Below are 57,671 nucleotides of genomic sequence, written 5' to 3' on the forward strand. Positions count from 1 at the left end.
AGTCAGCCAGGAATCGAGCACGTGGTTATCGGAGCGTTAGAAATTTCATAACCATGATCTATTTGCTTGCTGGCAAATTGGAACTGAAGCCTAGAGTAAATCCAACTATATCTCCCACTTAAAACAGCGAAGCGCCTGAAATTCTTTCCAGCAACCTCTCAAGCATGTAGTTACGTAAGAGTATCTCAGCCTGTACTGATTATTCTATCGACAGATTACGAATTAAGGCTTTAAGTTGTGTTGATGTTTTCATAGAATCACCTCCAGATAAGGTCGAAGTGCATTTCCTACACGCAAAAGCTCAGCATACTTAATGAGTTTGTTCAGGTCCTTATCTTTTTTTCGAAGATAATTCCGTATTGCTTCATTGACAATGGCAGGATCCTGATTGTTCCTGTCCCTCATAATGTCGCATACTGTCCGTTCTAAATCGTAAGTTCTTACTTTGTTTCCAAATATTGTTTCTTTTATACAGACACCTAAATCAAACAGCTCTTTCTTAACAGTATGTACAATTAAGCCATCTTCTTTAAGTTTTGTAGGGTTGTATCCATTGGGGACGGTAACCGCATATTTGAAAGGATCCCTATCAGTCAGTCCATGAAGGAAAAGTGCTGTTTCATGTGAATATACTATTTTATCCTTTCTCAGCTGAAGGATCTTCATTCTGTCTTCCCAAAGCTCAGGAGTAATATAGACACCATGTGCAACACGTTCAAGTTCGCCTGTTGACACCAGGTGCCGCAGATATTCCCTGTGTATCCCATTAATTTCAACCTCTTTGGTTGTGATGATACCTTCGTGATTCTTGATGAATTCCCTTAGCTCTTTTGTTCCAGTCATGATTAACCTCACTCTTTGACTATTATGCTAATANNTATTAGCATAATAGTCAAAGAAGCTGTCATATTCACAAGCTTGATTTTTCTGGAAAACCAATCAAATTCATTATGTGTATTAGTACAAATAAAATACAACCTTAGGTCAAGGATATGGGTAAGGTATAATCTTTTTTACGGGCATTGATTACAGCAAAAATTAATAGCCCTTGGATTCCACTATTCGTAGAATCCAAGGGCTGAATGCTTAAATGTTATTAATCTTTAGTGTTGAACATAATATATGACTTATTAAGTAGTCGGACATAAACTATTATGCTTTTTCCATAGCATACTTCACAACAAGGTCGAATGTTGCCATAAGGGAGTCAAGGTGGGTTCTCTCATATCCGTGGGAAGCGAATACTCCGGGACCTATAAGGCCTGTACGGAGGTCGTGTCCTGCTCCCAGAGCCGCAGATGCGTCTGAACCGTAGGAAGGATATATGTCAACAGCGTAGGGTATGGACTCCCTTTCGCATATCGATACAAGTCTCTTCCTGAGAGCGTAGTCATAGGGTCCTGTGCTGTCCTTGGCACAGATGTTTACCTTGAATTCGCTTGAATTCTGGTTGTTGCCAGGAGCTCCCATGTCCACTGCTATGAATTCTGTGATTTCTTCTGGAATTCCGGCGCTGGCCCCATGGCCTACCTCCTCGTAGTTGGATATGAAGAAGTAGATTGAGCGTTCGGGCTCCATGTCCTTAAGTTTCCTTGCTGCTGCAAGGAGTACTGCCGCACTTGCCTTGTCATCAAGGTATCTGGATTTTACGAATCCATTGTCAAGGATCATGAGCTTAGGGTCCATGAAGACGAAGTCGCCTACTCCGATTCCTAGCTTTACTACATCATCCTTGGATGAGACCCTTTCGTCAAGGACGACCTCCATGTTTGCCTGAACTCTTTCGAGAGTTCTTGCTTCATTGCTGTCAATATGCACTGATGGCTTTGTTGTCTGCACGGTCCCTGAGATGAGCTTTCCATCTGATGTCAGGACCTTGCAGTTCTCGGACTCCAGGGTATTGAACATGTAGCCTCCGATGAGGGTGAATTCAAGGGTGCCCTTGTCCCTTATGCTCTTGACCATACCTCCAAGGGTATCGGTGTGTGCCGAATAAAGGAGTCCTTCAGGGCGTTTCCCGCTTATCTTTGCTATCACTGCACCCTTGTTTGTGGTTTTGAAAGCTATTCCGGCATCCGTGAGTTCTTCCCTGACATAATCCATGGCCTTCTCATGGTAACCGGTTGGGCTGTCCTTAAGGATCAGCTCTTTAAGGATCCTCAGTATTTCTTTTCCTTCATCCATAGGTTCCCTCCAATTGGCAAAATTCAGTCTTTCCCATAATTATATAACAAAATCACCATGATTTCTCATGGTATCTGAAAGATTGGCAAAGCATGTTAGACGAGTGGAAATAAATTCCGTTTGACCCGTGAATCCTGATATTGACAATAGTAAATCTTAAAGTAAGATTAATTTGTAATCATAATGTTATGCATGGGTATAATGCCTTTGTTATAATTATTTTGATAAATTGAACTAACTTCCAATATATTTTGAGGAGGGCAGTGGATCCGGATTGAACGGGTCCTGTGCGATATGAAGAAAAAGACAGCGATGCTACTTATCCTGATACTGGCTGTTGTCGGTGTCGGTGGATATGCATACTACTCAAGCGTCCAGAGGGAAAAGGCAAGGCTTGAGCTTGAAGCTAAACAAGCTCTGGTTGCTGAATGGGCTAACAAGGTCTATCCGGGAGTTGTCATCGACGGAATTGATTTTTCCGGACTGACCCTCGAGGAAGCGAAGACGAAGTTCGAAAGAGAGATCCTTGATGTAATCGAAGGGAAGACCGTAAAGGTCGACGTACTCGGCAAGGAATACTCCTTCACATATGACAAGCTTAACATCGGTATCGATAAGGAGAGCATAATTGAGGAGGCCATGGATTTCGGGAAGGATATGGAGTTCGAGGAGCAGGTTGCTTACCTTAAGGCACCTTCAGGTACTGAGATCAAGGTTGAGTTCACCCATGATGCAGCCTATGTTGACGAGTTCGTGAACCAGATAATCACAGAAAACACCCAGGAGGCAAAGGATGCCACACTTTCCAGGAAAGACGGCGAGTTCATTGTCACCGAATCCCTGAACGGCCAGGCACTCGATGCGGAAAAGCTCAAGGCAGATGTGGTTGCTGCAATTGAACCGGGCCTTGAAGACCCAGCAGAGGTAGCAGCTGAAGTCGCGGTTATGGAGCCAGCTGTAAAGGCTGAGACTCTCAGGAAGATAAACGGGGTGCTTGCATCCTATACTACAGACTATTCATCTTCAATAGCTAACAGGAAGTTCAATGTGGCCCTGGCTGCAAAGAAGATTTCAGGAACGCTCCTGATGCCAGGTGAAGTCATAAGCTACAACAAGTCCATTGGTTCAATATCTATTGCAGCAGGCTTCAAGGAAGCTGGAATCTTTGTGGGCAACAAGGTTGAGTCAGGGATCGGCGGCGGAGTATGCCAGATATCAAGCACGCTTTATCAGGCCGGAGTAAGGGCAGGACTTGGTGTTGTCGAGAGAAGGAACCACAGCATGAAGGTATCATACCTGCCTGTCGGATTCGATGCCACGGTTTATGCGCCATACACTGACCTGAAGCTTCAGAACAACTACGATTCGCCAATATATATATCAGCCTACGGAGATGGAAAGAAGGCCAACGTTACTGTCTACGGGAACGTAGATGAAATGGGCGGAAAATCATATAACTTCGTTACTGACGTTTATGCAGTCCTTAATCCCAAGACCGAATACATCGACGACCCGACACTCGAAGTGGGCACAAACGTTGTCGAGCAGAATGCCGTAACAGGCTACAAGGTCAAGGTATACCTTCAGACTATAATTGGCGGCAAGGTGGTATCTACAGACATGATTTCAAATGACTCCTACAAGGTTGTCAACAAGATAATCAGAAGGGGAACGAAGCCAGCCCCGGTAGTTACTCCGGAAGTGCCGGAGCCGACTGAGGCACCTGTCACCCCATAAGGAAAGCAACAAAGAATATCTACAAAACCAGACCACCGGGGAGCAATTTGTATCTGCTTACCGGTGGTCTGTTCAAAATTTCAGGAATTAATTATTTGCAGAGGAGTTGGACATGCTTTGGAAGTGCTTGAGAGGATAGAGAAGAACATTGAGAAGGTAATACTCGGGAAAGACAGGGAGATAAGGAATATCCTTAAAGGAATGCTTGCCGGCGGACATATTCTCATTGAGGACATACCGGGAATAGGAAAGACAACTCTGGTCAAGGCTCTTGCAAAAAGCGTTGACCTGACGTACTCAAGGATCCAGTTCACACCGGACCTTTTGCCGTCGGATATTACAGGAGTATCCATATACAACCAGAAGACAATGAACTTCGAATACAGGAAGGGACCGATATTTGCCAATGTAGTCCTTGCTGATGAGATAAACAGGACTTCACCAAAGACCCAGTCCGCACTTCTTGAAGTCATGGAGGAAAATCAGGTTTCAGAGGGCAACTCTACCTATGCCCTCGACAGGCCTTTCTTTGTCATGGCCACACAGAATCCCATCGAGTACGAGGGAACCTTCAACCTGCCTGAGGCACAGCTGGACAGGTTCATGATAAGGATAAGGATCGGTTACCCGAGCCACGACGACGAGATCAGGATCCTCATGAACTTCAGGGAGGAGAATCCTCTTGAAGCCCTGGAGAGCGTCGCGACCAAGGAAGACATACTGAAGCTGCAGGATGACACTAAGCATGTAAGGGTAAGTGACGAGATATATGACTACATAGTGAGGATAACCTCGGAGACAAGGACCAACAGGCTGTTCACGCTTGGTGCGAGCCCCAGGGCGTCTCTGGCGCTGATGAAGATAGGCCAGGCTTCGGCTCTCATATCAGGCAGGGACTATGTCATTCCGGAGGATATAAAGGAAAATGCTTCGATGGTACTCTCGCACAGGGTGCAGACATCAGCCTATGCAAGGAGCCAGGGTACAGGAAGCCTTGAAGCTATAAAGCTCTCACTTGCTATGGTCGATCCCCCTAAGATAGGCAGGTAGAGATATGAAGGTCGACATCAAGTTCATCATAGCTCTCGCAGCCGTTCATCTGCTTTATGTCATACAGGGCGGTTTCATATTCACCTCACTGCTGATAATATTCGCTTCAATGGGAGGGATTTCCCTTCTCATGACCATCGTGGCTGCAGCAAGCCTGAAGAGCGAGATGAAGGTCAGGAAGAAGCAGTTCACGACTGGTGACAGGGGTGAGTTCTATCTTACCGTTTCCAATGACAGCTATTTCTTCATGCCGTTCCTCAGGGTATTTACCGGAAAAGAGGAGCTTGATGTCAGAAGCGCGAGCCCCAGGGATGCAACACAGATCCCATTCAGGTATGATTTCAGGAAGAGAGGAATCTATGAGTTCAAGGACATCACACTTGAGATAAGGGATGCCTTCAACATAATATCGACAAGAAGGGTATTCAAAAGGGAAGAGATAAGGGTATATCCCAAGCTTAAGAGCCTGAATCCAAGGGAGTATGTTCCCGGCTTCGGAACACTGGGCAGCTCAAGGACCGCCCTTTCGAAGGAAGACCACTACAGCCAGAGGGAGCTTCGCAGGTATTCCCCTGGAGACAGCCTGAGGAAGGTAAACTGGAAGGTCAGTGCAAAATACGGGGAAATATTCGTTAAGATCGGCGAGAGCATGAGGAGCAGGGACCATCTGCTTCTTCTTGACATGTCAGAAAGCGTGTACCAGCTTGACGATGACGGAAGCCATGAGGAGAACCTTGTGTCATATGCGTTGTCAGTGTCCAGGGACATCCTGAAGCGAGGATACGAGCAGACTTTCGTGATAAACGGAAAAGAACGAAAGATATTTGAAGTAAACAGCGGGAAGGACTTCGACGCACTAATGGAATACATGGTAACTGCAGATTCCCACAACAGGAAGGAGCTCGGGACATTCCTCACTGAAAGGGCTGACGATTTCAGGGACAGGGGAAGCCTTCTGGTCTTTACAGGATCGCTCTCTAAGTCTGCAGCGATCAAGATAGCTGACCTTAAGTCAGGCAAGAACAGCGTTACTGTCTTTACTTTCGAGGTCAAGGAGGGCGCAGGAATTGAAAATGCCGAAATCGGCACTGTGATCATGGGGGAGGAAGGCTAGATGGATTTCTTCAAGAGCAGGATACTTCAAAACCTCCTCATATTCCTTAACATGACGGTTTTCGCGGCAGTGGTTGTGAGAGCCTACCATATCAGGGAGCTTAGTGTGGCCCTGGTTATAATGATGGCATTCCTCCCTGTCATGATGACTGCTTTCCTGTCTGTGGCAATAAGGGAGAAATACCAGAGGGCAAGATGGGCAATAATCGGGGTGGTCCTATTTGCAGTGAATTATGCAATGTGGAGATATACAGGAGAGAGCACGCTTGGGGATTCTCTGGCAGATGTCAATCACGCTCTTACCTTCGGACAGGAGGTAACTGTCGGGATGTTCATGCCGCTGCTCAGGATGCTCATCATGGGCGGAAGCCTGCTGCTTGCAGTCACTGTTACGATATTCCCATATAACCTTATAATAGTCGATACCGGGCTGATATTCTTCCTATGGGCAGTGGACTACTACAATCAGGCTGCAGACTACGTCAAGATGTTCGTACCTGTATGGGTGCTTTCCATCCTGATATACAGGGGGACTTTCCTCGACGAGACAGCAAAGAGCATCAAGGTCAACAAGAAGGCAAGGCTGTTCCAGATCCTCGCAATATCACTTGTGGTCGCAACTGGCATGTCCTTCGTTGACCTTGACAAAAAGGGCCTTTACACAGACAGGATATGGACCTACTTCAACAACATGCTGGTACCTACACTGTATATCAGCGGGCAGGAGATTGAGAACCCGTTCACCATCGCCTCGTCAGGATACAATGATTCGGACACGAAACTGGGCGGAGATGTGTCCATAGATGACAGGGAAGCCTTAAGGGCAAAAGGGGACAACCCGGTATACCTGAGAGGCTCTGTCAAGTCAAGATATACAGGCTCCTCGTGGCTGGTTGACGAGATGGGATATACGGCAGGAGGCAGGGTGGAGGATTACAGGCTTTTAGTCCTTAACGCTGTAACCGCCGGTTATGCCGAGGCAATAAAGACGATAGAGGTGTATCCTCTGTCGGACATGACTTCGACCCTGTTCAACACCCTTAATACAAGGGAGGTATATTTCAACAACAGCATCCAGAGGGTCTTCTACAACGGTGACTTCCAGATATTCACTGCAAACAAGCAGAGCTCGGAAAGATATACCGTAGAGTACTACTATGAACCCATAGTGAGGCAGGAGCTTATTTCAAGGGATTTCGGCCCGTCTGTGCGAAGCAGGAACCTGAGGTACCTTGAGCTGCCGTCCCATAGCCCGGACTTTCTTGATATTCGCGACCTTGCCATTGATGTTGCAGGGAACGCTTCAACGAACTATGAGAAGGCGGTTGCCATCACCGAATACCTTAAGACCAATTATAGCTATTCACTTACTCCAGGAACCTATGATCCCGGCTCTGACTTTGTCAGGGAGTTCCTATTCGGTGAGACCGGAGGCTACTGCGTGCACTTTGCATCTGCCCTTGCAATGATGCTGAGGATCAACGGCGTACCGACAAGATATGTTGAGGGCTTCAAGATCAGCGGTGAAAAGGCATCTGATGGCTCATATGTGATAAGGAACAGCGATGCGCATGCGTGGACAGAGGTCCTCATTGATGAGGACAGGGACCTGTGGATGACATTTGACGCTACCGGGACAGCCAGGGAACAGGAAGAAATCGAGGAACCCGGGGAAGGTCCTGTAGACCCGGGATCACCTGGGGCGGAAAACCCCGGGGAGGGGACTGTTACCCCTACAACTCCCGGAGGAAGACCTCAGGTCGACCCTGATGAGCCGATACCGGGACCCATACCAGTCAGGGAGACCTTTGGAAGCATGCTCGCAAGGCTCTTCTCATATGCTGCTGCAGCCATGGCAATGATACTGGCGCTGCTTGTCCTGAGGAAGATGATACTCGTAGAGGTCGCCATGAGGTCCAAGTCACTTAAAAGGTACTTCTCACTTATCAACGGAGTACTGGAAGAAGCCTACGAGGTCAGGAAGAAAGGCGAGACTGACCTGGAATTCGCCAATCGGCTTCATGACAGCGGCATCAAGGAAAGGTATCTGGTACTTGTAGGTGAAGCATATAAGGAAGTCTATGGTGGAACCTTGGGAGAATTCCCTGAAAGGCGTGAGCTGTACAGGGACATATCACGAAGGGCCATGAGGCTGAGAGGCCTTCCGAAGCACATACTGAGGCGTTATGTAGTCTAGTGTTATGTTAAGGGTTATCGTCAAATTAAACATCTTCCTTCGGCGTTCTATTCTCAAGAAGAGATGTGTAAGAATGCCATAGGAAGAGGACCATGTGCGATTACCGTCAGCCAAAAGAAAGCAATTACTGGAACTGATTTCTAAGAACAGAGCTACCTTCAAACCGATAATGAATACAATTGTCCTGCTGTCATCTGACGAGAACACCTAACGGACGAATTCGTACGATTGAAGCAGCAGAGATTTTCAATGTCTGAAACATACAGTCCAATACATAAGCCAGCGATGCTCCGAAGAAGGCTTGGATTCAGCCACCAGCAAAAAAAGAGATACTCCAATACCATCCAAAATCACCGGTTATATAGAAGAGCGTATTGTTGCTTTGAGCTGCAGTACGCCAGCATCAGGCCGAAGCAGGTGGACTCCTGAACATGGCAGTTTGCTCAACATTGCTGAGATTGAATTGAGCCTTACCCATAGTATAGCATTTAACAGGATACTATCTGATCAAGGAGAAGGGTAAGCTATCATAACAAACTACTGCTGGAATGCATTTGGCAGGAGTTTAGTCATATGATTTCTGGAAGTTGGCATGATATGTGTAGAGTTAGCCAATTGATTATTTTTTGACTTCGTGTGCAAACGCCCGGCTGAAGCCACGATTTTAAGCAAGCTTTTCAACAAAGGCTTCTTTGGTGCTATCGTTAAGCGGTAGCCATGAATAAGCCTTTTTATAATGCGAAATTTGCTTCTGTGATAAGAGGTTCACCAAGGAAGGCTGATACATAGTGAAGTAAATGTACGTTTGCGTCAAAAATCTTCAGTGAATTCTTGAATCATAAATAAATATATGCTACTGTATAAATGAAGAAAAGTGACGTTTGCGGAGAAAAAATTCATTGGAGGGAATATGCAGGAGATAAAAAGAGATATATATCTGAAATGGCTGAGCAGTAAAAAAGAAAATGGCTTGATAAAGGTTATTACGGGAATTAGACGTTGCGGTAAATCATATCTGTTAGATCCAATATTTAAAAACTATTTGATTAGTAATGGAGTTCCTGAGGATCATATTATAAAAATAGAACTTGATCGAGAAATTAATAGAAAATATTATCGCGACGCTGCTGCATTTGATGAATATATACATTCTCTTATCAAAGATAAGGATATGCATTACATCATCCTAGATGAGATTCAAATGGTTGAAGGATTTGAATTTGTTTTAAATGGACTCCTGTATGAGAGGAATTTGGATATTTATGTCACAGGCAGCAATTCTAAATTTCTGTCTTCTGATATTATTACAGAGTTTAGAGGCCGTGGTGATCAGATACATGTGCGACCACTCTCTTTTCTGGAATTTTATTCTGCCTTCGGCGGAGATAAGTATGAATGCTGGAATGAATATCTGACATATGGAGGAATGCCGTTAATTTTAACAATGAAAACTGATGCGGAAAAATCGAAGTACTTGAAGGATTTGTTCGAGTATACATATTTTAAGGACATTGTTGAGCGAAATAAAATCAAACGAAGTGATATTTTGGATGCAATGGTAAATACACTAGCCTCAGCTGTAGGTTCATTAACAAATCCGCAAAAAATATATGATACATTCAAAAGTAATGGGAAGAAGGAACTGTCATTAAACACAGTAAATTCTTACCTGGCATGTCTTGAGGATTCATTTATCGTTCAAAAAGCACTTCGCTATGATGTAAAGGGCAGAAAGTATATCAGCACTCCGCAAAAATATTATTTTTCTGATTTGGGTCTTCGGAATGCCAGATTGAACTTTAGACAGCAGGAAGAAACGCATCTTATGGAAAATGCTATCTATAATGAGCTGTTGGTAAGAGGCTATAATGTCGATATAGGAGTGGTTGAAATACGTGAAGGTAATAAACGAATTCAAACTGAAGTTGATTTTGTATGCAACATGGGAAATCAGAGATACTATATACAGTCTGCTTTAAGCTTGACTACACCGGAAAAAACGGAGCAGGAGTCAAGATCACTCAATCATATTGGTGATAATTTCAAAAAAATAATAATTGTAAAAGATCATATTAAGCCATGGCGTACTGAGAATGGTATATCAATAATCGGGATAATTAATTTTTTACTTGATCCTGAGAGTTTAGAAAAATCGTAAATTCATAAGTGAAAGTGCCCTGCGAAATGTGTCATGGAAGGGGATTCCATAATTCTAAAACTGCTTTAACGGACTATGGTTTATTCATGATGAGAGTAACGAGATCAAAGCCATGGACATCTACCTCAACGAGGACTTAATGGGAAAGGTTTTAGGGAACCTGAAGGAAAGGCTCCAATCTAGGACAGACCGCAGACTAGACTGAAAGTTTACAGGACGGAATTAAGTTCGCCCAAATTGTGTCACTCATCTTCATATCCTTCTATTAGGAAGCTTGGAATAAAGACTTTTCCAGCACACAACATGTAGAAGTGTTGGGTGAATTTGGAATGGTTGAAGTATTTGAAAATCCAGGAAATGGCATCCGCATCGCTGAAATGACGAATAATCAAGAAAGTCTATATAAGACCATGGGTGTCAATCCGCACAACACTTTATATGTATTGGGGAATTAAGATAAATCGATGCGAAAGGGTGGGAAACTCCGTATAGTGGTTAGGACTAGAGCCCCAGAAGCCAATTACCCTCAGGGCAATGAAATACCCTCCCATAAGGTGACATCACATTGGTCATGCCTCTTGTCTCCTGTGGCTAGTATAGTGCCGTCTTCCCTGAGCCCTATGGTGTGGTACCAGCCGCATGAGATGGCAACTATCCCTGTCCACCCGGATACCTCGCACTGCCTGTAGGTATTGTCACCTACAGCTACTACTGTACCATCCTCTTTGAGACCCACAGTATGATAGCATCCTCCGGCCACAGCAACGATATCAGTCCATTCTCCGACCTTTTGCATAGACTTTGCGAATTCGCCGTGATGCACGACTGTACCGTCAGTATTCAATATGATCGCACCTGAACCGAAAACAATATCCTCAATCTCCTTAATCGCCGGATCATCGGGCCAGGAATATTCCTCACAGCCCGCTCCCGATCCGATCAATTCTCCATTCTTCCGTATTGCCACAGCGGTGTAGGCATTTGCATCTATGGACTCGATATCTTTCCACCTGGCACAATCATTGACGCCATATCCATCGCTTCCTGCAAATACTACTGACCCATCTGATTTGAGGCCGATAGAAAAATTGAAGCCTGTAGCGATTTCAATGATATCTTTCCAATCGGAGACTTCACACTGGCCGTAGGCATTGTTGCCTGCAGCCACAACTGTTCCATCGCTTTTCAGGGCCAGGATATGGTTGTCGTCCGAGCTTACGGAAACTACATGGCTCCATGATGCGACATCCTCCTGACTGTAGATCCTGTAGCCTGCCACAAGGACCTTTCCATCCTTTGTCACAGCCGCAGTATGGAAATAATCCCCCGATATTGTATTTCTTACTGCATCTGAGGGCTTTGAACATCCTGTAAGAAGCATAAGGAAAACAGCAAGCATGCATATATACCTGTTCATGATCTGGCGCAGACCTCCGGATATTATCGGAAAGTAGCGCATTTCACCTCCGGTCCTAACTTTTCTTTCCAAATACTCGACTTCAGGTGGATTTTACAAAGTTCTGAATGAACACCTTGAAAGTACTTTGATGTTGAATTTTCAACTCCCATATCTATCTGAGTACATGGTAACAAATGCATTTATCAGCAATATGAACCTGAGGTAAATATGCATAAACCCCAAAAAGGCAGCCTGAGGATGGCAGGGTGCGCATTCAATCACTGATTATCGGATATGGACTGCAATGAAACTTGTACCACCATGGAGGTTTTGCTGAGAGCTTTCTGAAATTCAAATAGCAATGGGGCAGAAGGAAATGCGGAGATAATGGAGTGTTTTTGAAGTGAAAAGCGGGGCATATCTCCGGGGGATATGATATAATTTTTGTGACCAATAAATGCAAGGGGTGAATTCACCATAAAATATAAGATGATTTGCACGGATCTCGACGGTACTCTCCTGCAGAGCAACCAGGAGATTTCCGACAGGGATAAGGAAGCAATAAGGAAGGCCAAGGAGAAGGGCGTCATAGTGGTGCTTGCCACAGGCAGGATGCACCTCTCCGCAAGGCTTTATGCTGAGCAGCTCGACATATGGGACCCGATAATCTCATCAAACGGATCCTATGTCACTGAAAGGGAAGGCGACAAGGTGTTCTTCGAGTCGAACCTCAAGAGGGAGGACCTGAGATACATAATCGATACGCTAAAGGAATATGATGTGGAGCCGAACTTCTACAACAGGGGTACGATGTACGTCAATGAAGTCAGGGATTTCGTGAAGAGGTACGAGGCGCTCCAGAAGGTGCTTCCGAAGGACAAGAACATAACAATAAGGTACATCAACGGTTCCTATACCTATGATGACCTGATAAGTGAAGACGGGGACAGGATACAGAAGGGGATATGCTTCCCTCATACTGACCTCATCGAGCCGATTAAGAAGAGGATGAGGGAGAACGGCAGGATAAAGATAGTATCATCAGGAAACAACATCGAGTTCACAGCCATGGATGCCGACAAGGGTCAGGCTGCGCTGAGGCTTGCGAAGCATTTCGGGATAACGAGTGATGAGCTCATATGCATTGGAGACAGCGAGAATGACCTGTCCATGCTTTCCGTTGCAGGTATGCCTGTAGCAATGGGAAATGCCATTGACGAGGTGAAGTCACTGGCAAGGTTCGTCACATGCGACAACAACAGCAATGGAGTAGCAAGGATGATCGGCAAATTCATACTGGGGGAGGATGTGGAATGCTGAATGTAGTCCTCTTCAACCCTGAAATACCGCAGAACACCGGAAACATCGGAAGGACGTGCGTCCTGACCGATTCAAGGCTTCACATAATAAGGCCCACGGGCTTTGAGATAACAGACAAGAATGTCCGAAGGGCAGGACTTGACTATTGGCCATTCCTTGAGCTCCATATGTACGACAGCTTCGAGGAGCTCATGGAGAAGTACAGGGATGCAAGGTTCTTCTTTTCCACCACAAAGGGCTCGGTGCCTTATACCGAGGTGGAGTACAGGGATGAGGACTTCATCGTTTTCGGAAGGGAATCCAGCGGACTGCCTGACAGCATAAGGGATGCAGGCTACGGGACCAACATCAGGGTCCCCATGATAGAAAGCTCCACACGAAGCCTTAACCTTTCGAACACAGTGGCAATCGTGGTCTACGAGGCCAAAAGGCAGACTGGATTCAAGGGTATGAAATGAATATCTGAATAAATTCTTAATTTTTGCAGGCCTGGCATTTGACAGGCCTGCTTTGTTGTATATAATTTGATTATCAAAGTTTTTGCATGAGCTTAAGCGCAATCGGAGGGTATATGGAAAAGATCAAGATAGTGACAGACAGCACTGCTGACCTTACAAAAGAGCTCATCGAGGAATATGACATTGAAGTCGTGCCTCTTACCGTGCACATAGGAGAAGAGTCATTCAAGGACGGGTCCCTGACCCTTGATGAATACTTTGAAAGGATGAAGAAGTCATCTTCATTCCCGACAACAAGCCAGGTAAATCCTCAGGATTTCCATGATGTCTACTCTAAATACCTCGCTGAAGGATACAAGATATTGTCCATACACATTTCTTCGGCACTTTCTGGTACCGGTCAGTCCGCGCAGATCGCGAAGGACATGCTTGAGACTGAGGATATCGTAATAATCGATACCATGAACGTCTCTGCTGGGATAATGATCTCAGTCATTGAAGCAGGAAAGATGGTGAAGGCTGGGAAGAACCTTAAGGAGATCGAGGCTGAAGTGAGGAGCCACAAGGACAGGATAAAGCTGCTTGCGGCATTCGATACCCTCGAGAACCTTGTAAGAGGCGGCAGGCTTTCGAAGGCTGCGGGCGCAGTCGGCGGAATACTGGGGATCAAGCCGATTCTCACCATCAAGGACGGCAGACTTGAGATGAAGGACAAGGTAAGGGGAACAAAGAAAGCCCTCAAGGCACTGACTGACTTCGCGGAAGCGGCAAGGGTCAAAGAAGGTACTGAGGTAGTTCTCATCCATGCCAAGGCAGATGACATGGTTAATCCAATAAAATCGATCTTCGATTCCAAGGGAGTGAGCTGCAGGATAGTTCCAGTCGGAACAGTAATCGCAACCCATGGCGGACCTGGGTTCGCAGGAGTTTTCTACCTGGAAGCATAAAAAGTGATATCGGCACTTCACGGTGCCGATTTTCATGCTGTAAAATTAAATTTGATAAAATCTATTTTCAACCTCAGGAAAAGGTTGTATAATATCATTAGATTTGGGTTCAAAATACTCAGGATGAAACTGGAGGTAAACATGGCGCATATTTACGATACGATAATTCTTGGCGGAGGACCGGCAGGTCTTTCTGCTGCGCTCTATGCAGGCAGGGGAAAGCTTGACACTCTTCTCATCGAGAAGGGATCATACGGCGGACAGGTTGCTACAACCTATGAAGTGGACAATTATCCCGGAGCCGACATCGGCATTACAGGTCCGGAGCTTTCTGACAAGATGAGGAAGCAGGCTGAGGCATTCGGCACGAAGTTCATGAAGACCGAGGTGCTTTCAGTAGACCTTTCCGGAAAGGTAAAGAAGGTAGTCACAAAGGCCGGAGAGATAGAGGGTAAGACAGTAATCATAGCAACAGGAGCTACTCCGAGGACCATCGGGTTCAAGGGTGAGGATGACTTAAGGGGAAGGGGTGTATCCTACTGTGCCACCTGTGACGCTGACTTCTTCACGGACCTTGAGATCGCTGTGATCGGCGGTGGAGACTCAGCCATACAGGAGGCTCTCTACCTCACGAAGTTCGGCAGCAAGGTGACTATAATACACAGAAGGCAGGGCTTCAGGGCTGCCCAGTATCTTGTTGACAAGGCAAGGGCAAACGAGAAGATAGAATTCCTTCTTGATACTGTGGTTGAGGAAGCCTACGAGGCCGGCGGAGTCCTTTCAGGACTCAAGGTCAGGAATGTTCTGACCGGTGAGGTTTCAGACTTCAAGGTCGACGGAGTGTTCGTGTTCGTAGGATACGAGCCAATATCGGCACTCTTCAAGGGTCAGGTCGACATGAACACATTTGGCGAAATAAGGACCGATGCATACATGAGGACAAACCTTCCTGGTGTTTTCGCCGCAGGCGACATCAGGGAGACCACCATCAGGCAGGTTATAACAGCGGCAGCCGATGGTGCCGTTGCGGCGGTATCCTGCGAGAAGTACCTGGAGGAAGAATAGATGATAGAGCTTAAGACAGACAGCTACTCTGAGGTCCTGATGGGATCTGAAATTCCAGTATTCGTGGATTTCTTCGGCGAGAGCTGTGCAATCTGCATGGAGCTTCTCCCGGGAGTCCATGAGATGGAAAAGGAATTCGAGGGAAAGGTAGCCTTCGCTTCAGTCGACACAGGAGCTGAGAGAAAGCTTGCCATGAAGGAAAGGGTAATGGGTCTTCCAACGATGGCAATATATGAGGGCGGCGAGAAGAAGGTTGTGGAAGGTCCGAAGGACATAAAGTCACTTGATGACGTCAGAGGATTCATAAACGGCTATCTTGCAGGCAAATAATGAACTGTTGGTCAGACATGATTTACTCTGACTGAATTGAATGAGATGGTATGCTGAGGCATGCAGGAACCTATTAGACGGGGTTCCTGCATGCCTTACGTTTTTTTTACCCACATATTCATATGCAATCCCAATTGTGTCATAATATATTCTAGTGAAGACTTATGATGAATGGCAGCGCAAGGATTGCTGCAGTCAATGAGGATTTTGGAGGTAACATGAGAATTTGTAAGATCGTACCGGCTGTCCTTGCGATAGCAGTGGCAGGGTTTCTATATGGCTGCAAGGCAGAAGAACCGCCTGCACCGACGGAGCCGTCAGGGACGTCCAGGGTAAGGGTAGGGATGTCAGCTGATGAATGGGAGCTCTCGGATAAGGTGCTGGAGGATGCGGTACTTGAAGGGCTGGAGAAGGTACTTGTTGATTTCGAGGTAAAACCTCAGGTCATGGTATCAAGGACTTCAGACCAGTATGAGAACAACCTTGATGCACTTGCCAAGGAAAACGACCTTGTCATTAGTGCGGGCCTGAAGATGGCTCCCATGGTATTGCGCATTTCGAAGGAATATCCTGACAGGAAGTTCCTGATGATCGATGGGAATGCAGAATCTCCAAATGTCAGGTCAGTGGAGTTCAGGGAGAATGAAGGCGCCTACCTTATGGGTATGATCGCCGGAAGCATGACTAAGTCAGGCAGTGTTGGCTTCATAGGCGGAATGGAGCTGCCTGTCACAAGAAGGTACCAGGCTGGATTCATAGCCGGAGTGATGTCAGTGAATGAGGAGGCAGGAAAACATCTTATAGAAGGAACCATGATAAAGTATTCCGGTTCATACACTGACACATCGAAGGTGAGGTCCCTTGCCATGGACCTTTACAGCCAGGGGGCTGACATTGTAATGCATGCAGCTGGCATTTCCGGAGAAGGGCTATACCAGGCTGCAGAGGATACTGGGATGCTTGCTCTGGGCTCGGAGAGGGATGAGGCTGCCGCTTATCCTGAAAGGGCTTCAGTGATTCTTGCTTCTGTAGTAAAGGATGCAGGAAGGTATGCGTATGATTCGGTGAAGGATGTATTGGAAGGCAGCTTCGAACATGGTCTGGTGTCATCTGGAATAAAGGAAGGCGGGATAAGGATCTCAGATACACTCCATCCTGACCTTGCTGCTGACAAGGATCTTCTTGACCTGGTCATGTCAGCCGCTGCAAAGATCTCAGAAGGCACACTTATAGTATCGGAGGATCCTGATGAGCTTGAAGCTATCAAGCCTGAAAGAGACGTGCAGCCCTAACCAGGATCGTATATGGAACATTTTGGAAAGAATCCGGAAGGATTATAAAATATCAACATGGAGGGACTAAAATGTCAAAGGTTTCTGTAACCTACCTGAAGAGAACGGAAGATGAAATTGAAAGGCTGAAGGGCTGGGAGTACAAGGGACAAGATAGTGCGGATCTCTTGCCGGAGCCTGTAAGGAAGCATCTTATCCTGTGCGGATATGAGGGGAAGAAGCTTCCTGTTTCCGGAAGGGTGATCTGGAAGGAGAGCAGCATACGTTTCGGCCCTGACAAGCCATGGACAAGGCTTGCAACGCAGCAGTTCAATTCAGCCCTGTCACCGTTTCGGGCAGCCTTCATGAAGACCAGGATGTTCGGGGTACTTCCTTTCGAGGGTCTGGACCTCTGCATCGGAGGTACGGGCAGCATGCTTGGAAAGCTTGCCGGAATCGTTAACGTACTTGACGAGAAGGGGATGGAGATGGACACCTCAGGGATCGTCACACTTCTCGCCGAAGCAACAATGATACCTGGAATGCTTCTTATGCCTTACATATCCTGGGGCAGCGTTCAGGGGAATGTGGTCAATGCATCAATGACACTCAAGGGCATAACTGTAACAGGAAGGTTCATCTTCGGTGATGACGGGCTTTTCAGGAGCTTTGAGAGCGACGACAGGTACTATGCAAATCCGAAGGGCGGGAATGAGCTGAGACCATGGAAGGTGGAGTGTGAGAGATATGATGAAACTGATGGGATAAGGTTCCAGTCGGTCGTGACCGCATCCTGGCAGCTTCCTGAGGGACACTACGAGTACTGGCGGGGTACCATTGAAAGGGTAGATTCAGGCCCTGACGGGGTAATATTCTCCTGAAAGATTGCCGCAGGCCAATATTAAAACAATGTATACAGAAATATCCTCTCCAGTCTATAAGTTCACACTAAAATCAAAATTGAAGAGATGATTTTTGGTGGATTTCACCGATACTGGAGGGTTTTGTATGAAGGTAGGACTTGTAGGTGCCACGGGGATGATAGGGTCAAGGATACTTGATGAGCTCGCTGCCAGGGAGCATCTGGTTGCGGCGATAGCAAGGGATCCATCGAAGGTTCCGGGATACACGACAGTGATAGCCTGCTTCGGGGATATTTTCAAGCCGGATACGGTTCTTAACCACATCAGGGACTATGATGTGCTGATAAGTGCCCTGTCTCCTGACCTGAAGGACCTTGAAAGCTTCGTGGAGGCTCAGAAGAACCTTGTATATATTGCTGAAAAGTCAGGCGTAAGGAAGCTTATAGTGATAGGTGGAGCCGGTAGCCTCAAGAACCATTCAGGTTCCAAGCTTATGGATTCCCCGCTTTTCCCTGAGTCCTGGAAGGGCGTGGCGTCAGTCCATGAAAAGGCGCTTCAGGTATACAAGGACCTGAAGGGGCAGTCGTTCACATGGACAAGCGTAAGCCCGGCAGCGATGATATCACCAGGCGAAAGGACTGGAAAATATAGGCTGAGCCTTGATGAGACACTGGTCGTGGATGACAACGGCAATTCTTCGATCTCGGCTGAGGATCTGGCGGTTCTAGTCGTAGACCTCGTTGAAAATGATGCCTATAGAAACATGAGGCTGGCATCTGGATACTGAGAATATGAAGACGAAGCCGGGAAAAATCCCGGCTTTGTTTTTATGCCGTGCTATAATCAGGTTGTAAGGAATCGATGGAGTATGCAGCATGCATATTTTACGGAAGGAATGATTGGATTTGGGAAACATACTGGTTCTGGCCGAGAAGCCCTCGGTAGGCAAGGATATAGCAAAGGCGCTTGGGGCAACCTCGTCAAAGGAAGGTTACATGGAGGGGAAGGGCTACGTGGTCACATGGGGCATGGGTCATCTCGTGACCCTTGCTGACCCTGAGGACTATGACAAGAAATACCAGACCTGGAGGATGGAGGACCTTCCCATCTTGCCTGAAAGGATGAAGCTTACTGTCATAGGGCAGTCAGCAAGGCAATACAAGACAGTCAAGTTCCTCATGGACAGGAAGGATGTCGACAGCATAGTCATAGCGACCGATGCCGGCAGGGAAGGGGAGCTTGTGGCAAGGTGGATCATAAAGGTTGCGGGTGTCAGGAAGCCCATGAAGAGGCTCTGGATATCCTCAGCGACCGAAAAGGCTGTGAGGGAGGGCTTCACGAAGCTCAGGGATTCCCGTGAGTACGACAACCTGTACAGGTCTGCTGAAGCCAGGAGCCATGCTGACTGGATAGTCGGGATAAATGCGACAAGGGCGCTGACTGTAAAGCACAATGCACAGCTTTCACTAGGCCGCGTACAGACTCCTACCCTCGCGATAATAAGGAAGCGTGAGGAGGAGATCAATTCCTTCAGGAGCGTTGATTTCTATGAGGTCGGTATAGAAGCGAAGGGTGCCTCGTTTGCAATGGAAGGCGGCAGGATATTTGACAGGGAGAAGGCTGAGGCAATAAGGGAAAAGCTTGTGAGGGCAACGCTTAAGGTTGACGATGTGACCGTATCTGAAAAGAAGTCAGAACCTCCTCTTCCATACGACCTTACCGAGCTCCAGAGGGACTGCAACAGCCTCTACGGCTTCAGTCCCAAGGAGACCCTCAACCTGATGCAGACGCTCTATGAGAGGCATAAGGTGCTTACATACCCGAGGACAGATTCAAGGTATCTTACGAAAGACCTTGTCGCTACCCTTCCTGACAGGATCAGGGCATCGGCGAAGGGACAGCTTTCAATCATAGGGCAGGACCTTATAAGGAAAGGCTTTTTGGGGAAGCTCAGGTGCGTTGATGACAGCAAGGTGGGCGACCATCATGCGATCATCCCGACTGAGGATGAAGTGAGGACAGGTGCACTCACTGACAAGGAGAAGAAGGTCTATGACCTGGTGGTGTCAAGGTTCATTGCGGCCCTTTCTGCGCCTTATGTATACAGGGAGGTCAGCATAAAGGCATCTGCAGGAGGAGAGAAATTCTCGATCAAGGCAAGGACTACAGTATCTTTGGGCTACAGGGCGGTTCCAGGGCATAAGGGCGATGAGAAGGATGACCTGAAGCTCCACGAGTTCAAAAAGGGCGATACCTTCCCTGTGGAGAAGGCACATGTAAGAACCGGAAAGACTACTCCTCCCGAGCCCTTCAATGAAGGCACGCTCCTTACGGCCATGGAGAATCCATTGAAATACATGGAGGGGGGAGACAAGGAGCAGAGGGAAGCGCTTTCATCCTCTTCAGGTCTCGGAACTGTAGCAACAAGGGCAGATATCATCGAGAAGCTGTTTTCCTCGTTTGTCATAGAGAAAAGGGGGAAGGGGATCTACACAACCTCCAAGGGAAGGCAGCTTCTGACTCTTGCCCCACAGGACCTTAAGTCCCCAGCCCTTACAGCTGACTGGGAGCACAGGCTGAGCCTCATTAAGGAGGGTAAGCTTGCGCAGGACAAGTTCATAGGAGATATGGAGGAATATGCGAGGAAGGTCGTAAGGGAAATAAAGGCCTCGCAGGGAACCTTCAGGCATGACAACCTCACAGGCTCGAAATGCCCTGATTGCGGCAAGGCGCTGCTTGAGGTAAAGGGAAAGAACAGTGTCATGCATGTCTGCCAGGACAGGGAATGCGGATTCAGGAAGACAATATCCACTGTTACCAATGCAAGATGTCCTGAATGCCACAAGAAGATGGAGCTTATAGGTGAAGGAGACAACAAGCAGTTCAGATGCATCTGCGGTCACCGCGAGAAGCTCTCGGCCTTCAATGCAAGGCGGGAGAAGGAAGGAACTGCAATGTCGAAAAGGGATGTCGGAAAATTCCTGAAGGACATGGAAAAAGAATCCGAACCTCTTAACTCCGCACTCGCAGATAAGCTGAAGGACCTTTTCAAGTAGCGATTCCGGCAAAATTGCACGTGCAAACGTTTCCGTGCTATCATATAACCATAGCGAAACTATTAACATGGGGGTGTTTTAGAGAGTGATTGGGGATAAGAAGATACTTTCCGGGAACCAGGCCATCGCAAGGGGGTTCTACGAAGGAGGAGGTCTCATCGCAGCCAGCTATCCGGGTTCTCCTACTGTGGAGATGATGGAGTCGGTTAAGGAATACGAGGGCATCTATGCTGAGTTCAGCGTAAATGAAAAGGTGGCTCTGGAGGTTGCGATCGGCGGATCATTCTATGGTGCAAGGTCCATGGCTACGATGAAGCATGTCGGTGTGAATGTGGCAATGGATCCCCTTATGACATTCACGGAAACAGAGGTGAACGGGGGATTTGTACTGGTGTCGGGGGATGACCCGGGAATGGCAAGCTCCCAGAACGAGCAGGACAACAGGATAATAGGAAAGTTTGCGAATATGGGAGTGTTCTGCCCTGGAAGCAGCCAGGAGGCCAAGGACTACATGGTACATGCGCTGGAGCTTTCAGAAGGCTTCAGGATGCCGATGCTTGTGGACATAACATCCAGGGTATGCCACTCCCGTGGAGTTGTCGAGTGCCTTGAACGGAAGGATAAGAAGCCGGCAGGCTTCACGCCTGACAATTCAAAATACACCATGCTTCCGCCTTTCACACATGAAAGGCAGCATGCGATGGCTGACAGGATAAGGGACCTGTCCGATTACGCCTATGACTCACCGCTTAACCTGATTGAAGAGGTGGAGGGTTCAAGGGTGCTTCTTGTTGCGACCGGTCTCATGTACCATAACCTCAAGGAGCTGAAGCTGCCTTACTCCATATACAGACCGGGGATGGCATATCCCCTTAGCAAAAGGAGATTCTCTGAATTTGCCGAGAAGTATGAGAGGATAATAGTCATCGAGGAGCTCATGCCATTCATGGAGAACGAAATAAGCCTAATGGGGATCAGCTGTGAAGGCAAGAAGCATTTTTCCTTCACAGGTGAACTCAATTCCGAGGATATGGAGAGAGGTCTTGCAGCTGCAGGACTTGTAACAAAGAGAAGCACAGAGGACCACATGGATGCGGAGGTGCCTTCAAGGCCGCCCATGTTCTGTGCGGGCTGCCCTCACAGGCCTGTGTTTGACGTACTCAAGAAGATGAAGGTCAAGGTCATGGGGGACATAGGCTGCTATTCCATGGCGGTGCTTCCTGCTTTTACCGCTGCACATACCATGATAAGCATGGGAGCGACCGTTGGGATAACAAAGGGCATGAGCAAGGCAATGAGGCTCATGGGAGACGATGAACCCATCGTTTCAGTGATAGGGGACGGCACGTTCTTCCATTCCGGAATGACCGGATTTGCAGATCTCCTTCATCAGCGTGACCCTGAAGACAACATGACTTTCCTGATCCTTCAGAATGGGACAACAGCAATGACAGGCGGACAGCCAAACGGATCTTCCGGGAAATACGACAATAGCGAAGGAATGGACATAGATATAAGGAAGCTCCTTGAAACCATGGGATTTGACAACGTCCGTGAAGTTGACCAGTTCGACTACAAGGCACTGAAGGCTGCAATAACTGAGGAAACAAAGAAAAAAGGTATCTCCGTGATAATAACCACAAGGCCATGCGCATTGAGATTCAAGATCAAGGAACCTCATTTCCATGTGGACCCGAAGGTCTGCATAGCCTGCAGGACCTGCGTTAGGACAAACTGTCCTCCTATAAGGATGAAGCAGTATGAAGGCATGGACAAGCTCAAGTCATCTATAGACAAGGACATGTGCGTAGGATGCTCGGTGTGCTCGCAGGTCTGTCCTGTGAATGCGATAAAGAAATCGGAGGTCAAAAGCTCATGAAGGCTGCAGGAATAATAATAGCAGGAGTCGGAGGCCAGGGGCTGGTTCTCGCAACAAGGATGATAGCTGAGGCTGCATTCAAGGCTGGAATGGATGTCAAGACCAATGATGTGGTAGGGTTGTCGCAAAGGGGCGGCTCAGTCTGGGGTACTGTCAAGATAGGTGAGAAGATTGATTCCCCTAACATCCTGCCGGGTACTGGGGACATACTCATCGGTATGGAGCCTCTTGAAGCCTTAAGGTGGAAGGGAGCCATGAGAGAGGGAGGAATAGTAGTCCTCAATGAGAACAGGGTATATCCTACACCGGTGCTCCTTGAGCAGGCGGAGTATCCTGAGAAAGAGTTCAGTGAGCTGAAGAATAGGTTCAAGGTAATTTCCACGGATGCCAGGGAAGCCGCAAGGGAGGCAGGCAACATAAAGGCGGCAAACTCGGTGATGCTTGGAATACTTGCAGGCATAATTGAAATGCCTGAGGATGTATTCATAGAAGTGATAAAGGAGAATGTGCCAAAATCAGCGGTCGAAGAGAATATCGCTGCCTTCAGGAAGGGTATTGAGATTTCCCTGGCAGCAAAGAAGGCGGAATAAGCTGTCAGCTTGCCATGATGTCGAGTTTAGGAATTGCAGCCGCCAGGCCTTGGTCTGGTGGCTGTTTGCAGTTACCAACACAAGTTTAAGCCAATATGGAGGATGGGATGCTTATGGATAAGAAAAAGTGGCTGATGGATTCAATTGAAAGGAAGTCAGGACTCTATGCTGACATCAGCGACAGGATATGGGGATACGCTGAAACCAGGTTCGACGTGAAGAAATCCGCAGACCTGTATATCGGATTCCTGAAAAATGAGGGTTTTGAAGTTGTGAGAGGAATCGCAGGTATGGAGCATGCTTTCGTTGCCGCATTTGGTTCTGGAAAACCGGTTATAGGAGTCCTTGCGGAATATGATGCCCTGGCAAACATGAGCCAGGCTGCTGACATTGCAGAGAAGTGCATACTGGAGGCCGGTGCGAACGGTCATGGCTGCGGTCATAATGCTCTGGGAGCAGGCTCACTGGCCGGAGCTGTTGGTATAAAGGACCTGATGGCTGAGTTTGGCCTTAAAGGTACTGTGAAGCTGTATGGGTGTCCGGCTGAAGAGACCGGCTATGGCAAGGCGTTCATGGCAAGGAACGGGGATTTTCAAGGTGTGGATGCTTTCCTTACCTGGCATCCCATGGATGTTACCGAAGTATGGGGGAAAAGCTCCCTCGCCGTATTACAGATGCATTTTGACTTCAGGGGAGTGTCTTCCCATGCAGGAGCGGCACCTGAACTGGGCAGGAGCGCTCTGGATGCGGCTGAGCTCATGAACATAGGAGTCAATTTCCTCAGGGAGCATATCATTGACGATGCGAGGATACACTATGCCTTCACAGATGCCGGAGGTCTGTCAGCCAACGTGGTGCAGGCTGCTGCAAGCCTCCATTACCTTATCAGGGCTCCGAAACAGGACCAGGTAAAGGCCATTTATGAAAGGGTCCTCAAGATAGCAAAGGGTGCGGCAATGATGACCGAGACTGAGGTCAATATCAGATGGGATTCGGCGTGTGCAAACTACATCGTAAACAGGAGTCTTGCAAAGGCCATGCATGAGAACATGAAGTCAGTATTTCCCCTTCCTTTTACCGGAGAAGAGCTCAAGTACGAAGGACAATTCTTTGAAACATTGTCTGAAGAAATGAGGAAGACGCTTCATACCAGGGCAAAGAGCATGTTCCCATCAGGAAGCAGGGAATTCATAGATAATACAGCGGGTAAGGCGCTTAATGATGAGCTGGGTGAGCTTGTCTTCTCGGATAAGCCGATGACGGGGTCCACAGATGTGGCAGACCCAAGCTGGCTGGCACCGACAGCCCAGCTGAATGTTGCCTGCATGCCTCACGGCACTCCGCCCCATTCCTGGCAGTGGGTGGCTACGGGCAAGTCAAGCGTAGTACACAAGGGTCTCATTGCAGCGGGCAAGGTCATTGCAATGACAGCGCTTGATATCCTTGAGGACATGAAGCTGCTGGAAGATGCAAAACGTGAACACATGGATAACCTCGGCGGTGAACAGTATGTCTGCATGATCCCTGAAGATGTCATGCCAGGCTGAGGAAACATGATCAGTCATAGACATATAGAATAACTGATAATGAAAGTGCGGATTGGGGGGAAAGGCTCCTGTTCTGCACTTTCATCTCGTCAGGATATACCGGATGCCGCAGCAGATGAATTTCCTTTGGAATACCTTAACCGTAGCGATAGATGGCAATTTGTGCTATAAGCTAGTTAGAATGGTAAAAATTCAAAGCTATTGGCTAATAAAGAAATTCAGGGTGCAGAAATTGAACCGTATACATTTTTTGAAAATGGTATCATGGCTTCAACAACAAAGCACTCCCTTAAGGAGAATGTATCATGAGGATAAACCGATTGTCGCTTTTGAATTCACTGTTTTCGGTAATCAACGAGAATAATCAGGATGACAGCTATTTCGTTCTGGCACATTATTTTCTGGTTCACTACCACGAGCTGTCGGATCTCAATATCTATGATGTCGCTGATGATTGTTTTGTGTCAAGGTCGAGCGTACGACGATTTTGCCAGTCAATAGGATACGACAACTTCAAGGACCTGAAGACAGAGTTCAATGAATACGACGACCAGCTTAACTACTACATGCAGTTCGCAGACAGGGAGGATTTCCGACAGTGCCTGACCAATGAGATTGACGAGATGATCGGGGAGCTGGACCGCAGGATGAACACCGAAGAAGTCGGGAAGATCGCAGAGAGGCTGCATGACAGCAGGTACGTGGTATTTTTGACATCAGATGCTTCCACCTCAAGGATCAAGGAATTCCAGCAGTCGATGATCCTGAGCAACAGGATAGTCAGGATCATTTCTGAGGCATACACGGACAATACGCTGCTATCCATGCTCAATGAAAAGGATTATCTCATAACCATTTCAGCGAGCGGTAAGTTTGCGGATGCCTCCGAGGAGATCGTAAAGCGATGTTGTGCATACAAGAGTCTTGTTACACTGAACCGCGACCCGAAGTACAATGACTGGTATGACAAGGTCTACCACCTGAGTGCCAAGGACAGGAGCAAAGGTAAGTCCGTTTACGGAAGGTATGGCATAGACTACATGTTTGATGTGGTTTTCAGCCACTATATCCGTAAATACGGCAGAAGCAAATGATGAAAGGAATGTTTTTATGTATTACAAGGAAAATCCGGTATTCCCCGAAGGATTCATGTGGGGGGCATCAAGCGCAGCATGGCAGGTAGAAGGTGGCGTATCAGAAGGTGGAAGGACTCCGGCAATAATTGACCTCAACAGCAAAAAGAAGAAGCCTTATGCGGACAATTCCATAGCGGCAGACCACTACCACCACTATAAGGAAGACGTTGCACTGATGGCGGAATGCGGATTCAGTTCATACAGGTTCTCACTTTCATGGTCCCGCATAATCCCGAATGCTGACGGTAGGGTAAATCCTGAAGGCATAGCATTCTACAACGACCTGATCGATGAGCTTGTAAAGAACAAGATCGAGCCCATTGTGACTCTTTACCACTACGACATGCCTGTGTGGGTAGATGAAAAGTTCGGTGGCTGGAGAAACAGAGGGATAATTGATGTGTTTGACGAGTATGTAAGGGTCTGCTTCGAAAATTTCGGGGACAGGGTCAAGTACTGGTTGTCAATAAATGAGCAGAACATGCAGATCGTATACGGACACTGGCTCGGAGTATCGAAAGGCTGCGAAGACTGGGAAAAGGACAAATGGTCAGTCAACCATATCATGAACCTGTGCCATGCAAAGGCTGTGATCGCCTGCCATGAAATGGTCGATGGAGGAAAGATAGGTCCTGTACCGGGATACGTACCCATATACCCTGAAACCTGCAATCCGCTGGACCAGATTGCTGCGATGAATGCGGAGGAGCTTACTGAAAAGATATGGAACGACCTGTATGTACACAGGGAATACAATGGCTTCGTAAAGAAGTTCTGGAAGGATAACGATATTGACCCTGGAATCCAGGAAGGGGACATGGAGCTCATAAGAAAGGCAAAGATTGATTTCTTCGCACTCAACTGCTACAGGTCCAATGTCGGAAAGGACGCACCTCCGGACAGCGGATTCCGTGAACTTGCACTCAACAAGAGCGGAATAAAGGGAGAGTTCGTCTACCCGAACTACCCTGGCCAGTACGCCCTTGCAGCGAACCCGTATGTGGAAACTACAGATTGGGACTGGGAGATAGACCCTGTCGCAATGAGATACATGCTGAGGTATGTATGGGACCATTATCAGCTTCCAATGATGATCACCGAGAACGGATATGGTGCACACGAATCAGTTGATGCTGATGGCAAGGTGCACGACCCTAAGAGGATCGAGTTCCTCAGGGAGCAGATATACCAGGTTGGGCTTGCGATCAGCGATGGCTGCGAGGTCATAGGATACAATCCATGGTCCTTCACTGACCTCCTGAGCACAGGGAATGGAATGGCAAAGAGGTACGGGCTGGTATATGTCAACACAACTGATGAAGAGGTTCTCGATCTGAGAAGAATAAGGAAAGATTCATTCTACTGGTATTCCGAATTGATAAAATCAAATGGCTCGAATTGGGGAAAGGATATGCTGAATAAATGAATAAATTCGAACAGCTTTCAAAGGAAATCCTAGCAGCGGCAGGCGGAGAATCAAATGTGGCGGGTGTCAACTTCTGTGCAACAAGGTTGAGGCTGACAGTCAACGAACCATCGAAGGTAAGCGAAGAGACCATCAAGAAGATAAAGGGAGTTCTGGGACTTGTAGTAAGAGGCAATGAGTATCAGGTAGTCATTGGAACAGATGTTCCTAAGGTATATTCTGAGATAGTCAAGCTCGGCAAGTTCGCCAAATCAGGAAAGGTAAGCGAGGATGGCACAAAGGGACTGGCAGGCAGGGTGATCGACTTCATCTCCGGCACTTTCGTACCTGTACTTCCGATACTTGTTGCAGGAGGACTCGTCAATGCAGTGCTGACAGTGCTGACTGCATACTTCGGCCTGGCTTCTGATTCCGGAACATATCTTGTACTTAGCGTAATCAATAATGCGGCGTTCTACTTCCTTCCGATCTTTGTCGGATACAGCGCAGCGAGGAAGCTGGACATCAATCCGATGATGGGCGGCTACCTGGGAGCCATACTTGTCCACAAGGCCATAGACGGCGCTGCAGGACTGAGCTTCTTGGGTATTCCTGTCACTCAGGTCAACTACAACACATCAGTGATACCGGTAATACTCGGCGTGCTCTTCATGTCCCTGGTTTATAATTTCTTCGAGAAATATATCCCTAAGGAAGTAAAGTTCTTCGCGGTACCGCTTCTCACGATACTGATAGTGACACCTGTCACACTTTTACTGCTCGGGCCTGCTGGTACGTTCATAGGAAAGTACATCGCAGATGCCCTCCAGTGGGTAAATGTGACTCTCGGATGGCTTTCCGTGGCAATCATGGGAGCGATAACACCTATCCTTGTCATGACAGGAATGAATCAGGCACTGTTCCCACTTGTTTTTGCTGAGTTCGCAGCATTCGGCTACGATCCGTTCGTACTTCCCGGTATGCTTGCTGCCAATGTGGCGGTTGGTGCTGCTGCACTTGCAGTGTATTTCAAGGCTAAAAATGCTGACAACAAGGCTTTGGCCTTATCTTCAGGAATCACCGGAGTGCTCGGAATAACTGAGCCATCGATATTCGGTGTGCTTCTCAGGTTCAAGAAGCCATTCCTGGCTGCGATGATCGGTGGTGGAGTAGGAGGACTGTTTGCAGGAATAATGGGACTCGCCGAATATGCGATCGTCTCTCCAGGACTTGCAGCGATCCTTGCGTTTGTCCCGGCTGACGGTTCATTATATAACCTCTTCATAGCACTGGCTACTATAGCCATTGCCTTCGCGGTATCATTTGCCGCTACCTGGTTCCTTGGATTTGACGAGGATATGGAAGTCTGATAAACAACAGGTCAAAAGGAGCAAATTAAGCTCCGGATATAGGGAATAAGAATGTCCGCAGAGGCGCATTGCCTCTGCGGACACAATTTTCTTATCTTACTTCTATCTTTCTGCCGGTATTACGAGCACGGAACAATCAGCATGCCTCAGCACGTTATGGCTTACGCTTCCGAGGAAGAGTTCCGCTATGAATCCGCTGCCCTGACTTCCCATGACGATCAGGTTCACATCAGATTCGCTTACGATGTTCCTTATCTCCCTGTATGCGTTGCCCCGTCTCATCAGGGTATCGACCTGGATATTGGAATTCACCTCAAGTTCCTCTTTCATATTTTTGAGAAGCTCCATCCTGCCTGCATCCTCACTGTCCTTCGTTTCGATGTATTCCTTTATCAGCGAAGGGCTGTCAGTCTCCGTGAAGTATCTGTCCTGAGACACGTGTACAATGCTGACCTTCTTGAGGCTTCCTGCCAGGTCCTTCAGCATTGCGTAAGCATGGTCTGCGTTAATGGAGAAGTCAGTCGGGAACAGGACATGATTAGTGAACTCGCACCTTACAGCTACAGAATCATCCATATCCTCGCCCTTTGTCATCCTTACCACAAGGACAGGGACCTTTGAATAGTGAACCAGGTCGTTGGCTACTCCACCGAAGAGAAGGTCTGTCGCTAAAGTATGCTTTGCTGCTCCGACAACGATGAGTGAAGCCCCTTCTTCCTCTGCAGCATGGATGATCGCTCTCTTGAGAGGTTCCGGACTAAGCTTCGTGCTTACCACGAAACCCTTGCCTTCAAGGTATGACTTCTGCTGGTTCAGGTCATCCTGCATCTTGCTTGTGTCCAGTGGGATCGGCATGATGGTAGTCTCAGATTCAGGGATGTAGCTGCTTTCAACGAGCATTGCCTCCTTAACTCCTAATGCAGCAAGTCCTGAAATGCACTCAAGCAGTGAAAATGCTGCCTTCGAGTAGTTTGTTCCAACGATTATCTTGTCAAACATACAAATACCTCCTCCGGTGCATATTCCTTTATTTTCATGATATCCTATAAAAATATTCATTTTGTGAAGCAAATTGACATAAGGTGTAAATAATATGTTGCAATTCTGTATATGCATACTCTGAAGCTGACCTGAGGCTACGCTGTTGGGATGATGGAAAGGAAAGGCTCCGCTGAGTAAGCGGAGCCAGATGCTAAAGGTTATATTCATATTGTGATGTTCTGTTCCTGTACCACCATTTTCCTGAGCCTGACTTGATGAAGGTATCAAGCTCATCAGGTCCGTCGCTTCCGATCCCGTAGCCGCTTGGGACCACGTTGTCCTTTGCGTGTCTTAATATGGAGTCAATGTAGCTCCAGGTAAGCTCAAGCTCATCCCATCTTGTGAATCTGGTGGAATCACCGGTCATGGCGTCAAGTATGAGCTTCTCGTATGAGTCTGGGGAGTTGAAGAGATAAAGGCAGCTCTGGCAGTAGTCCATCTCCGCCTGGACCATCTCATCGATGACACCCGGCTTCTTTACAGAAAGGTGGAGGGTTATGCCTTCATCAGGCTGTATCTTTATCTCAAGGATGTTTGGCTCCTGCTTTATGTCTGAAGCCAGCGATGCCATTTTCCTGAACTCTATGGTTACCTGTGCGGTCTTGTTCCTGAGTGCCTTTCCTGTAAGGAGATAGAAGGGGACGCCGCGCCATCTGTCATTGTCTATCTGTACCTTCGCCGCGACTAGTGTCTCGGTCATTGAATCCTTTGGAACCTTGTCCTCGCTCCTGTAGCCTTCATACTGGCCGAAGAGGAGGTTCCCTTCCGGGCATTCAGCGGTACAGTCCTTAAGTGCCTGGAACACCCTTACCTTCTCATCCCTGACATCATCAGGGTCAAGTGATCTCGGCGGTTCCATTGCGGTTATCGCAAGGAGCTGCAGAAGATGGTTCTGGACCATGTCCCTTGTCGCCCCGGTATGGTCGTAATAGCCTCCTCTTGTCCCCACGCCTTCCTTCTCAAGGACAGTTATCTGCACGTTGTCTATGTGGCTTCTGTTCCAGATGGATTCGAAGATCGAGTTCTGGAACCTCAGCATCATTATGTTCTGTATCATTTCCTTGGCCACATAGTGGTCGATCCTGTAGATGCTCTTTTCCGGAAACACCCTTGATATGGAGGCGTTTAAAGCTGTTGCGCTTTCGAGGTCCTTTCCGAAGGGCTTCTCTATGACGAGCCTTCTCCAGCCGCTGCCTGCTGTTATCCCGCTTGCTTCGCAGCTGTCAACTATCTTCCCGAAGTAGTCAGGTGAAACTGCGAGGTAAAAGAGCCTGTTTTCAGGCTTTCCTTCCTTTTCCCTTTTGTTCAGGAATTCTGAAAGGGAGTCATAGTCCTTCTGGCTGTCGAAATCAAGGGTGAAGTATTCAACCCTTTGGGCAAGGTCGTTGAAAAGCTCCTCCGTGAATGACCTGGAGGAGTATTTCCTGACAGATTCTCTCAATTCATTCCTGTACTCTTCAGTTGTCTTGTATTTTCTTCCGACTGAAATCACGTTAAGCCCTTCGGGAAGGAACCCGTTGATGTCCAGCTGGTAAAGCGCCGGAATCAGCTTCCTGTGGGTAAGGTCGCCTGTACCGCCGAATATGACCATTGTATTTGAATTATTCTTCATTTGTCTTATCTCCTGTCTCTTAGTGCTTCTCTTGTCTAGAAATTATATCATATGCTGATGCTGCCGACCCCGAGAGGTTTATGAACGTTTTGAAAATCTGAGTCAATCAGGATGCAAGTGACATTCCGGTGATTGATATATTTTTTTCGTTGGGACTGAGTCTGAAAACCTTTTTTGGGAACTTGAGGTTTCTTATGCTATAATGTAAATTAGTTCGAGGTGAAGCAATGAGTATGGAAATGAACCTGAAGTTGACCCAGGAGCAGAAGCTTGTAATGACCCAGGAGATGCAGCTGTCCATAAGGATACTGCAGATGTCGAGCGTTGAGCTTCTTGATTATCTGGAAAAGGAATATCAGGAGAACCCTGTCCTGGATACGGAAATGCCTGACGAAGTGCCAAGGGATACCACACAGGAAATAGACTACAAGTCCCTTCTGAAGTATCTTGAGTCAGACAACTATTCCGGAAGTGAAGTACAGGATTATGACAAGGATGAGGTGTCGCCTCTAAATTTCGTGTCCAAGGAAGAGACGCTGTCTGAGTATCTTACGGACCAGATTAGGGTACTCGACCTTGACAGCCTCACTGAGGCCATAGCGGAATTCATAATCGACTCGCTGGATCCCAAGGGGTATTTCTCCGATCCTATAGATGAAATAGCTGAGCTACTCAATGTCACGACAGATGACGTCATGAAGGCTCTTCTTGTTGTGCAGTCACTGGAGCCAGTAGGCATAGGTGCCAGGGACCTCAAGGAATGCCTGATGCTGCAGCTTGAGAGGAAGGGGCTCGCCACTCCTGCTCACAGGGAGGTCATCCAGAACCATCTTGATGATTTTGCCGAAGGCAGGACCGCTTCCATAGCCAAGTCACTGAAGCTTACCCCGGGAGAGATCCAGGACATAATGGATGACATAAGGGTCCTTGAACCCAAGCCATCCAGAGGCTTTGCAGACGGCAGGGGTTCTTCATACATAATCCCTGATGGAAGCGTCAGGATCGAGAACGGTGAGATAATGCTTGAGATGAACACCGAATTCATTCCAAGGCTGAAGATAAGCAAGGCATGCCGGGACCTTATGAACTCCAGTGACCATAAGGACGCCCATGAGTATCTTAAGGACATGATGAACAAGGCCCTGTTCGTATTGAAGAGCGTGGACCAGAGGAAGGATACGGTTAAGACTGTAATTGAAGCTGCAGTGAACAAGCAGAAGGAATATTTCGTAAAGGGTTCGGATTTCCTGAAGCCAATGACTATGAAGGATATTGCCGAGGATCTTGGCGTCCATGAATCCACCATATCCAGGGCCATAAGGGAGAAGTACATAACCACACCCAAGGGGACCATCAGGGTCAAGGACCTCTTCAAGACAGCTGCAAAGGGCTCCAATACAGAGGTAGCCACTGACTATGTGAGGGACAGCATCCAGAATATGATAAAGGGTGAAGATGCAAGGAGCCCTCTTTCAGACCAGGCGATAACTGATGCCCTGAACGCATCAGGCATAGACATAAAGCGAAGGACCGTAGCAAAATACAGGGAAGAACTTGGAATAAGGTCATCATCAAAACGAAAAAGAATCTAGGGAAGGGACAGTGAGTTAATTGTTAATAGTTAATTCACAGGTCTCTTCGTTTTTTTACATAAAATATGTTTCAAATGGCGCGGCAGTGGAGTATAATAGCAATGTGGGACAAAAAAGTTCTGCATGGGACATAAAACGTCCAAGGGAGGGTCGGGATTGGAGAATCTAATGAAGGTCCAACAGAAGATCGTACCCGAAGCGGTGGAACTCCTTGAGAGACGATACTTGATGATGAGGACTATCTTCAACTGCCAGCCGGTAGGAAGAAGGCTTCTTGCCCAGAAGCTGGGACTCGGTGAAAGGCTCGTAAGGGCTGAGATTGATTTTCTGAAGGCACAGGGGCTAGTCACCGTATCAGGTCCGGGAGTGAACCTGACCGGTGACGGTGAAGGACTGCTGGCGGTGCTGAAGGAATTCGTTTCAGAGATCAAGGGTCTTGACGAGATCGAGGAGATCCTTAAGAGGGAGCTTCATTACAAGAGGGTCATAATAGTCCCGGGAGACCTGGATGAGGACCCTAACGTGAAGAGCGAGCTCGGAAGGGCGGCGGCGAAATACGTTGCTGGAATACTCAGGAAGGGTGACATAATCGCGCTGACCGGTGGGAGCACGATAAGGGATTTTGTGGATTCGTTCCCGAAGAAGGACGAATACGGTGACCTCACCATAGTGCCTGCAAGGGGAAGCATGGGAAAGGACATCGAGATCCAGTCCAACACGTTAGTGGCGTCCCTTGCTGAAAAGCTTGGTGCCTCATACCGGCTTCTCAATGTTCCCGACAACATGAGCGAGAGGACGCTGGAGGCTGTGCTGGAGGAATCCGAGATCAGGGAAGTTGTCTCTACCATCAAGAAAGCCAATGTAATCATCCTCGGAATCGGCCGTGCAGACGTCATGGCGAAGCGCAGAGGGCTTGGGCCTGAAGATATTAACAATTTGATAACTTTGGGAGCACGAGGTGAAGCCTTTGGGACTTATTTCGCCCGTAATGGTAAAATAGTAAAGAAGGCAGCTGCGGTGGGACTCAGCATAGACGATTCACTCAAGGTCAAGGACCTTGTGGCGGTGTCCGGCGGAACGTCAAAGGGAGATGCGATAGCTGCGGTAAGGTTCGCGGGCGAGAACGCGGTGCTGGTCACTGACGAGGGAGCCGCAAGGGAAATAATCAAGGCGTTAAAATCCAAAAACAAGGATTTAACATAAATAAACAGTTTTAGGAGGAATTCAATGATGTCAGAGGTTAGAGTTGGAGTTAACGGATTCGGCAGGATAGGAAGACTTGCGTTCAGGGCAGCCCTTGAGAACCCGGAGGTTACAGTTGTAGGTGTCAACGACCCATTCATCGATCTTGACTACATGGTTTACATGCTTAAATACGATTCGATACACGGACAGTTCAAGGGTGAGGTTTCCATCGAGACAGAGACTAACTCACTCATCGTCAACGGTGAGAAGGTCAAGGTATTCGCTGAGAAGGATCCTAACAACATAGCATGGGGAAGCGTCGGAGCTGACTACGTACTTGAGTGCACAGGCGTGTTCACAACAATAGACAAGGCTTCAGCACATTTCACAGGCGGAGCGAAGAAGGTAGTTATATCAGCTCCATCAGCAGATGCACCGATGTTCGTAATGGGCGTAAACAACAAGACTTACACACCAGACATGAAGGTCGTTTCAAACGCATCATGCACAACAAACTGCCTTGCACCTCTTGCAAAGGTATTACATGAGAAGTTCGGAATAATTGAAGGACTCATGTCGACTGTTCACTCAACTACAGCAACACAGAAGACAGTTGACGGACCTTCGAACAAGGACTGGAGAGGCGGAAGAGCGGCTTCAAACAACATAATCCCTTCATCCACAGGAGCTGCTAAGGCAGTTGGCAAGGTAATACCTGAGCTTAACGGAAAGCTCACAGGAATGTCATTCAGGGTTCCAACCCTTGACGTATCTGTGGTTGACCTTACTGCAAGACTTGAGAAGTCTGCAACCTACGAGGAGATCAAGGCTGCGATGAAGGAAGCTTCAGAGGGCGAGCTCAAGGGAATACTTGGATACACTGAGGACGAGGTTGTATCAACTGACTTCATCCATGATCCAAGGACAAGCATATTCGACGCAAAGGCTGGAATATCGCTGAACGACCACTTCGTTAAGCTTGTTTCCTGGTATGACAACGAGTGGGGCTATTCAAACAAGCTCGTTGACCTTGTAAGCTACATTGCAAAGGTAGACGCAGGAAAGTAATCCTTAAGAACTGAATCGAACACCTGGGTCTGGTCCTGTAGTCTTGGCTATTCGGCCAGACCTTTCTAAGGAAAAATATTAAGAGGTGAAACATGAGCTATAACAAAAAGACCATTGAAGACATCGAAGTAAGAGGCAAGAAGGTCCTGGCAAGATGCGATTTCAACGTTCCTCTCAAGGACGGAGTAATCACAGACGAGAACAGGCTTACCGGTGCCCTCCCTACTATCACATATCTCATTGAAAATGGAGCTAAGGTAATACTCACTTCACACCTTGGAAAAGCTAAGGGGCCTGACAAGAAGTACACCCTTCAGCCGGTAGCTAAGAGACTTTCAGAGCTTCTTAACAAGGAAGTCGTATTTGCAGCTGACGACACTGTAGTCGGAGAGAATGCAAGGGCTGCGGTTGCGGCAATGAAGGACGGTGACGTGGTTCTCCTTGAGAACACAAGGTTCAGGCCAGAAGAGGAAAAGAATGCGGATGCATTCTCACAGGAGCTTGCTTCCCTTGCTGACGTGTTCGTGAATGATGCGTTCGGATCAGCCCACAGGGCTCACTGCTCCACAGAAGGAGTAACAAAGTTCCTTGATACTGCGGTTGCGGGATACCTTATACAGAAGGAGCTCAAGTTCCTGGGTGATGCCGTTGACAATCCTACCAGACCTTTCGTAGCGATACTCGGCGGAGCGAAGGTTTCGGACAAGATTAATGTCATCAACTCCCTCCTTGACAAGGTCAACACCCTTATCATAGGCGGAGGCATGGCATATACATTCCTTAAGGGACAGGGCTATACCATCGGTACTTCCCTGCTTGAGGCAGACAGGGTGGATTATTCCAAGGATATGCTGAGGAAGGCAGAGGAGAAGGGCGTTAAGCTTCTTCTGCCGGTAGACAACATAGTCGCGGACAAGTTCTCATCTGATGCGGCACCTGTAGTCACAGAGGACCAGAACATACCTGACGGCTTCATGGGGCTTGATATCGGACCCAAGACAGCAGCACTCTATGCCGATGCAATAAAGGATGCCAAGACTGTAGTATGGAACGGACCTATGGGGGTATTCGAGTTCGAGAACTTCGCGAAGGGCACAGTTGCTGTTGCCAAGGCAATGGCTGATGCTGACGCAGTAACAGTAATAGGCGGAGGAGACTCTGCAGCTGCTGTAAACATACTTGGATTCGGAGACAGGATGACCCACATATCGACAGGCGGCGGAGCTTCACTGGAATTCCTTGAAGGCAAGGAACTGCCGGGTATCGCTGCACTGAACGACAAATAAAGGAGCGGACAGATGAGAAAACCGATAATTGCAGGAAACTGGAAAATGCACTATACGGTGGAAGAAGCCGTCAAGGTTGCAAAGGAACTCAAGGGTCTGGTTAAGGGAGCATCAGCTGACGTTGTCATTTGCGCTCCGTTCATACAGCTTCCGGCACTTGTTGCCGAGCTGAAGGGCTCAAATGTCAAGGTTGGAGCCCAGAACATGCATTTCGAGGAAAAGGGAGCCTACACAGGCGAGATCTCACCTGGAATGCTTGAAGCGCTTGGCGTTGACTATGTTGTGATCGGCCATTCCGAGAGAAGGCAGTATTTCAACGAGACTGACGGCGACATCAACAAGAAGCTTAAGAAGGCATTCAAGCACAGCTTGACACCGATACTCTGCGTAGGCGAATCACTTGAGCAGAGGGAAGCGGGAACAACCGAGGAAGTCATAAGGGCTCAGGTCGTTAAGGATCTTGAGGGACTTTCAGCTGATGAGGCTAAGGAAGTCGTGATCGCCTATGAGCCAATATGGGCGATAGGCACAGGAAAGACAGCTACAAGCGAACAGGCAAATGAGACCATAGCTGCAATAAGGAAGATGGTTGCAGATATATTCGGAGCCGAAGTCGCAGATGCGGTAAGGATCCAGTACGGCGGTTCAGTAAAGCCTTCCACGATCAAGGAGCAGATGGCGATGTCTGACATCGACGGCGCACTTGTCGGAGGAGCTAGCCTCCTTGCGGATGATTTCGCAAAGATAGTAAATTTCGGAGTTTAAGCGGAGCCTGATGCACCGCATGAAACTCTTCTAAGCGGCTATTTTCGCCGCTATTATGGAGGTACATATGAAGACACCGGTAATGCTTATGATCCTAGATGGATTCGGGCTTACAGACAGGGTTGAAGGCAATGCCGTGAAGGCAGCTAAAAAGCCCAATTTTGACTACTACTGGGAGAACTATCCCCATACCACGCTGAGCGCATCAGGACTTGCAGTCGGACTTCCCGAAGGACAGATGGGAAACTCCGAGGTAGGCCACATGAACATCGGCGCAGGAAGGGTAATCTACCAGGAACTTACAAGGATAACCAAGGAAATCCTTGATGGGGACTTCTTTACGAACGAAGCACTCAACCAGGCTGTTGACAATGCCCTTGCAAAGGGCAGCGACCTTCACCTTCTGGGACTTCTCTCAGACGGAGGAGTGCACAGCCACATAGACCACATCAAGGCTCTTGTGAAGCTTGCAAAGGACAAGGGACTTGACAGGGTATATGTGCATGCGTTCATGGACGGCAGGGATGTATCTCCGACATCAGGCGCTGGCTTCGTAAGGGAGCTTGAGGCTGCGATGGCTGAGATAGGGGCCGGAAAGATAGCCACCATCAGCGGAAGATACTATGCAATGGACAGGGACAAGAGATGGGAAAGGGTAAAGCTGGCATATGATGCCATGGTTTACGGAAAAGGCGTGGAGGTCACTTCAGGCGCCGAATACATCGAGAAGTCCTATACTGAGGATGTGACTGACGAATTCATAATGCCATGCGTTGTGATGGACGGTGACAAGCCTACAGCAAGGATCAAGGACAATGATTCGATAATATTCTTCAACTTCAGGCCTGACAGGGGAAGGCAGATCACAAGGGCCATAAACGACAAGGTGTTCGATGGTTTCGAGAGGGAGAACATAGACCTCTTCTACGTGACCATGACCCAGTATGACAAGACCCTTGAGAACGTGACGATAGCCTACAAGCCGGAAAGCTTTGACAACACACTTGGAAAGTACATTTCAGACCATGGTATGCTTCAGCTGAGGATAGCTGAAACGGAGAAGTACGCCCATGTAACCTTCTTCTTCAACGGAGGCATTGAGGCTCCGTATGCGGGAGAGGACAGGATACTGGTAGCTTCACCTAAGGTAGCAACCTATGACCTGAAGCCTGAGATGAGCGCTGACGAGGTTACTGAGCAGGTTGTAAAGGCCCTGGACAACAAGGATTACGGCATGGTCATACTGAACTATGCGAACCCTGACATGGTCGGGCATACAGGAATGATGGCAGCTGTAGTTAAGGCCCTTGAGGACATTGACTGCAACATGAAGAAGGTCATAGACAAGGTGCTTGAAAAGGATGGAACGGTCTTCGTAACCGCAGACCATGGAAACGCGGAACAGCTGATAGACTATGTGACCGGCGGACCCATGACAGCACATACCACCAATCCTGTACCGCTGATATACATAACTAACAATCCGACAAAGTCTCTCAAGGATGGCGGAAGGCTTGCCGACCTGGCGCCTACCATGCTTGAGGAAATGGGCCTTGAAAAGCCGAAGGAAATGAAGGGAACTTCGCTCCTCGCTTGACAAGCCAGGAATTCAATCTATCATAGTAAGAGACTAAATATTAGGAGGAATTAACTTAATGAAGCAGTATGTTGAAATCGTAGACGTAGTAGCAAGACAGATTCTTGACTCCAGGGCATTCCCTACGGTAGAGGTAGAGGTATACCTTGAGGACGGAACAGTAGGAAGGGCTTCAGTACCTTCAGGAGCTTCAACAGGAATGTTCGAGGCAGTTGAGCTCAGAGATGGCGACAAGGCAGTATACAACGGAAAGGGAGTCCTCAAGGCTGTTGACAACGTGAACAACGTTATAGCTTCAGAGCTCATCGGACTCAATGTTTTCGACCAGTCATACATAGACAAGCTCATGATCGAGCTTGACGGAACAAAGAACAAGGGCAACCTTGGAGCTAACGCGATCCTCGGAGTATCACTTGCCGTAGCCAAGGCTGCTGCAAACTCACTTGGACTTCCTCTCTACCAGTATATCGGCGGAGTAAACGCAAAGGTTCTTCCGGCACCAATGATGAACATAATAAACGGCGGATCCCATGCTGACAACAACGTTGACCTTCAGGAGTTCATGGTAATGCCTCTTGGAGCAAAGAGCTTCTCACATGCACTTCAGATGAGCTCAGAGGTATATGCTGCGCTCAAGAGCATACTTAAGGCAAAGGGCCTTGCAACAGGCGTTGGCGACGAGGGTGGATTCGCACCTGACCTCAGCTCCAATGAAGAGGCTATAAAGATAATCATCGAGGCAATAGAGAAGGCTGGCTTCGTACCAGGCAAGGACATATACATAGCCCTTGACCCTGCATCATCAGAGTTCTTCGAGGATGGACTTTACAACCTCAAGAGCGAAGGAAGGAAGCTCACTCCTGCAGAGATGGTAGAGTACTATGCCGGTCTCGTTGAGAAGTATCCTATAATCTCGATCGAAGACGGAATGGCTGAGGAAGACTGGGAAGGCTGGAAGCTCATCACTGAAAGGCTTGGAGGAAAGATCCAGCTTGTCGGAGACGACCTCTTCGTTACTAACGTTGAGAGACTCAAGATGGGTATCGAGAGAAAGACAGCTAACTCGATCCTCATAAAGCTCAATCAGATAGGATCCCTTACAGAGACTCTTGACGCCATCGAGATGGCTAACAGGGCAGGCTACACAGCAGTCATCTCCCACAGGTCAGGCGAGACTGAGGACAGCACAATAGCTGACCTTGCAGTAGCGCTGAATGCAGGACAGATAAAGACTGGTGCACCTGCAAGGACAGAGAGAGTCGCTAAGTACAACCAGCTTCTCAGGATCGAGGAAGAGCTTGATGAAGTTGCTCAGTACAGAGGACTTGACGGATTCTTCAACCTCAAGAAGTAATCTGAAAAAGAAGCTGAAAAGCTGAAAAGTATATCGATCAGGCTCCGGAACTTGTTTTCGGGGCCTGGTTTCTTTTTACATCAAATTCCCACTCGATGCCTTTCTTTCCGGAGGTTTAAAGGGGGGCCGGAATGGATTCTGTATGAATTCTGTAATCAATATTCTCCAACTGAATGATATATTCTAATCAAAGGGATAACGAACTGGAGGGATTTCCATGAAGAAACTTGCTGCATTGATTGCCATGGCTTTTATCTTAGCTGGTGTATCAGGATGCTCATCTGTACCAAAAAACGGATCTGAAGTTCAGGCCAGGGACCTTAAGGTATCGGATAAGACCAGCATGCATGCAGTGCTTGACGTGCCCATGGTAGAGAGCAACATGCTATACTGCGTGACTTTCCAGCTTGCGTGGAACGAGCTCATGGACAATGTGCTGAAGGGAGAAATCATCCTTGAAACGGAGAAGGAGCTTAGCGTAAGGCTAAACCGGAAGATGCAGACAAAGGGAAGCCTTTCTCCTGACGACTACATCGCCATGGTTGGAATGGGCAGGGACGATATAGTAAAGAAGATAAATGATGAGATGGACGGGAAGTTCAGCGAGGAAGACAAGTGGAAGGTCGAATCAGAGGTTGGGCCAGATGATTACCTTGCGTTCGCGTTCCTGAAGAAAGTGCTGGAGTTCGGAACCTCATTTGAGAAGGTTGAGGAAGGACTTGATTTCAAGGGAACGAAGGTCTCATCCTTTGGGATCATGACTGTAAAGGACCCGGAGGTCAGGGAAAAGCTTGTCAAGCAGGTTGAACTGCTCTACTACAGGAATGACAAGGAATTCATCATAAGGCTCAAGGACAAGGAAGGCAAAGAGGAGCTTTACCTTGCCATGCTGCCTGAGGAGGAGACCCTGGAGAAGATGGTCGATAAGGCCAGAAGCCTCGAGGGGCAGGAAATGAAGCTCGGACCATCTGATGTGCTGAACATTCCTGTGATCGCATTCGACATCAAGCACAACTACAAGGAGCTTGAGAACCAGGCTGTTATGAACAGGGGATTTGAAGGTTATTCGATTGGCTCTGCACTGCAGAGGATCGAGTTCGTGCTTAACGAGAGCGGAGCTGTCCTCAAGTCAAAAGCTGAGATAACAATGCCCACATCCATGCCGTTGGAGCCCAAATCCCTGATATTCGACGATTCGTTCCTCCTGTACATGACTGAGGCTGGACAGGCTGACCCGTATCTCGTGGTTTATGTAGATAACTCTGAGATCCTGACGGCAAAGTGAAGATGAGGTGATATAGATGAAGAAGAGATTCATTGCCGGAATAGTGGTTATAGCCGTGGCTGCTTCAGCTGTGGCTTATATGCTCTGGCCGAGGCCGGAGGACAAGCATGAGGTAGTGGCGAAGGTTTTGTCTGAGTCAGACTATACAAAGATGGTACCCGTACTCAACGTACCTCTCGGAAGGGGTAACGTAATATGGTCAGTTACATTCCAGCTAGCCTGGAACGAGCTTGTAGAGAATGTCATCGGCGAAGGTATACTTTTGGAGAGTGAAAGGGCATACAGCACGGAGCTTAACCTTATGAAGCAGAAGAAGGAATCGCTTGACCCGGATGACTATATGGCAATGGTCGGCATGGGCAGGGACGGAATCGTTGAAAAGGTGAATACAGAGCTTGAAAAGAAGTTCGGTGAAGGCGGAAAGTGGAAGGTGGAATCTAAGGTTGACCCTGAGAGCTACCTTGCATATGCGTTCCTGAAGAAGTCCATTGCATTTGCCGAGAACTTTGAAAAGGTGACAAAAGGCCTTGATTTCAAGGGGGTGAATGTCCAGTCCTTCGGTATAATGGAAGAGGGGGATGCGGCAAGAAGAGGCAAGCTGGAAAGCCAGGTTGAGTTACTTTACTACAAGGATGATGAAGAATTCATAGTAAGGCTCAAGGACAAGGATGACAAGGAGGAGCTGTACCTTGCGAAACTGCCGGGAGAGGATACGCTGGAAGCGATGCTCGAAAAGGCAAGGAGCCTTGAGGGGACACCTGCTGCAATGACCAGGTATGACAAGCTTAACGTGCCGGTTGTTGCAATCGACATGAGGAAGGACTACGAGACCCTCATCGGGCAGTACCTTCTGAACAAGGGCTTTGAAAGCTATTTCATTGGAAGTGCCCTGCAGAGGATGGAGTTTGTACTCAATGAAAGCGGTGCAGCCTTGAAGTCCAAGGCTGAGATTGTGCTTGATAAGTCAGTGCCTCCGCCATCGAAGAATCTGATATTCGATGATTCCTTCCTGCTGTATATGGTCGAGAAAGGGAAGGCTGTTCCATACCTCGTGATCTATGTTGATAACGCGGAACTGTTGAATGCCAAATAGCTGAAGAAAGGACAAGACATGGAGGGATAGGCCTGTCTGCTTGGCAGGCTTGTTCATCTTTTGTTAATTTCTTTGTGAAAATCGTGTCTTTTGGTATTGTTTAGAAATCTGATTTGTTATATTATATTTGTTATAGAGTTTGAAATATGTTAAAATGAGTTGTTGATTACAGCTCAGGAGGAATTTATGAACGGTTTCTTGATATTTATTGAATTTGTATTGGCGATAGCCATTATAGCAGTTGTGCTTATGCAGCAGAGCAAATCCGACGGTCTGAAGGGATTTACAGGAGGCGGGACGCAGGAGACATTCTTCAGCAAGAACAGGTCAAGGACTGGAGAAGCCTTCCTAAAGAAAATAACGGTGCTCCTCGCGATACTATTCGCGGTGAACACGATCCTAATGAACATACTATAGGATAACTATGCTGTCTTGCAGGCAGCATTTTATTTTACACCAATTTCGCATCTTTGGAGCAGCCATGGCGATCACCGATATAAAGAACCTGAAGAACTCTTGATATTGAATGAAAGTCATTGCTGCTTCATTTCTATTTTGGAGGGAAGAATGAGAAGATTTGCATTTAAGGTCATGGCAACAATTGCAACTGTATTCCTTCTTTCTGGCTGCAGCGACAAGGAAAAGGTCCCTGCAGGAAAGTTTCCTGAGAAGGAAATAGAGGTACCGGTCAAGGGCGGTACTCTCAAGGGGACGCTGATGGAGCCATCAGGCGCTTCTGGAACCCTTGCCATAATCGTGGCTGGTTCAGGCCCCACTGACAGAAACGGGAACAATCCCCAGGCGGGTGAGAACAACAGCCTGAAGATGATTGCCGAGGCTCTGGCTGAGGCAAAGGTTTCAAGCTTCAGATATGACAAGAGGGGAATAGCAAAGAGCGCTGACCTGGTGAAGAAGGAGGAAGACCTCATATTCACCGACTACAGCGATGACATAGTTCAGATCGCAGCCCATTTCAAGGAGTACAAGAAGATCGTGCTCATCGGTCACAGCGAAGGTGCGATGCTCGCATCAGTCGCCGAGAAGGACCTGCCAGGATTATCAGGCCTTGTGATGGTTGCCGGAATCGGGACTCCTGCGTACGAGACTCTCAAAAGGCAGCTTAAGGCTTCAGGTGAGGACATATACAACAGGTCGGTTCCCATAATCGACAGCCTTACGGGCGGCGAGAAGGTGACGGAAATACCGGCGGACCTCTTCATGCTGTTCAGGCCAAGCGTTCAGCCCTATCTGATATCATGGTTCAGATTTGACCCTTCTGAGGTAATGAAGGGTGTGAAGGCCAGGACATTGATACTTCAGGGTGACAATGACATACAGGTGGGTGTTGAGGATGCAGAGCTGCTGCATGGATCAAAGCCTGACTCGACCATGTTCATAATCCCCGGAATGAACCATGTGCTGAAGGAAGCACCGACAGACAGGGAAGGGAACCTGAAGACCTATTCGGATCCGACCTTGCCCCTTGATACGGAATTTAAGGAAAAACTAATTGATTTTATAAGCGGTTTATAATTAAAATAATTATAGATAAACATGAAAGTAGTATCATATATAAAAAGAAGATACGCTTCAGGACAAAACCTGGCTTACCAGGGGGATACACTTATTTGTAAAAAGGTAAAAAGGTAAAAAGGTAAAAAAGGGAGTGTTGTAAATGGAAATCACTTTTCTTCTGTCGGCGTTGTGCGGCGTCGTTGCTATTGTATTCGCGTTATATCTAGCCTCAATGATCAGCAGACAGGATGCTGGGAATGACAGGATGAAGGAAATCGCAGGCTATATCCATGATGGAGCGATGGCTTTCCTGAAAGCTGAGTATCAGTATCTTGCAGTGTTCATCGTTGCTGTAACTGCTATCCTTTTCGTTATCGGATGGCAGACATCGATCTCTTTCGTTCTTGGAGCTCTTTTTTCTATTGCTGCAGGATACTTCGGTATGCAGGTCGCTACCAAGGCAAATGTAAGGACAGCAAATGCTGCTAAATCAGGTATGAAACAGGCGCTTAAGATCGCTTTTTCAGGTGGAGCGGTAATGGGAATGGCTGTTGTTGGTCTTGGAATACTCGGACTTGCGCTACTGTATCTTGCCTTTGATGGTAAGGTAACGTACCTAACAGGCTTCAGCCTTGGAGCATCCTCGATCGCCCTTTTCGCAAGGGTTGGAGGAGGCATTTACACCAAAGCCGCTGACGTAGGCGCTGACCTGGTTGGAAAGGTTGAAGCTGGAATACCGGAGGATGACCCGAGAAATCCTGCGGTTATCGCTGACAATGTTGGAGACAATGTTGGTGACGTAGCCGGAATGGGTGCTGACCTTTTTGAGTCATATGTCGGATCCATAGTATCTGCCCTGACTCTTGGTGTTGTTCTTCTTGGAAAGAACGGAGCCATATTCCCCATGCTCCTTGCATCTGTAGGTATTATTGGAGCAATAATCGGAATTACAATATCAAACAGCTCTAAGGAGGATAATCCTCAGAGTGCATTGAACCTTGGAACATATATAGCCGGCGGTGCTACTCTTATAGCAGCATTCGTTCTCAGTGCAACGATATTTGGTGACATGAAGGCGGCATTTGCTGTTGCAGCAGGACTTATGGTTGGTATCTTGATAGGCAAGATCACCGAGATATACACTTCAGGGGACTACAAATATGTCAAGAATATTGCTGAGGAGTCACTCTCAGGACCAGCCACCAATATCATATCAGGACTCGCTGTTGGTATGTATTCAACTCTTGTACCTGTAATATTCATAGTAGTTGGAATCATTGTCTCATATTTCATAATGGGAGGAGCACAGAATCCGACCATGGGACTTTATGGTATATCACTTGCGGCGGTAGGCATGCTTTCCACTACAGGAATAACAGTTGCTGTAGATGCATATGGTCCTATTGCTGACAATGCCGGTGGTATTGCAGAAATGTCACATCTTCCAAAGGAAGTCAGACAGATAACAGACAAGCTTGACTCAGTTGGAAATACGACTGCTGCAATAGGCAAGGGCTTCGCGATAGGCTCTGCTGCCCTTACGGCACTTGCACTCTTCGCATCATACGCAGAGGCTGTAAAGCTTGGCGCGATTAACCTTCTCAATCCCCTTACTCTCGTAGGACTCTTTGTCGGTGCTATGCTTCCATTCCTGTTCGGTGCCCTCACGATGAAGTCAGTGGGAAATGCAGCGAATGACATGGTTAAAGAGGTAAGAAGGCAGTTCAAGGAGATACCTGGAATAATGGAAGGCACCGGTAAGCCTGAGTATGAGAAGTGCGTTGCAATTTCGACAAAGGCAGCTTTAAGGGAGATGATTCTTCCTGGAGTTCTTGCTATTGTCGTACCGGTAGCGCTTGGGCTTCTGCTCGGAACTGAAGCCCTCGGAGGAATGATAGTAGGTGCGGTCACTTCAGGAGTGCTGCTTGCCATAATGATGTCCAATTCAGGCGGAGCCTGGGACAATGCCAAGAAGTACATCGAATCAGGAGAACACGGCGGAAAGGGTGGTTATGCCCACAAGGCCGCTGTTGTTGGAGATACTGTAGGAGATCCGTTCAAGGATACTTCAGGACCTTCAATGAACATACTTATAAAGCTCATGACTGTTGTTTCTCTGGTATTTGCTCCGGTAATACTGGAATACGGCGGAATCCTTCTTGACCTGCTGGCAAAATAGCTGACAGAAACAGATTATTCATTAATTTATTGTTAAAAGGCCGCAAATGCGGCCTTTTTTTGTAATATTAGTTACCATATGGCGTATAATTCTTATATAGGACAATTTACTGGTATAAGGCATGAATGAAAGGAGAGCCTGGCATTGGCCGGGCGGTACACTCAATGCTTCTAGAAAAATTATTGGAAATAATCTCACAGCATCATTATAAGCCACTTACAGTTGAGGAACTTGCACACAGCCTTCAGATCCCAAGAAATGAGCTGAAGGAATTCAGGGCTGCTGTCGATGGCTTCATAAAGGACGGCACGCTCTTTATGCTTGCCAACAACAGGATAGCCCTGCCTGAAAAATTCGGGATAATCACAGGAACACTTACTGTCAACCAGAGGGGCTTCGGCTTCGTCACAAGGGGTGCCGATGAAAGGGATGCCTTCATACCTCCTACCGCGATGGCTGATGCCATGCATGGTGACAGGGTACAGGTAAAGATACTAAGGGAAGACAAGAAGGACAAGAAGGCTGAAGGCGAGATAATAAGGGTAGTTGAACGAAAGAACACTACTGTCATAGGAACATATCAGGAATCAAGGAACTTCGGTTTCGTGTCACCTGAGGATGTAAGGCTGAAATACGACATATTCATCCCGAAGAGCGGAAGGAACTTTGCTGAGCTCGATGATGTCGTCGTTGTTGATATCACGAAGTGGCCGGAGAAGGGAAGGAACCCTGAAGGGGTAATATCTGAGATCCTTGGTAAGAAGGGCGACAAGGGTGTGGACATACTGACTGTCGTCAAGAAATATGCCCTTCCTGAGGAATTCCCGCCCAAGGTCCATGAGCAGGCTGAACGGCTTTCGGAGGTAATACCTGAAAGCGAGATAACAAGGAGACGCGACCTCAGGAATCAGATGATAATGACCATAGATGGAGCTGACGCCAAGGACCTTGATGATGCTGTAACTGTTGAAAAGAGACCTGACGGTTCCTTCAGGCTTGGGGTCCACATAGCTGACGTAACTCATTATGTGAGGGAGGGTACTCCTGTTGACAGTGAGGCATTCAAGAGGGCAACTTCTGTTTACCTTCTTGACCTTGTCATACCCATGCTTCCGAAGAAGCTTTCGAACAACCTGTGTTCTCTTAATCCCCATGAGGCAAAGCTTACCCTGAGCTGTGAAATGACTATAGACAGAAGGGGAAAGGTCATAGACTACGACATATTCGAGTCTGTAATAGAAAGCAAGCTGCGTGCCACATATGAGGATGTAACAAGGGTCCTTAAGGGTGAAATGGATGAAGGTCTTGAAAAGTACAGGGAATTCATCCCAGTGCTTAAGGACATGGAAGAACTGCAGGGTGTTCTAAAGGCCAAGAGGGATGAACGAGGTGCAATAGACTTTGACTTCCCTGAGAGCAAGATAGTTCTGGACAAGCTCGGGAAGCCCATATATGTGGGACCATACCCAAGAGAGATCTCCAACAGGATGATAGAGGAGTTCATGCTTGTCTGCAATGAGACTGTTGCCGAACACATGTTCTGGACCCGCGCCCCGTTCATATACAGGGTCCATGAGGAACCGGACGGTGAGAAGCTGAAGGCATTCTCTGAGTTTGCGTTCAACCTTGGTATTCCTGTCAGGCTATACAGCGGAGTTCAGCCAAAGTCTCTCCAGGAGGTCCTGGAGAAGGTCAAGGGAAAGAGCGAGGAGCTTATCCTTTCAAAGCTGCTCTTAAGGAGCATGATGCAGGCAAGGTACTCGCCGGAGAGCGTAGGTCATTTCGGTCTTGCTGCGACCTATTACTGCCACTTCACGTCACCAATAAGGAGATACCCTGACCTTATGATCCACAGGATCATCAAAGAGTTCATCAACAAGGGGATTCCAGAGGGAAGGGCTAAGGAACTTTCAGGGCTAGTCGCTGAAGCTTCAAAGATATCCTCCGACATGGAAAGGGTGGCTGATGAGGCTGAGAGGGACCTGGACTCCCTGAAGAAGGCAGAGTACATGAGCCTTCACATGGGTGAGACCTTCGAGGGGATAATCTCGTCCGTTACCGGCTTTGGAATATTCGTCGAGCTCCCGAACACCATAGAGGGACTGATACATATAACAAGCCTCTACGACGATTACTACCTGTTTGACGACAGGCACATGAAGCTTAGGGGGGAAAGCAACGGAAGGGAATTCGGATTAGGTGACAAGGTAAATGTTCTGGTGTCAAAGGTAGACCTTGACAGCCATGACATATTCTTCGAGCTTCCTGAGCTTATCGCTGACCTTCTTGCACCTGACGAGATATTGACAACTCCACTGCCAGGAAGGAAGCCACATAGAACCGGGCCTAAGCCTTCCGGGTCAGCAGCAAGGAATCCCGTTGAAATACCGGGTAAACCGAAACAGAAGGCTGGCTTTGTGACAGGCAGAAAACCTTCACCTACAGCGAAGCCAGGCAAACCTAAACCAGGTGCGAAGAGGAAGCCTGCCCCTGCCAAGAAAAACTCTTCAAAAAGCAAACCATAATACATAGTTCATACATTGTTAATACTGTAATGTTATAATAGTGTATAGTGACTGGCGTTAATGCTTAAGTCAATATTTAGAATGAATATGTGGAGGTAGGAAAATGAAGAAACTATTTAAATGCGACGTATGCGGCTATATCTATGAGGGAGAGGCTCCACCAGCTGCTTGTCCCAAGTGTGGAGTAGGCCCTGAGCATTTCATTGCACTGTCTGACGAGGATGCAAAGAAGATATACTCATCCGACCGGACAAATGATATCCACTTCGAGCTTATCACTCTTGTTGACAAGATGATCGCTCTCTGCAACGAGGGAATCGAGCTGAAGCTTGACCCTAACTGTGTAAGGGCATTCGAAGAGGCCAAGGATGAGCTGTGGGTGATCAAGGGCAGGTCAAAAGCTGAGCTTGCAGGACATATGGCTAAGGGCAAGTGGTAAGATAAGACAGCACTGTGAATAAAATTATAAGGTCTGCATGCTTGATAAGCGTGCAGACCTTTATCATGAGACAATATAATCCTTTGGGTCCTTCTTCAGAAGGATGTAGTTGAACTTGTACAGGAACTTGTCTGCCACAGCCTTGTGGTATTCCTGTGTAAGGTGTATCCCGTCGATGAATACCTTGGAGGGCTGATTTTGCAGCGTATCCTCTGTAATCGTCTTTGCAAAGTCGATTGTTGCAATGTTCTCATCCTGGCAGTATTCGGTGATGAGCCGCCTGTACCTCTTCAGGATAATCAGTGATTCCTGATAGTCCTCCTTGCCCATTCCCCAGATTTCATTTGCAATCTTGACTGAGATAAGGGGCTGAAGCATGATTATCGGAATTATTCCTGAATCCAGTGACATGTTGATCATCTCAACCACATTGTTGAATATGATATTGGCTGTCCTTTTGCAGAGTGCGTCGTTAGTCCCGGCAATGATAAACACATAGTCAGGTTTTATGCTAAGTGCGTCTTCGTGGAACCTTATAAGAATGTCGGTAGTGGTGTTTCCGTTGATGCCCCTGTTGATCATTTCTTCCGGCGTTTCATTCTTGACGAGGTCATACCAGGACTCGCCATTCTTTACTCCATACCCTGTCAAAAAACTATCACCGATAAAAAGCAGCTTCATGGTCACCACCTCCTTGATGTTCACTCTCTATTAATATATTTTACCGTAAAAAAGTCAAAAGTAAAATATGTATTAATAAATTATGAATTAAGAATTTGAAATTTCAGACTATATCGCGAGTTATGTTTATTATATAACACAATTACCATATTTATCCATCAAATATTTCAAGTTGAACTAAAGAAGAACAGAAAATATTGGGAATATTTTAGAATAATCAAGATAGAACTGATTTGGAACAGCTAAACTATGGTTAAGTATGGATCCAAAGATATTATTTTTATTTAGCAATAACCATGCCACGTTTTAATCTAGTTTTAAACACCATGTACTAAAATGATAATGGCGGATGAAATGCAACTGTGTTTGTGTTAGTATAGGATTCAGCGGGGTGAGAAAATGAACGACAAGAAGAACAAGACCCTGGCTGAGAACAGGAAAGCGAGACACGAATATTTCATCGAGGAAGTGTATGAGGCCGGTATCGAGTTGGTTGGGACTGAAGTTAAGTCAATCAGGATGGGATCTGCAAACCTTAGGGACAGCTACGCTGACATTGTAAACGGCGAAGTGATCCTTAAGAACATGCACATCAGTCCGTATGAGAGGGGCAACATATTCAACAAGGATCCGCTCCGGGACAGAAGGCTGCTTCTCCATAAGAGTGAGATACTCAAGCTCGAGCAGTTCACAGCTCAGGAAGGCTATACTCTGGTTCCACTGTCACTTTATCTTAAGAACGGGATAGTGAAGGTAGCGCTTGCTGTAGCCAAAGGTAAGAAGAACTACGACAAGAGGGACACAATGCTTGAAAAAGCCGCGAAGAGGGACATCGAAAGAGAGTTCAAGGAACGCGGTAGATATTGACATGCAAGATTCTGCGATATAAAATAAAGTGCTGGACATAACCAGAGCCATGGGGATGTATTGGCTTCGACAGGGATATGGACGGTTTGGTAAGCGAGTAGAAGGACCCCGTGGGCCTGCTTTAAAAAACTATGGGAATTTGTAAACGCAGAAGATAATTTTGCACTAGCAGCCTAGTCTGCTACGTTCTGCCCGGGATGGCCGTTGCCTGGGGCCAGGGCGTCATTAAACGGTAAAACGAGCCTGGCAAAGCTTTGAGCCAGGAACGGAATAAATGAAGCTACAGATTCCATAGCCTGCCTGTAGGCGATGGAGGATGGAAATTTAAACTACAGAGCTACACTCGTAGAAAGCCAGGTCGGCTGATTTCTGGACACGGGTTCGACACCCGTCATCTCCACCATATTAGTACTCAATTATTGATACAATGAAAGCTCCTGATTTTCAGGGGCTTTTGTTGTATAAAAAAGAGTATTCACTGAAACATAAGGAATTATTTCCGAATACACCACACGTTGAGACAGTCGTCTTGATAGAGAGGCAAAAGGCTTGAGCGTCAATGGATATGGCGATTTAATCAAAACGTAAAAATTGTGAAAATGGCACCAAAATTGGGTAAAAATCCTGATTTTGGTGCTTTTTGCACAGGGGGGCATACTTTTACGCGAAACGCTGGAGATGATAATATGGTTATGTGCGCAATAAATTCACGATGTATTTCCACTGAGCTAGAAACTTGGTGAACATTTTGAGTTTGGGGATACTTTCTATTCAACTCTTTCTCTCTGCCAGTATATCCGTCAATTTACGGACAGGCAAGCATGGCTACTAATTGTCAAAATTCAGCAGCTCTAACATCTACAGAATATGGTGCAATAATCTGATATAATAATATAAAATACTTATTTATAGATTGCTGTTGTTATTCCATAAAAATTGCGAGTGATTGCATAACTACTTTAATATTTTTAAGAGTATAAATTTGATGCGAGAATAATAACTGCCTACCGTAGGTCAGATTTCAATTTATGAATTAGAAAATTCAAAACTTTATTTGAATATATAACTATTTATAATATGTGAAATAATTAATATTCATACTAACCTTAAGATTACTTTCATTACATATATTGATGAGAGAATATTATATCCGTATAGAAATTGTATTTTGTATAGTTAAAACATAAGGAGTGGATATTCATGGATAATATAGAAATTTCAAAGGTAGTTTGTGACTTGGTTGAGGCTAATAATCAATATTTTATGAAAACAACTGTAGAGAGGTTATCTAAAATAACAGACTATGAACTTTTTCTTAAGGAAATTGCTTTACTTAATTGCCATTGTGAATATCGGAGAAGCCGATACAGCACTCAAATAATGTCAATATGGTATGAATTAATGAGGAATGTAAATAGAGATGTTTGGGATCCAGATGGCAAGGTATCAATGAGGGGGGATTTAGCAAGTAACATTGATTATCTGATATTAAATGATCTTTCCAATACAATCAAAGAAAAGAATAAATCATTTGTCGAGGCTTGGGAGATGATCCGTCGTGAAGTAGTTGATGGTGAATATTCATGGATAAAACATATTGATAAAATTGGCTATTGATTTTCTCTGTAATTAGAAATGATAAGTAGCCTAATGTTATAATAATATTTAATGTAATTATATAAGATCAACTCCGTAAATCTAGCGATTTTAACTTTATGATACAGTAGTTGTAGTTATTAACTAATACTTCTCACAATCAAAATGCCCTCTAACCATTGACATTACTGGATTATTTGTAAAAAGCAATATGAACGAGCCAGAATTTGTTTTAATAAATAAGTATATCAAAAATATATAACACTGAAGTTAATGTTGTGAAAAATTACAACAAACCCACAAAGACGTAATTGCTATTTCAAAGACGATCATCAATTTTTTCAAGAGATATAGGATGGGTATCCTGCTCAAATTCTGTAACGCATACAAATCTAAAGGATTCAAGGTGCTGTCATTTTCGAGTATCTGCTTTGTCTGATATCCAGCAATCGTTCAATGCACATGAACATACTGACCAATAACTATTGACCTGGATTCAGTAAGGATACCGCCTACCATTTCCTTAACTCGGCTTCAATCAACTGGCAGCAATTCACAACGATTCTTGCTGAGCAGATAACAAACCAGAGCCTTAAAGATCTGACAGTTGCAGCACGAGACAATGTGTTCATCATAGATGACACTCTCTATGAAAGAAACAGATCCAAGAAATTAGAACTGCTGGCATAGGTCTATGACCATGCAAGAAATAGGTACTGTAAGGGATTCAGGTTACTCACTCTTGGCTGGTCTGACGGCAATACTTTTGTGCCTGTTTCAGGCTCTCTGCTGGCCTAAAGAAGTTATCCCTTACCGCAGGATAGGGAAGCGATATAAATTCAAAATTTATGAAGTAGATGAATGGGTTGATAGCGGGAAAAGCGCTGATATTAAATGAATACCGATGAAGATTGAAGTCCAAGTGAGATGAAAGGTGCTGACAAATTATGAGTATTTCTACGCCTTACAGTGGTGGATTGACTGGCGAACAGTTTTTTTTCTATGAGATGCGGATAGTTTCGAAACTGTATTTGAAGTGTACTAGCGTTGAAGAAATTATTGAAATAGTCAGACGCGACAATCTTTTCCAGTATCCTACAGAGCGAAAGATCAGCAAGTTTGTCCGCGCCTGCCACCGTAGAATCCTGGCGCTTAGCAATGAGAAGCTGATTTATGAGTTAGCGAACGCACCGGTTGAGGTTGCAAAACAAATAAACCTGTATGCGATGATGCGCTATAACAGGCTTGTTAGGGAGTTTATGGAAGGGCTTATTGGCGAGAAGTATCGCCAACAGGATTTTTTCTACACTAAAAAAGATATTAACATCTTCTTTTCTCGATTACAGGAACAAAACGATGATGTGGCGGCTTGGAGCGAGCAAACGATAAAAAAATTAAAACAGGTTTTGAACAAATGCCTGATTGAAACTGAAATGCTCGATAGCGCTAACGATACATCTTTGAATCCCATTTTTATCAGCGCCGAATTAGAATCAGGTATTCGAGATAATAACGACTTGACCGCACTCGCCGCATTTAATTGTTTTAGGTAGGAGGAAAGTATGGCTGACATTAAACAAGAACTTGACAGAATAAAGGAACGTATTTCGAATCCGGATTTCCTTGCTAACAAAGGACTTTCCAATGAGGTGGGAATTCACGTTTTCAATTACGATCCCAAGCATGAACTAATTGTTCGGGCGTACATTGAGCGTCTGGTGAATACACCATCCGAAAACTACAGGATAATCGAGAGAGATCTGTACAAGATCCTACTCGAAATACTGGAGGAGAAGAGACTCCTTCCTGCTATTGCGTCACTTGAGGAAAAAAAAGGCAAGGACTATCTACTTGATAAGCTTCAGACAAAAGCAATACAGAACCGATTCCTAGTCAAGCTGGGGTACGCGTCTCATCAACCGGGTGATGTGATTTTCCTAACAGGTGTCGGTAAAGTACATCCTTTCATGCGGGCTCATATATTGCTCAATGGTATGCAAAAGGATTTCACAGACATCCCAGTAGTGATGTTCTATCCCGGTGAATATAATGGGCAAAGATTGATCCTTTTTAATAAGTTCCATGACGGGAACTACTACAGAGCGTTCAATCTACTTTAATTGGAGGAAGGCACTATGAAAATTCAAAACATGTTGCAAAAGGATATCAACCGTGACATCAACGGAGTTATCCAAGTGGGCCAAGACGACGAGCATAGTCTCGTTCAAGAACTTAGTGAGTATATAATCACCAAAGAACTTCGTCGGCATTTTAATACGTTCTTTCATAATTACTCGAAAGCCATCGATAATCCAACAGATAAAATTGGAGTATGGATTTCGGGTTTCTTCGGAAGTGGTAAATCCCACTTCCTCAAAATGCTTTCATACCTTCTTTCCAATCAAAGTGTAGCGGGTCGGAATGCAGTCGACTTTTTCAAGGACAAATTCGACGATCCGATGATGTATGCAACGGTCGTTCGTTGTACCAATATCCCAACGGAATCTATTCTCTTTAACATAGACATCGAAGGCCCAATCAACAAGGATAAAACGGCAGTTATGCGTGTGTTTGCCACAGTATTCTATAATCACCTGGGGTTCTATGGTGATGATTTGAAAATCGCGAAATTAGAACGTTTCGTGGATAAAAGCGGCAAGACAGATGAATTCCGCAGAGCCTTTGAGCAAGTTAACGGCGAATCTTGGGTAGAAGCCAGATCCTCCTACGCCTTCTTTGAGGATGATATCGTTTCAGTTCTGCAGTCTGTTCTTGGTATGAGTGAAACTGCCGCTCGCAACTGGTTTAATGGCGAAGAAAACGGAAACATGAGCATTAAGCTGCTTGTTGAGGAAATAAAGGATTATGTTGATTCTAAGGGCAAAGATTTTAGGCTCCTTTTCTGCGTTGACGAAGTAGGCCAATACATTGGGGATGATGGTGATCTGATGATCAATCTTCAATCCATCGTTGAAGAATTAGGTAGTAAGTGTCGTGGAAAAGTATGGGTAATGGTAACAAGCCAGGAAGCCATCGACTCCGTCGTTAAAATCAGTGGTGATGACTTTTCAAAGATTCAAGGGCGTTTCAATACTCGGTTGTCCCTCTCTTCTGCCTCAGTGGATGAGGTTATTAAGAAACGTATTCTCGAAAAGACAGAAGATGCACAGGCACTCCTTCATATGGTTTATGACAAGGAGCACGCTGTTTTAAAGAATCTTTTTACTTTCAATAATGCGGTGCTGGATATCAAAGGATACGCTAATGGAGGAGAATTCGCCTCTACTTATCCGTTTGTCCCTTACCATTTTATTATCTTCCAGAAAGTACTTGCTGAAATTCGCAAACACGGAAATTCCGGGAAAAGCTTATCTGGTGGGGAGCGATCGATGCTCTCTGGTTTCCAGGAAGCTACACAAAAGGTTCAAAATAAGGATGAAAATGCCATTGTGCCATTCTGGCAGTTCTACGACACGGTACATACATTCCTCGAAAGTCCAATCCGCCGAGTAATTGATCGATGTCAAACAGCTGCAGATAAACATGATGGGTTAGAACAGCGAGATGTAAGTGTCCTTAAGCTTCTGTACCTGGTACGGTATATCGATGACTTCAAGGCTAACATCGATAATATCTCCATAATGATGGTGGATGACATCCGGACCGATAAGATCAAGTTAAGACGTGAAATCGCAGAAAGTTTGGAACGGTTGGAGCGTCAAAACTATGTTGCCCGAAATGGTGACACCTACTCGTTTCTGACTGATGAGGAACAGGATATAGCTATTGACATCCGCAATACATCGGTGGACAGTGCAACTATCGTACAAAGCATCGGACAGACCATCTTTAGCGATATTTATCCATCTAAAAAATACAAATACAATAAATATGATTTCGCTTATGATCAATATATTGATGAAACCCTTGTTGGTTCAGCATCGGGCGGGGTCCGATTACGATTTGTGACGGTAGCAAGTGATTATTATAATGCGCCTGAAGCAAAGCTTTTAGCGGACTCGTTCGCCAACCATGAGGCAATTGTGCTACTTTCAGGCGATGTTCACTATTTTGAGGAGCTTGAGACCGCCGCTAAAATTCGCAAATATATTAAGCAAAAGAATGTGTCCCAGTTGCCAGAAAGTATTCAGGACATCATCCGAAAGCGACAGGCGCAAGCGCGAATACTTGAAGATAGCGCGAAGAAGCAGATTGAGAAGGCTATCATCGGAGGAGCATTTTTCATTAACGGTGAAAAAGTAGATATTAAGTATGGAGATGCCAAAATAAAGTTGGATGAGGCCTTGAAACAAATCATAGAAAGTGTCTACTCCAAACTGAATTTTGTAAACAAGTTCTTTGAGAGTGATGCTGACATATTGACCATTCTCAACAGTGCACCCCACCAAACTGTTTCTGTTGGTACCGGCGCAAACAATGAATTTGCTTTAAACGAAATTAGTCAATGGCTTGAAGATCGTCATATGAACCATGTTCCTGTTTCAATGGGCGACGTGCAGCGCCGCTATCAAGCGATCCCTTATGGCTGGCGAGAAGTTGACATTGCTGCTTTGGTCGCAAGACTTATCATTTCACAAAAAGTGGAGATTCGTTATGGTGGAGCAGTTGTAGGTAAAGAGGACAAGAACCTTGTTCGCTACATGAGATTGAAATCCGAGATTGACAAGACGAGTGTTAGCCGCCGAATAGCACCTTCTGAAGATGATATGCGAAAAGCCGTTAAGTTTCTGCGCGACTGGCTTGGACAGCTGAGCATCGCCGAAGATGAAGATGGGCTAGTCTCGTTTGTTAAAGAAACATTGATCGAGAAGCTTGGTCATTACGATAACCTGCTTATTGAATATAGTCATGATCACTACCCTCAAAAAGAAGCCGTTGAAAATGCTCGAACCTTG

Annotated in this window: 45 protein-coding genes and 1 other RNA gene (1 of these 46 running past the window's edge); 40 read left to right on the forward strand and 6 right to left on the reverse strand. The window is 46.6% G+C overall.

Annotated elements, in window-relative coordinates; genetic code table 11:
* Positions 1 to 249 precede the first annotated feature (249 nt).
* Both T472_RS11035 and T472_RS11040 read right to left on the reverse strand, forming a co-directional pair.
* Positions 250 to 843 (reverse strand): type IV toxin-antitoxin system AbiEi family antitoxin domain-containing protein, encoded by a 594-nt coding sequence (locus T472_RS11035; RefSeq protein WP_023389081.1) that lies wholly within the window; start codon positions 841 to 843, stop codon positions 250 to 252.
* Between the two features lie 309 nt (positions 844 to 1,152).
* Entirely contained in the window at positions 1,153 to 2,184 is a 1,032-nt protein-coding gene (locus tag T472_RS11040) for a M42 family metallopeptidase (protein ID WP_023389082.1), read from the reverse strand.
* Positions 2,185 to 2,478: 294 nt separating this feature from the next.
* On the opposite strand from T472_RS11040, the gene T472_RS11045 reads away from it, so the two are divergent.
* From T472_RS11045 to T472_RS11065, 5 genes are all read left to right on the forward strand, one after another.
* Positions 2,479 to 3,921, forward strand: a complete 1,443-nt coding sequence (locus T472_RS11045; RefSeq protein WP_023389083.1) for a VanW family protein — start codon at positions 2,479 to 2,481, stop codon at positions 3,919 to 3,921.
* A 123-nt stretch (positions 3,922 to 4,044) separates the two neighbouring features.
* Positions 4,045 to 4,971 (forward strand): AAA family ATPase, encoded by a 927-nt coding sequence (locus tag T472_RS11050; RefSeq protein ID WP_242864800.1) that lies wholly within the window; start codon positions 4,045 to 4,047, stop codon positions 4,969 to 4,971.
* Positions 4,972 to 4,975: 4 nt separating this feature from the next.
* Complete coding sequence (locus tag T472_RS11055) at positions 4,976 to 6,085, forward strand: DUF58 domain-containing protein (protein ID WP_023389085.1); 1,110 nt, start codon at positions 4,976 to 4,978, stop codon at positions 6,083 to 6,085.
* Positions 6,086 to 8,281, forward strand: coding sequence for a transglutaminase TgpA family protein (locus T472_RS11060; RefSeq protein ID WP_023389086.1), 2,196 nt, complete (start codon positions 6,086 to 6,088; stop codon positions 8,279 to 8,281).
* 910 nt (positions 8,282 to 9,191) lie between these two features.
* Positions 9,192 to 10,439, forward strand: a complete 1,248-nt coding sequence (locus T472_RS11065; protein ID WP_023389087.1) for an ATP-binding protein — start codon at positions 9,192 to 9,194, stop codon at positions 10,437 to 10,439.
* 526 nt (positions 10,440 to 10,965) lie between these two features.
* Here T472_RS11065 and T472_RS11070 read toward each other — a convergent pair.
* Entirely contained in the window at positions 10,966 to 11,898 is a 933-nt protein-coding gene (locus tag T472_RS11070; protein WP_023389088.1) for an RCC1 domain-containing protein, read from the reverse strand.
* A 429-nt stretch (positions 11,899 to 12,327) separates the two neighbouring features.
* On the opposite strand from T472_RS11070, the gene T472_RS11075 reads away from it, so the two are divergent.
* The 15 genes from T472_RS11075 (at position 12,328) to T472_RS11145 (ending at position 29,075) form a co-directional block, all read left to right on the forward strand.
* Positions 12,328 to 13,158, forward strand: a complete 831-nt coding sequence (locus T472_RS11075; RefSeq protein ID WP_023389089.1) for an HAD family hydrolase — start codon at positions 12,328 to 12,330, stop codon at positions 13,156 to 13,158.
* Positions 13,152 to 13,616 (forward strand): tRNA (uridine(34)/cytosine(34)/5-carboxymethylaminomethyluridine(34)-2'-O)-methyltransferase TrmL, encoded by a 465-nt coding sequence (trmL, locus tag T472_RS11080; protein WP_023389090.1) that lies wholly within the window; start codon positions 13,152 to 13,154, stop codon positions 13,614 to 13,616. The genes T472_RS11075 and trmL overlap by 7 nt, the downstream gene beginning before the upstream one ends.
* Positions 13,617 to 13,729: 113 nt before the next feature.
* Entirely contained in the window at positions 13,730 to 14,563 is an 834-nt protein-coding gene (locus tag T472_RS11085) for a DegV family protein (RefSeq protein ID WP_023389091.1), read from the forward strand.
* A 141-nt stretch (positions 14,564 to 14,704) separates the two neighbouring features.
* Complete coding sequence (trxB, locus tag T472_RS11090; protein ID WP_023389092.1) at positions 14,705 to 15,628, forward strand: thioredoxin-disulfide reductase; 924 nt, start codon at positions 14,705 to 14,707, stop codon at positions 15,626 to 15,628.
* Complete coding sequence (locus T472_RS11095) at positions 15,629 to 15,958, forward strand: thioredoxin family protein (RefSeq protein WP_023389093.1); 330 nt, start codon at positions 15,629 to 15,631, stop codon at positions 15,956 to 15,958. It begins immediately after the preceding gene.
* A 218-nt stretch (positions 15,959 to 16,176) separates the two neighbouring features.
* Positions 16,177 to 17,250, forward strand: a complete 1,074-nt coding sequence (locus T472_RS11100; RefSeq protein WP_160319139.1) for a BMP family lipoprotein — start codon at positions 16,177 to 16,179, stop codon at positions 17,248 to 17,250.
* 71 nt (positions 17,251 to 17,321) lie between these two features.
* Complete coding sequence (locus T472_RS11105; RefSeq protein ID WP_023389095.1) at positions 17,322 to 18,110, forward strand: DUF6544 family protein; 789 nt, start codon at positions 17,322 to 17,324, stop codon at positions 18,108 to 18,110.
* Between the two features lie 127 nt (positions 18,111 to 18,237).
* Positions 18,238 to 18,879, forward strand: a complete 642-nt coding sequence (locus tag T472_RS11110; RefSeq protein ID WP_023389096.1) for an NAD(P)-dependent oxidoreductase — start codon at positions 18,238 to 18,240, stop codon at positions 18,877 to 18,879.
* Positions 18,880 to 18,997: 118 nt separating this feature from the next.
* Positions 18,998 to 21,148: a DNA topoisomerase III gene (locus tag T472_RS11115; protein ID WP_023389097.1), complete on the forward strand. Its 2,151-nt coding sequence runs from the start codon at positions 18,998 to 19,000 to the stop codon at positions 21,146 to 21,148.
* An 85-nt stretch (positions 21,149 to 21,233) separates the two neighbouring features.
* Positions 21,234 to 23,027 carry a thiamine pyrophosphate-dependent enzyme gene (locus T472_RS11120; protein WP_023389098.1) on the forward strand — a complete coding sequence of 598 codons (1,794 nt, stop codon included), beginning with the start codon at positions 21,234 to 21,236 and terminating at the stop codon, positions 23,025 to 23,027.
* Positions 23,024 to 23,617, forward strand: coding sequence for an indolepyruvate oxidoreductase subunit beta (locus T472_RS11125; RefSeq protein WP_023389099.1), 594 nt, complete (start codon positions 23,024 to 23,026; stop codon positions 23,615 to 23,617). Before T472_RS11120 ends, T472_RS11125 begins: the two co-directional genes overlap by 4 nt.
* A gap of 113 nt (positions 23,618 to 23,730) precedes the next feature.
* Positions 23,731 to 25,164, forward strand: coding sequence for a M20 family metallopeptidase (locus T472_RS11130; protein ID WP_040907430.1), 1,434 nt, complete (start codon positions 23,731 to 23,733; stop codon positions 25,162 to 25,164).
* Positions 25,165 to 25,469: 305 nt separating this feature from the next.
* Positions 25,470 to 26,258, forward strand: coding sequence for a MurR/RpiR family transcriptional regulator (locus T472_RS11135; RefSeq protein WP_023389101.1), 789 nt, complete (start codon positions 25,470 to 25,472; stop codon positions 26,256 to 26,258).
* A 16-nt stretch (positions 26,259 to 26,274) separates the two neighbouring features.
* Positions 26,275 to 27,726, forward strand: coding sequence for a glycoside hydrolase family 1 protein (locus T472_RS11140; RefSeq protein WP_023389102.1), 1,452 nt, complete (start codon positions 26,275 to 26,277; stop codon positions 27,724 to 27,726).
* On the forward strand, positions 27,723 to 29,075 hold the full coding sequence (locus T472_RS11145) for a PTS transporter subunit EIIC (RefSeq protein WP_023389103.1): 1,353 nt from the start codon (positions 27,723 to 27,725) through the stop codon (positions 29,073 to 29,075). The genes T472_RS11140 and T472_RS11145 overlap by 4 nt, the downstream gene beginning before the upstream one ends.
* Positions 29,076 to 29,177: 102 nt before the next feature.
* Here the strand turns inward: T472_RS11145 and T472_RS11150 are convergent, their stop codons facing one another.
* Positions 29,178 to 30,074 (reverse strand): universal stress protein, encoded by an 897-nt coding sequence (locus T472_RS11150; protein ID WP_023389104.1) that lies wholly within the window; start codon positions 30,072 to 30,074, stop codon positions 29,178 to 29,180.
* Between the two features lie 193 nt (positions 30,075 to 30,267).
* Positions 30,268 to 31,728, reverse strand: a complete 1,461-nt coding sequence (gene zwf, locus T472_RS11155) for a glucose-6-phosphate dehydrogenase (RefSeq protein WP_023389105.1) — start codon at positions 31,726 to 31,728, stop codon at positions 30,268 to 30,270.
* Positions 31,729 to 31,955: 227 nt separating this feature from the next.
* Here zwf and rpoN point away from each other — a divergent pair, with 227 nt between their 5' ends.
* The 14 genes from rpoN (at position 31,956) to T472_RS11225 (ending at position 49,611) form a co-directional block, all read left to right on the forward strand.
* Complete coding sequence (gene rpoN / locus T472_RS11160; protein WP_023389106.1) at positions 31,956 to 33,320, forward strand: RNA polymerase factor sigma-54; 1,365 nt, start codon at positions 31,956 to 31,958, stop codon at positions 33,318 to 33,320.
* A 156-nt stretch (positions 33,321 to 33,476) separates the two neighbouring features.
* Positions 33,477 to 34,523, forward strand: coding sequence for a sugar-binding transcriptional regulator (locus T472_RS11165; RefSeq protein WP_023389107.1), 1,047 nt, complete (start codon positions 33,477 to 33,479; stop codon positions 34,521 to 34,523).
* A 27-nt stretch (positions 34,524 to 34,550) separates the two neighbouring features.
* On the forward strand, positions 34,551 to 35,573 hold the full coding sequence (gap, locus tag T472_RS11170) for a type I glyceraldehyde-3-phosphate dehydrogenase (protein ID WP_040907432.1): 1,023 nt from the start codon (positions 34,551 to 34,553) through the stop codon (positions 35,571 to 35,573).
* Between the two features lie 92 nt (positions 35,574 to 35,665).
* Positions 35,666 to 36,859, forward strand: coding sequence for a phosphoglycerate kinase (locus T472_RS11175; RefSeq protein ID WP_023389109.1), 1,194 nt, complete (start codon positions 35,666 to 35,668; stop codon positions 36,857 to 36,859).
* Positions 36,860 to 36,871: 12 nt separating this feature from the next.
* Positions 36,872 to 37,624, forward strand: a complete 753-nt coding sequence (gene tpiA, locus T472_RS11180) for a triose-phosphate isomerase (protein WP_023389110.1) — start codon at positions 36,872 to 36,874, stop codon at positions 37,622 to 37,624.
* Positions 37,625 to 37,691: 67 nt separating this feature from the next.
* Positions 37,692 to 39,221, forward strand: coding sequence for a 2,3-bisphosphoglycerate-independent phosphoglycerate mutase (gpmI, locus tag T472_RS11185; RefSeq protein WP_023389111.1), 1,530 nt, complete (start codon positions 37,692 to 37,694; stop codon positions 39,219 to 39,221).
* A gap of 58 nt (positions 39,222 to 39,279) precedes the next feature.
* Positions 39,280 to 40,575: a phosphopyruvate hydratase gene (gene eno / locus T472_RS11190; protein WP_023389112.1), complete on the forward strand. Its 1,296-nt coding sequence runs from the start codon at positions 39,280 to 39,282 to the stop codon at positions 40,573 to 40,575.
* A gap of 217 nt (positions 40,576 to 40,792) precedes the next feature.
* On the forward strand, positions 40,793 to 41,860 hold the full coding sequence (locus T472_RS11195) for a hypothetical protein (protein WP_023389113.1): 1,068 nt from the start codon (positions 40,793 to 40,795) through the stop codon (positions 41,858 to 41,860).
* Between the two features lie 16 nt (positions 41,861 to 41,876).
* On the forward strand, positions 41,877 to 42,953 hold the full coding sequence (locus T472_RS11200) for a hypothetical protein (RefSeq protein WP_023389114.1): 1,077 nt from the start codon (positions 41,877 to 41,879) through the stop codon (positions 42,951 to 42,953).
* A 186-nt stretch (positions 42,954 to 43,139) separates the two neighbouring features.
* Entirely contained in the window at positions 43,140 to 43,370 is a 231-nt protein-coding gene (gene secG / locus T472_RS11205; protein WP_023389115.1) for a preprotein translocase subunit SecG, read from the forward strand.
* A 150-nt stretch (positions 43,371 to 43,520) separates the two neighbouring features.
* Positions 43,521 to 44,486 (forward strand): alpha/beta hydrolase, encoded by a 966-nt coding sequence (locus T472_RS11210; RefSeq protein ID WP_023389116.1) that lies wholly within the window; start codon positions 43,521 to 43,523, stop codon positions 44,484 to 44,486.
* A 142-nt stretch (positions 44,487 to 44,628) separates the two neighbouring features.
* Positions 44,629 to 46,647, forward strand: coding sequence for a sodium-translocating pyrophosphatase (locus tag T472_RS11215; RefSeq protein WP_023389117.1), 2,019 nt, complete (start codon positions 44,629 to 44,631; stop codon positions 46,645 to 46,647).
* A 164-nt stretch (positions 46,648 to 46,811) separates the two neighbouring features.
* Positions 46,812 to 49,172, forward strand: a complete 2,361-nt coding sequence (rnr, locus tag T472_RS11220) for a ribonuclease R (protein WP_023389118.1) — start codon at positions 46,812 to 46,814, stop codon at positions 49,170 to 49,172.
* Between the two features lie 103 nt (positions 49,173 to 49,275).
* Positions 49,276 to 49,611, forward strand: a complete 336-nt coding sequence (locus tag T472_RS11225) for a rubredoxin-like domain-containing protein (RefSeq protein WP_023389119.1) — start codon at positions 49,276 to 49,278, stop codon at positions 49,609 to 49,611.
* Positions 49,612 to 49,674: 63 nt separating this feature from the next.
* Here the strand turns inward: T472_RS11225 and T472_RS11230 are convergent, their stop codons facing one another.
* Complete coding sequence (locus T472_RS11230) at positions 49,675 to 50,292, reverse strand: GDSL-type esterase/lipase family protein (protein ID WP_023389120.1); 618 nt, start codon at positions 50,290 to 50,292, stop codon at positions 49,675 to 49,677.
* Positions 50,293 to 50,691: 399 nt separating this feature from the next.
* Here T472_RS11230 and smpB point away from each other — a divergent pair, with 399 nt between their 5' ends.
* The 6 genes from smpB to brxC form a co-directional block, all read left to right on the forward strand.
* Positions 50,692 to 51,159 carry an SsrA-binding protein SmpB gene (gene smpB / locus T472_RS11235; RefSeq protein WP_023389121.1) on the forward strand — a complete coding sequence of 156 codons (468 nt, stop codon included), beginning with the start codon at positions 50,692 to 50,694 and terminating at the stop codon, positions 51,157 to 51,159.
* A 51-nt stretch (positions 51,160 to 51,210) separates the two neighbouring features.
* Positions 51,211 to 51,562, forward strand: a transfer-messenger RNA (tmRNA) gene (gene ssrA, locus T472_RS19370).
* Between the two features lie 797 nt (positions 51,563 to 52,359).
* Positions 52,360 to 52,776 (forward strand): hypothetical protein, encoded by a 417-nt coding sequence (locus tag T472_RS11240; protein WP_023388099.1) that lies wholly within the window; start codon positions 52,360 to 52,362, stop codon positions 52,774 to 52,776.
* Positions 52,777 to 53,702: 926 nt separating this feature from the next.
* Positions 53,703 to 54,308: a DUF1819 family protein gene (locus T472_RS11250; RefSeq protein ID WP_023388006.1), complete on the forward strand. Its 606-nt coding sequence runs from the start codon at positions 53,703 to 53,705 to the stop codon at positions 54,306 to 54,308.
* Between the two features lie 9 nt (positions 54,309 to 54,317).
* Complete coding sequence (locus tag T472_RS11255; protein WP_023388007.1) at positions 54,318 to 54,875, forward strand: DUF1788 domain-containing protein; 558 nt, start codon at positions 54,318 to 54,320, stop codon at positions 54,873 to 54,875.
* A 15-nt stretch (positions 54,876 to 54,890) separates the two neighbouring features.
* On the forward strand, positions 54,891 to 57,671 hold the 5' portion of the coding sequence (gene brxC, locus T472_RS11260) for a BREX system P-loop protein BrxC (RefSeq protein ID WP_023388008.1). It continues 720 nt past the right edge of the window; 2,781 of the gene's 3,501 nt are visible here — the first part of the coding sequence; its start codon is at positions 54,891 to 54,893; its stop codon lies beyond the right edge, outside the window.

It is taken from the genome of Youngiibacter fragilis 232.1 (genome assembly GCF_000495435.3).
Classification (GTDB): domain Bacteria; phylum Bacillota; class Clostridia; order Clostridiales; family Clostridiaceae; genus Youngiibacter; species Youngiibacter fragilis.

Bases quoted from the DNA above. Each gene is read 5' to 3' on its own strand.
- T472_RS11110 (WP_023389096.1), top strand. From the start codon at position 18,238: ATGAAGGTAGGACTTGTAGGTGCCACGGGGATGATAGGGTCAAGGATA.
- T472_RS11175 (WP_023389109.1), top strand. From the start codon at position 35,666: ATGAGCTATAACAAAAAGACCATTGAAGACATCGAAGTAAGAGGCAAG.
- T472_RS11075 (WP_023389089.1), top strand. From the start codon at position 12,328: ATGATTTGCACGGATCTCGACGGTACTCTCCTGCAGAGCAACCAGGAG.
- T472_RS11040 (WP_023389082.1), bottom strand. From the start codon at position 2,184: ATGGATGAAGGAAAAGAAATACTGAGGATCCTTAAAGAGCTGATCCTT.
- tpiA (WP_023389110.1), top strand. From the start codon at position 36,872: ATGAGAAAACCGATAATTGCAGGAAACTGGAAAATGCACTATACGGTG.
- T472_RS11215 (WP_023389117.1), top strand. From the start codon at position 44,629: ATGGAAATCACTTTTCTTCTGTCGGCGTTGTGCGGCGTCGTTGCTATT.
- rpoN (WP_023389106.1), top strand. From the start codon at position 31,956: ATGAGTATGGAAATGAACCTGAAGTTGACCCAGGAGCAGAAGCTTGTA.
- T472_RS11150 (WP_023389104.1), bottom strand. From the start codon at position 30,074: ATGTTTGACAAGATAATCGTTGGAACAAACTACTCGAAGGCAGCATTT.
- T472_RS11130 (WP_040907430.1), top strand. From the start codon at position 23,731: ATGGATAAGAAAAAGTGGCTGATGGATTCAATTGAAAGGAAGTCAGGA.
- T472_RS11140 (WP_023389102.1), top strand. From the start codon at position 26,275: ATGTATTACAAGGAAAATCCGGTATTCCCCGAAGGATTCATGTGGGGG.
- gap (WP_040907432.1), top strand. From the start codon at position 34,551: ATGTCAGAGGTTAGAGTTGGAGTTAACGGATTCGGCAGGATAGGAAGA.
- T472_RS11055 (WP_023389085.1), top strand. From the start codon at position 4,976: ATGAAGGTCGACATCAAGTTCATCATAGCTCTCGCAGCCGTTCATCTG.
- rnr (WP_023389118.1), top strand. From the start codon at position 46,812: ATGCTTCTAGAAAAATTATTGGAAATAATCTCACAGCATCATTATAAG.
- T472_RS11200 (WP_023389114.1), top strand. From the start codon at position 41,877: ATGAAGAAGAGATTCATTGCCGGAATAGTGGTTATAGCCGTGGCTGCT.
- T472_RS11100 (WP_160319139.1), top strand. From the start codon at position 16,177: ATGAGAATTTGTAAGATCGTACCGGCTGTCCTTGCGATAGCAGTGGCA.
- T472_RS11240 (WP_023388099.1), top strand. From the start codon at position 52,360: ATGGATAATATAGAAATTTCAAAGGTAGTTTGTGACTTGGTTGAGGCT.
- T472_RS11210 (WP_023389116.1), top strand. From the start codon at position 43,521: ATGAGAAGATTTGCATTTAAGGTCATGGCAACAATTGCAACTGTATTC.
- secG (WP_023389115.1), top strand. From the start codon at position 43,140: ATGAACGGTTTCTTGATATTTATTGAATTTGTATTGGCGATAGCCATT.
- gpmI (WP_023389111.1), top strand. From the start codon at position 37,692: ATGAAGACACCGGTAATGCTTATGATCCTAGATGGATTCGGGCTTACA.
- T472_RS11250 (WP_023388006.1), top strand. From the start codon at position 53,703: ATGAGTATTTCTACGCCTTACAGTGGTGGATTGACTGGCGAACAGTTT.
- T472_RS11070 (WP_023389088.1), bottom strand. From the start codon at position 11,898: ATGCGCTACTTTCCGATAATATCCGGAGGTCTGCGCCAGATCATGAAC.
- T472_RS11105 (WP_023389095.1), top strand. From the start codon at position 17,322: ATGTCAAAGGTTTCTGTAACCTACCTGAAGAGAACGGAAGATGAAATT.
- zwf (WP_023389105.1), bottom strand. From the start codon at position 31,728: ATGAAGAATAATTCAAATACAATGGTCATATTCGGCGGTACAGGCGAC.
- trmL (WP_023389090.1), top strand. From the start codon at position 13,152: ATGCTGAATGTAGTCCTCTTCAACCCTGAAATACCGCAGAACACCGGA.
- T472_RS11095 (WP_023389093.1), top strand. From the start codon at position 15,629: ATGATAGAGCTTAAGACAGACAGCTACTCTGAGGTCCTGATGGGATCT.
- T472_RS11145 (WP_023389103.1), top strand. From the start codon at position 27,723: ATGAATAAATTCGAACAGCTTTCAAAGGAAATCCTAGCAGCGGCAGGC.
- T472_RS11225 (WP_023389119.1), top strand. From the start codon at position 49,276: ATGAAGAAACTATTTAAATGCGACGTATGCGGCTATATCTATGAGGGA.
- T472_RS11125 (WP_023389099.1), top strand. From the start codon at position 23,024: ATGAAGGCTGCAGGAATAATAATAGCAGGAGTCGGAGGCCAGGGGCTG.
- T472_RS11255 (WP_023388007.1), top strand. From the start codon at position 54,318: ATGGCTGACATTAAACAAGAACTTGACAGAATAAAGGAACGTATTTCG.
- T472_RS11195 (WP_023389113.1), top strand. From the start codon at position 40,793: ATGAAGAAACTTGCTGCATTGATTGCCATGGCTTTTATCTTAGCTGGT.
- T472_RS11060 (WP_023389086.1), top strand. From the start codon at position 6,086: ATGGATTTCTTCAAGAGCAGGATACTTCAAAACCTCCTCATATTCCTT.
- smpB (WP_023389121.1), top strand. From the start codon at position 50,692: ATGAACGACAAGAAGAACAAGACCCTGGCTGAGAACAGGAAAGCGAGA.
- T472_RS11045 (WP_023389083.1), top strand. From the start codon at position 2,479: ATGAAGAAAAAGACAGCGATGCTACTTATCCTGATACTGGCTGTTGTC.
- T472_RS11230 (WP_023389120.1), bottom strand. From the start codon at position 50,292: ATGAAGCTGCTTTTTATCGGTGATAGTTTTTTGACAGGGTATGGAGTA.
- T472_RS11035 (WP_023389081.1), bottom strand. From the start codon at position 843: ATGACTGGAACAAAAGAGCTAAGGGAATTCATCAAGAATCACGAAGGT.
- eno (WP_023389112.1), top strand. From the start codon at position 39,280: ATGAAGCAGTATGTTGAAATCGTAGACGTAGTAGCAAGACAGATTCTT.
- T472_RS11135 (WP_023389101.1), top strand. From the start codon at position 25,470: ATGAGGATAAACCGATTGTCGCTTTTGAATTCACTGTTTTCGGTAATC.
- T472_RS11085 (WP_023389091.1), top strand. From the start codon at position 13,730: ATGGAAAAGATCAAGATAGTGACAGACAGCACTGCTGACCTTACAAAA.
- T472_RS11065 (WP_023389087.1), top strand. From the start codon at position 9,192: ATGCAGGAGATAAAAAGAGATATATATCTGAAATGGCTGAGCAGTAAA.
- trxB (WP_023389092.1), top strand. From the start codon at position 14,705: ATGGCGCATATTTACGATACGATAATTCTTGGCGGAGGACCGGCAGGT.